Origin of the sequence: Magnetococcus marinus MC-1 (assembly GCF_000014865.1) — a bacterium.
In the GTDB taxonomy this organism is placed as follows: Bacteria; Pseudomonadota; Magnetococcia; order Magnetococcales; family Magnetococcaceae; genus Magnetococcus; species Magnetococcus marinus.
The window spans coordinates 3,625,001-3,682,671 of the sequence record NC_008576.1 but is presented as its reverse complement, the minus strand read 5'-3'; the positions used below and the strand labels follow the sequence as shown (position 1 = coordinate 3,682,671).

Below are 57,671 nucleotides of genomic sequence, written 5' to 3'. Positions count from 1 at the left end.
CTCAGCGGGGCAACAGCTCTGCGTCATAAGGCTTGGCGGTGGCGCCATCCAGGCACAGCCCTGTGGCCCAGGGGGGTTAACGGACAGCCTGAAAGTTTTTTATAGTAGCGTTTTTTTGCCCATAGGCCAAGCGCGGCGTGGCACGCTTGGCCCAGGCAAGGGACGGGATACGACAGGGGCTTAGAGTCGGCCAATATGGATCAATTGCTCTTTGAGGCTCATGTGGTTTAGCCGCTCAAAGGGCAGATTTACAAAGACGCTAATACGGTTGGTAATCATGCGAAAAGTCTCAGCATAGGCAAGGCTTCGCTGCGCCTCATTGCCCTCCACCAGAGCAGGGTCGGGTATGGACCAGTCAATGGCAAGGGGTTGTCCTGGCCAGTTGGGGGTGGGTTCTGCCGCTGTTTTATCGCATAGGGTAAAGGCAAAGTCGATGGGGGGGGGCGCGCTCTCAATAAAAGCAGACCAGCTTTTTGGGCGTAAGACACTGGTATCAAGATGCATTTTTTGCAAAAGCTCTAGGGCGTAAGGGTGTATTTCGGTGCGCGGCTGGCTACCGGCACTATAGCCGCGAAAATGGCCTTTACCCTCACGGTTAAGGATCGCTTCCGCCATTAAGCTGCGGGCTGCGTTGTGGGCGCAGACAAACAGAACATTGTACACACGATCATCGTTCATGGTGGACCTCTTCTAAGGATAAATAAACCTGTTGTTCAAGGCCGGATGAGAGGTGTTTTACCATAAAGGCAGGTTGCTCATGGGGGGCTTATGCCGTTCCGTGGCCTAAGCTGAGCGAATACACTGCACAAGTTTTAGGGTGTTATCGCAACCTAAACACCTAAGGTGTGGCCCGTGCGAATCGCCCGTGCCTCCTTAAACACGTGTGTCTGTTTTGACCGCACCATGACGGCGTAACACGCCTAAGCGCTTAAAAAGCGGTCACTTGGCAGCATAGGCCAAGTGTTTTTGTTGAGAACCATCATAAAAGGAGAATGCGGAAGAGGTGGTGTCAGATTGGTAAAATGTGCATGACTGGCGCATTGCTTAATCCCATAAGCAGCGGGTAGCCCAGGACTACCCGCTGTAGGACGCGCAGATTAGGTTAAAGATGTGGCTAAAGCTCGGTTAATGCTACAGAGCACGGCCTCCAACGCAGAGCGGCTGCTGTCGGTGTGCAAGCCTACCCCAAAGGTCGGCTTGCCACCATTTACGCTGATTTGCACAAAACTAACCGCCTCCGAGTCCCGTCCGGCGGTGCGGGCGTGCTGGTGGTAGTCATGGATCTGGATGGTCATGCTATAAAAGGTCTCCAACGCATTGACCAAGGCGCTCATGGGGCCATTGCCATGGGCTTGCAACGCCTGCACGGTGCCTGCATAACTGACCTGGGCGTGCAGATGATGGCGCTCCTCGGTCTCCTCTCGATGCTCAACATGACCCAGACTCAAGGGGTTTTCCTGCAAGACAAAGTTTTTGAAAAAGAGCTGTTCAATTTCATCGGCCTGTAGCTCCCGGCCCATCTCATCGGTGACAGCCTGGATGACCCGGCTAAACTCCACCTGCATGGCTTTGGGCATGTGGATGCCGCAACGCTCCTCCATAATAAAGGCCATGCCGCCCTTGCCCGACTGGCTATTGATGCGAATAACCGGTTCATAGTGGCGGCCAAGATCCTGGGGATCAATGGGCAGATAGGGTACCGCCCACTGCTGCGCCTGCTCCTGCTTGTGGAGATGTAATCCCTTGCGAATGGCATCCTGATGGCTGCCCGAAAAAGCGGTAAAGACCAGCTCTCCCGCATAGGGCTGCCGGGGCGGGACGCTCATGCCGGTGCAGGCTTCGCTGGTGGCAATAATACGGGGCATCTCCGAAAAATTAAGCCCAGCATCAATGCCCTGGCTGTGCAAATTCATCGCCACCGCCACCACATCGGTATTACCGGTGCGCTCGCCATTGCCAAACAAGGTTCCCTCCACCCGGCCCGCACCGGCCAACATGGCCAACTCGGTGGCGGCCACCGCAGTACCCCGATCATTGTGGGCATGCAGGCTGATAATGATGCTCTGGGGGTCGCTAAGGTGGCTGAGCATCCACTCAATCTGGTCGGCGTAGATATTGGGGGTGGACATCTCCACGGTCGCGGGCAAATTAAGGATCATGGGTTGGGCAGGGGTGGGTTGCCACACCTGCTGCACCGCTTCGCTGATGGCCAACGCAAACGGTAATTCGGTGCCGGTAAAGCTCTCGGGCGAGAACTCCAACACGATTTCGGTCTCGGGAGAGCGCTGGGCATGCTCCTTGATCATCTGGGTGCCTTCAACGGCGACATCAATGATCTCTTGTTGGCTTTTGCCAAACACCACCCGCCGCTGCAAGCTAGAGGTGGGGGTGTAAAGATGCACAATGGCCCGCTTGGCCCCTTGTAAGGCTTCAAAGGTGCGCTCAATTAAGTGGGCGCGGGACTGCACCAACATCTGCACGGTCACATCGTCGGGGATGGCCTTCTGCTCAATGAGATCCCGCAAAAATTGAAAATCATCCCGCGAGGCCGAGGGAAACCCCACCTCAATCTCTTTAAAGCCAATCTCGACCAACAGGTCAAACATGCGCCGTTTGGCTTGAGGTCCCATGGGGTTCGCCAAGGCTTGGTTGCCATCGCGCAGATCGACACTGCACCAAAGCGGCGCTTTGGTGAGGGTGCGGTTGGGCCACTGCCGATTGGCAAGGGCTACAGGGGGGTAGGGGCTATATTTATGAAAGGGCATCGAACCGTTCATGATGCTACTCCTGATTTTTTATGAAGAGATCACTCTATCTCATTGGTTATGTGTCGGACGGCTTGTCGCGCCGCCTGCGTTAAGGGCGTGCGGAAAGGTCGCTAGTCGCGGACCCAAACGGTCAGGGGTCAGACGCCGATCCAAATACAATGAGATGCAGATAGGGTTCACCGTGCCCTCCTGTTGGCAGGTTTATGTGGTCATGCTTGGGGGTGTATCGGTTAAGGTCGATACGCACCTTGGGGTCTACAGTCGCGTGTATGCCTTACGGCAGCAGCAGGGGTAGGCCGTTGCACACAAAGCGTGGTGCAGGCCGGAGGAAACGCACAGAGGATGCGCGATGTACAGAGGTGTGACGCATATTTAACTTCTTTACAAAAGCGGCTTCTTTACAAAAAATAGAGTCAGACAACGACTACCCTAAAAGGGATGGTTGGGTTTTGTAAAGCAAAAAAACAGGTTAACCATGATTTTAGCGGGTCCATGGTGGCCCGCTTCCGCGCCCGGTTGTGGGCTTTACGGCAGGGCCTGTGGATGGCGCCGAGTGGCCGAGCGGGCGTAATCGCTAGGTTCATCCGTGCGCATTTTCGGGGGGTAGGGGGGCAGGATGGAACAAGAGGGGGGTATGGAAGGGGTGGCCGCGTTGCATTATCGCGTAACCGGCGAGGCCGATGCCCCCCCATGGGTGTTTCTGCATGGTCTCATGGGGGCGGGCCAGAATTGGCGGCGCATTGTGCGGGGCATGCAGCAGGGGCGGCAGATACTTACCTATGATCAACGGGGGCATGGTCGCTCTGCTAAACCGGCACAAGGTTATGCGTTGGAGGATTATGCCAACGATCTTTTAATGCTGGTGGATGCGCTGGGTTGGTCCCGCTTTGTGCTGGTGGGGCATAGCCTAGGTGGGCGGGTGGCCCTCTGTTTTGCCCATGCGTACCCCCAGCGTTTGCGGGGGCTGGTGATCGTGGATATTGGTCCAGGTGGGCAAAACCAAATAGCGGATCGTTCGGCTAAGCTGCTAGAGATGATCCCTACACCCTTTGCCGACAAAGCGGCGGCCAAACACTATTTTGCCCACACTTTTGCCCAACAGGCCCATGCAGCGGGGTGGGGCGCGGTGGCGCGACTGGGGGCCTTCCTCTACAGCAATCTGCACGTAAGCGAGCAGGGCCAGGTGGATTGGCGTTTTTATAAACCCGGTATGCTAGCCAGTGTCGCGGCCCCTGCCCAACAGCCCCGCTGGGATCAACTGCACGGTCTAAGTATGCCGACCCTGCTTATGCGGGGGGAGCACTCCGACTATCTTTCCCCCGAGACCTTCAGGCAAATGGTAGCCTGTAATGCCCATATTCAAGGGGTGCAGATCCCCCAGGCGGGCCATTGGGTACATGCCGATCAGCCCGAAGCCTTTATGGCGCAACTACACCATTTTGAGCAGCGCTTGTCGGGGGGCTAGCCCGGCTATTTTATAAATCCCAGACGCTCTCGCTTGATCTTTGAATTTTAAAGAACTTTTTAGCGCTTGAAGCGATCAATAAGTATCTTGTGCGCGTTAAGAAAGCCTTTAAAATCCAAGTCTCTATGCGATCATCGAAGGGATTGATGAAATAGCCGGACGAGGGGGGCTCTGGTAGGGCATGGGTGAAGATCGGGTTCTTCTATTCCCCCTCAGGATTGCGGTGAGGCTTGCAACCAAGCTGTGCGCCACGCCAGGGTGATTAAAGGGAGCGTGTCCAGGTGGGACGCAACCCTTGTACGTTGGCTTGGGCCTGGGCAATGCGGGCTAACAGTGCGGCTTGATGGTCGGGTAGATTGCCCGCTAAGGCCAGCGCGTTGGAGGCGTGATTGGAACGAAAGATTATGCGCTTGGGTGGGTGGTTAATCGCTGCCACCAACTGAGCCAACTCCTGCAAAATCTGGTGGTCCTGTTGAAACTGAAAAGGGGGGGTGAAGCGTGCCAAAAATGCCGCCTCTAGGTGAGGGTCGAGGTAAAGTTGTAGGGTGGAAAGATAGCTTAGGGGGACCCGGTTAATCAGTTCAGCGGTGTGGTCAATATGGCTCTGCCACAGACGCTGCCCACCCAGTCCTAGGATAACCGTAGCCGAGATCTTGAGGCCTGCCTCATGGGCTTTCCACACTCCAGCGGCCATGCCCTCGGGCGTGGCGCCCTTGCGGATGATTTTTAACAGGTTAGCGTCACCACTCTCCATGCCATAATAGATAAGAGTCAGCTTTTTGGCCGCTAGGCGGTTAAGTTCGCGCAAGCTTTTTTTGCGTAAATTAGCCGGTAGGGCATAACAGCTTACCCGTTGCAATTGGGGGAGATGTCGCCGTAAATGATCGAGTATGCGCTCCAGATGGTCGGTGGGCAATACCAGTGCATCGCCGTCGGCCAGGAATACCCGGCGGGCGGTGGGCCATGCGCTGGCGGCATGCTCAATTTCCTTAAAAAGTTGCGGTAAGGGTTTGATGTGAAACCGTTTATGCCGATACATGCTGCAAAATGTGCAGTGGTTAACACTGCAACCGATGGTGGCTTGTAGGATCAGGTGCGCCGCCTCTGAGGGGGGACGGTAGAGCGGACCTGCATACTCAAACATGAGGGCGGGCTTCAGTCGCTGTTAGGTGGGGCTCACACGCCCAGGGGAGGAGGATGCGAAAGTGCGCTCCAGTTGGGGAGGCCTCGCAACTAATGGTGCCTTTAAGCAGGCCTGTGATCAAGTTAAACACTACATGCATGCCCAAACCACTGCCCCCACGGTGGCGTTTGGTGGTGAAAAAGGGTTGAAAAATTTTTGAACGCACCGCCGGATCAATGCCGCTACCATTGTCCCGATAGAGGATTTGCAGTTGATCGCCATGGGGGCCTACTTCAATGGAGAGGATGCCCCCCACGGTGGGCATGTCGCCAGCAAAACCGTGAACGATGGAGTTCTGAATTAAATTGGTAAAAATCTGGGCATAGGCGCCAGGGTAGCTGTTGACCTCCAAATCCCTCGGGCAGGAGATTACAATCTCCACCTGAGCCCCCCGGATCTGATGCCGCAAGCTGGTGGTAATGGCCTCAAGATGTTGGTAGAGATTAAAGCGGCGTTGCTGCTCGCTGGACTGATCTACCGAGACCATTTTAAAACTGCGCACCAGCGTTGCCGCCCGCTGCATGCTGTCATGAATCAGTTGACTACAACTTTCCACACTATGGAGATAGCTCTCCAGCTCATCCTCGCTAATGCCCTCGCTGTTGAGCAGCCGCCTAAATTGTTGGGTGGTACTGCATAGTTCTGAGGCGGCGGTAACGCCAATGCCCACCGGGGTGTTAACCTCGTGGGCGACACCGGCCACCATCTCTCCCAAGGAGACCATTTTCTCTTGTTGTAACATGACGCTTTGCAGATGGAGCCGTTTAAGAGCCATGCGGATAATGCGGGCGCATGACTGTAAAAAGAGGGTGGTCTCTAGGCGTTCCCCTTGTAAGGTGTCGCCCCGCAACATCATCACCCCCGACAGCCCACCCTCAATCTGCAAAGGGGTGACGTAGAGGGCGATCAGCTCGCCATCATACGTGGTGGTGGCATGAAAACGCACCTGTCCATCGGCTAAGGAAAGATGACACGGGGCGTTGGCTGTGCCTTGGCACTGGTGGCAAACATCCATGGGAAAATCCACCCCGCACTGGAGTTTTAGTCTGCCGCTCTCCGCTTCAAGCAGAAAAAAGCCTCCTTGTTGAGCCAGCCCCAGAAAGGGTTGCGAGAGTAGGCTTTCTAGGCATGCTTCCATCAACTCCTGGATGGTATTGGTGGCTAAGGTGCGTTCCAACAAGGTATTGAGTGCGGAGCGAATGGTTATTTCTGCCAGTAACTGTTGCTCGCTCAGGGCCAGCCGTTTGGTGCGGGCTTTGACCCGCTCTTCCAGCCGGTCTTGGGCCGATTGAAGTTTTTGGTTGGCCTGCTGTAGCGCCACGGAGGCCACGTGCTCCTCGGTCATGGCCGCTTCTAATTGGCAGGCCATGGTGTTGAGGCTGTGCGCCAGTTTGCCGATCTCATCCTCGGTTTCGATGGTTAAACGGGTGTTTAGTTGCCCCTGCCCTAAGGCTGTGGCCTCCTGCACCAACTGCTGTAGGCGCATGGAGGTCTGTCGTGAAACCAGCCAAATGACCAACCAAGATATGAGCGCAATGAAAATGCCCGTGAAGAGCGTGGTGACATAGATGCGGTTTTGTAACGTAAGAGCTTCTTTAAACCCTTGGTGCATATGGTTTTCTTCGGTAAGGGTCAAATCTAAAAAGATGGCATGGATGGCCTCCAGCGCAGGTCCGGTCTCAGACTCAAGCAAGGCAAGGGCTCGTTCCTTTTCAAAATCACCGCTCAAGGTGAGCACTTTACCCAAGACTGTAATATAGTGTTGATAAATCTCATCAACCTGATTGCTCACTAAGGATGCAGCATGACTGGTGCGCTCATGGGAGACCTCTTGAAGAAGTTTGTATAACGCTTGGGTGTGTTGATCAAGCTCTTGTTTGGTAACCGCCATCTGCTGACCAGATTCACTGGTCAAATGTTTAAGCAGCAGCAGATGGATGCGTGAGATCTCCACCTGCAACCGTTCCATTTCCAGGAGTCTTTGTACTTTGTCGTTATAAAGATTGACGAGGCGGTGTTGGCCTTGTCCCATTCCGTGCAAGGTGTAGAGGGCGTGGGCAAACCATAGTGTTACCACCAGCAACATGGGGAGTAACAGTTGCCAAAACAGCGGGAGATTACGGTAACGGGCCAAACCTTTCATGGCGTGTTAGGCTCCCCCAGTAAAAAACCTGCCTGAGTGATTATTGTGCGTGCTTCATCGCTTTGCATAAACTGTAAAAATTCTTTAATTTCAGTTGGGTGTTTGCTTTTATCAAGGGGCGCGGCAAAATACTGAATAGGGGGTTGCTGCTGTGCGGGGATCGCAAACAACAAACGATGTTTTGGGGTTAAATTGGTGGCGAACAGGATACCAACGGTCGTGGCGTTGGCCTGCTCAAGCTCTTGAGCCAGTAACGTGATGTGCAAACGGGTCGCAATTTTTGGGCGTATGGCCGACCAGATGTTAGCCTTTTGCAAAACCTGCTTAGCGTAGCGGCCAAAGGGGGCCGTGCTGGGGTCGCCGATTAAAAGGGTGCTTACCTTTGGCTGCGCCAGATCCTGTAAGCCGGTGAGGCTGATTGGCGTGGTAAGAGGGGCTGCCACCACCAGTGTGTTACCCCACACCTGACGCACCAGCGGAGCCTGGACCAACTGCGCTGCCACCATAAAATCCATCCATTTTTTATTGGCAGAGAGATAATAGTCCGCTTCGATTGCTTGTCCTGCCAGCCCTTTGGCAAGCCGACCAGAGGATTTGCAAATCAAAGTTGTGGTGTGACCGGTGCGCTTTTGAAACGGTTGACTAAGCGCCCTAAAAAGGTCGCAGGTTGAGTTGGCAACAGCGAGAACCAAGGTTGTGGATGGTGTCTCTGCTTGGGCCGAGGGGGTGGCCATTGGGCTAAACGCAAGCAAGACGGTCAAAAGTAGGGGGAGGCTTTGGATTTGATGCATCATCGCTTGCCCTCTCCGCAGCAGGGTTGACGGGGTTGGCCACTCTATATTGCTACGGTAATTGCCCGAGTGTAGCGCATTATCATCAAACTGTGAATCGCTATGTGCTCATGACCGAGCAATAGGTTGCGACAAGTGAGAAAATAGGTTGTGGTTTTCGGCGAATGACAACCATTAGGCTCGATGGGCGCGTTGTGCTTTGACCACGCTGAAGCATAAGTTTGGGCGTGGCCAAGCAAAAAAAGTCGCAATCTTTGGGTTGGCGCTGCGGTTCTGCCCATTTAGGGCTTTACCATGGCTCATGGGTTGGGTTAATTTTAGCGGGTGAAGAAGTGACACTTACTGTTTTGCCGATTGGGTTGCCTCACGTAACCGAGTTCAAGCCCGCAAGTTTGCTTTCTGTCAGGGCTTATACCGGCTGGGCCTGTAGGGTGTGGAGCAGTCTTTGATTTTTTTGAGGGAAAAGAATGGCAGCCGATAAATACCGTCTCGTTACCCGTAGTGATTTTGATGGCTTGGTCTGTGCCGTGCTCCTGAAGGAGCTGGATCTGATTGATGACATCAAGTTTGTGCATCCCAAGGATATGCAAGATGGTGTCATTGATATCACCGCACGGGATATCACCACCAACCTTCCCTACGTGCCAGGTTGCTATCTCTGCTTTGACCACCACCACAGTGAAACGGTACGGGTGGACCAAGGGCAGGGACTGCCCGCCAACATGATTATCGATGGCGAAGCCCCATCGGCGGCGCGGGTCGTCTATGAATACTTTGGCGGAAAAGAGAAACTGCCCGGTATCTCCGACGATATGATGGTGGAGGTGGATAAGGCCGACTCAGCCCAATACAATGAAGATGAGGTGCTGTTTGCCGACGGTTGGGCGTTGCTTAACTTTTTGATGGATGCCCGGACCGGCCTGGGCCGCTTTCGCCATTTCCGCATCTCCAACTATGAGTTGATGATGCAGTTGATCGACTACTGCCGCAACCACACCATCGCTGAAATCTTGGCTTTGCCCGACGTCAAAGAGCGGGTGGATCTCTATTTTGAAGAAGAGACCCTGTTCAAAACCCAAATTCAGATGCGCACCAAAATCCATGAAAATTTGGCGGTGCTGGATCTGCGTATGGATGAAACCATCCATGCTGGCAACCGCTTTATTGTTTATGCGCTCTATCCCCAATGCAATATCTCTATGCATGTGCTGTGGGGTAAGGATCGTAAAAACACGGTATTTGCCTTGGGTAAGTCCATCTTTAACCGCACCTCAAAAACCAATATTGGGGAGCTCTGCCTAAAATATGGCGGAGGGGGACACCATGCCGCAGGCACCTGTCAGGTGCCCAATGCCGACTATATGCGGGTACAACAGGAGCTTATGCGCGCCATCCTTGCCGATGGTTAAGGGCGGCTGCACGGCACGCCTAGGTTCAAACGCCGACCCTAAGGTCGGCGTTTGTCATTTGGAGGTCTGGAGCCCAGGGGCCAATCTGGCCCTGCTGGTGGCCGAAGTAAGCGCCGCTCTAGAGGCCCACCATGCCGTGGTGCAACGTTGGGAAAGCCATGGTCTGGATGGGGCGATTATCCCCTATGAGGGGCTTGCGCCCGCGGCGTTGTTACCCTTGCAGCGGCGTCTGCTCAGCATGGGTGTATGGGTTTGGCCCGCCTGCGATACCGTGCAGGGTGACGCGCTGATGGGTGTGGTATGGGTAGCTTGGGTGGACGAGGTGCCGTGGGGGCTTTGTCCTGAAAAAACCTGAATGGAAGCGAGTCTTAAAATGAACCTTAACCAGTTGCGTTATGTCATGGCAGTCGCCCGGCAAGGTACCTTTAGCCGAGCGGCCAAAATTTGCCATGTCAGCCAGCCTTCGCTCAGTGTGGCGGTACGTAACCTGGAAGAAGAGTTAGGGGTGGTGCTGTTTGAGCGCTTTAAACACGAGGTGCGGGTCACTACCGAGGGGGAGCGCATCTTGGCGCGCATTCAACAAGCCCTTGAGGCGGTGGCGCAAATTGAGCTAGCGGCCCGTAGTGAGGAGAATGACCCTCTAAAAGGTTCTTTACGGCTGGGGGCCATCTTTACCATCGCCCCCTATCTTTTCCCCTCCTTTGTGCCCGAGCTGCACCAGTGGGCGCCACAGTTAACCTTGCTGTTAGAAGAGAATTTTACCGCCTCATTGTCAGAAAAACTGAAACGGGGTGAGCTGGACGCCATGGTCATTGCGCTGCCCTATGATGAACCAGGGGTTGTGACAACACCCCTGTATGATGAACCCTTTGTGGTGGGGATGCCTGCGGGCCACCCTTGGGCAGGGCGTCATGATCTGTCGGGTAATGATCTGGCTGGGGAGCGGCTCTTGCTCTTGGGCAAGGGGCACTGTTTTCGGGATCAGGTGTTGGAGATCTGCCCCGCCTGTCACTATGTGGTGGATACCGCGACTGGCCTGCACAATATTATCGAGGGCAGCTCCCTAGAGACCATTCGCCATATGGTGGCCAGCGGGGTGGGGATCACCGTGCTACCCATGAGTTCGATTACCACCATGGTGTGCAGTTCACTTAACTGCCCAGAACAGAGCCGCTCGGCGCTGCGCTACGCTTATTTTAAGGAGCCCGCGCCAGTGCGGCGTATCGCACTGGCTTGGCGGGACTCCCATCCAAACCCGGAACTGCTTAAAGTGGTGTTGGCAGCCTTGTTGGCCAGTGTGCCCAAACAAATGTTGCTACTGAACGCTTAACTTAGGGCGGGTTCGGTGTGGAATATTTGTTCAAAACGCGCAATTCTTAGTAGCTGTGCCAACTGGCCGTGACAGTTTTTTAGGGTGATACGGGCTTGCTCGCCACCGCAATGTTCCCGCAGCAGGAGCAACATGCCTAGGGCGGCACTGTCCATGCTGTGTACCGCACTAAAATCAATATGGTAGGAGCGGGGTGGATGGTTATGGTAAATCTCGCGGAAATAGTCGGCCATTTTAAAATCAAACCGCGCGGGTAAAACGACCACGAGATGTTGGTCTTTTTCATAGGTTTTGATCACGGTGTAAGCTCCATCAAAGTGATATCATCCGTCTGTTGTTGCGTGCCACGAAACCGGTTTAAATCGGTTAAAATCTCCGTTAAATCCCCATGCTGTTGGTGTATCTGTACCCATTGCGCGATCAAGCGCTCAACTCCATACATTTCAAAGTGTTGGTTTAGGGTTTCGACAATGCCGTCGGAATAGACAACGAGGCGTTGGCTCGGCTGAAGGGGGTGGATGCGTCCCGAATCCTGGTTAAACGGCTGCGGCATAATGCCCAAGGGCATATGGGTTGAGGTGAGACGGTGTACCGTCAGATCTGGATCAAATATCAGCAGATCCGGCATGCCGCAGTTCCACAGCTGTACGCTGTTACGGTCCGGCCCGATGGTAAGGTAGGTAGCGCACAGGAACATGGCGGTTGGAAGCTTTTTTTGTAACGTTTGATTGATATGTGTCAGTATGTGTTGACCGGGTGCGCCTTCGGCGACGTCGTGGTAAAAAATTTCAGAAAGCAGCGGGCCCGCGATGGCCGCCGGGAGGCCGTGACCGGTAAAATCCCCCACCATGGTGTGCTGGGTGCCGTCGGGCGTGCGGGCTGAGAGGATGATGTCCCCATTGGTCTTTTCAAGGGGGGTCATAAGATAGCGTAGGTTGCGGCCATCAAAACGATCATCCTCACGCATGCGTAATAAGACCCCTTCCACTTTAAGGCGATCCGCTTTCACCCGATTGTCCAACTCAATGCGGCGTAACCAAGCATCAATGCGTGCTTTTAAAATAATGTTATCAAAGGGCTTGGTGATAAAATCATCTCCCCCACAAGCCAAGCAGTGGGCCAGCATGGTTTGATCGGCGATGCCGGTTAAAAACAGCACAGGGACTTGGTTGCGGTCGGCGCTGCTGCTTTTAATATGGCCGGTCGCGGTGTAGCCATCCATGTTGGGCATCATCACATCCATGAGTACCAACTGGGGTTGGATCTGCTCAAAGGCCGCTACGCCTTGGTGGCCGTCAGCGGCGGTTACCACCTCATGGCCCTGCTGGGCAAGGAAATACTCCAAGTGCATGAGGCTCATGGGGTCATCGTCCACCACTAAAATTTTAGCCATCAAATCTCTCCCTCAGAGGGGGGGGTAGGTGGGGCTGTTTGCCGCAGTGCGTGCAGCGCCGCACAGAGCTCATGTTGGGCCTTGCTTGCCTGGCTCATGCTCTCCTCCACCCGTGTGAAGGTGTGGCACTGTTCCTCTATGGTGCGGCAGAGTAAGGAAAGCTGTTGCCCCCCCATTTGCGCGCTCGAAGATTTGAGCTTGTGGGCGTGAAAGCGAATCAATTCGGCATTCTGTGTTGCAAGACCATTTTCGATCGCTTTGAAATCTTTAGCGCTTTGTTCAAAATAAAGGTCGATCATGCGGTTGAGCATGCCTTGCGGGTCCGCCGGGTCTAGAGCGCGAATTTGATCCAGTGCGCGGTGATCCAGCGTTTTGTGCGCGGGGTCAGCGGACGGGGCTGTTTCTTGTGTTACCACGGGGGGGGCTGGGTCAGGTTGGGCAATGACCGTGTGGGGGGGGAGATAGGTGGCCAGTAATTTAATCAGCTTGGTGGTGCTAAAGGGTTTACTTAGAAAATCATTCATACCCGTGGCGATGGCTTTATTCCGATGGCTGGCTAGGGCGTGTGCGGTAACGGCAATGATAGGGGTCGCGCGGCGTCCTTGTTGTCGTTCAAGATCCCGTATAGTGCGGGTAGCGGTATAGCCATCCATGATCGGCATTTCACAATCCATGAGCACCAAGTCAAAGCGGTTTTCTTGAAAGACCGTCACCGCCTGTTGGCCATTTTCCACCAGCGTGACACGGCAACCCAATCGTTCTAGGTTAAGGCGGGCTACATCTTGATTGACGGGATTGTCTTCCGCCAGCAGGATGTGGGCTCTAAAACGTTGATTGAGCAGGTTAGACTGCTGCTCCTCTCGGGGGAGCAGCGGATGATCGGGGAGGGTGTCTGGTACACGCCCAAAACGGGCGGTTACCCAAAAGGTGGAACCCGCACCGCTGCGGCTGCTAAAGCCCAGTTTGCCCCCCATGATCTGGGCCAGTTTGCGGGTTATGACCAAACCTAGGCCACTACCGCCATAGCGGCGCGAGATGGAGCTATCTTGCTGGCTAAAAATCTCAAACAGGCGATTTTTATACTCATCGGAGATGCCGATGCCGGAATCTTCGACCTGAATGCGGAGCAGCAGGTCGGCTTCTCGTACCTGCTCGGCCTGTACCGAAACCCGTACAAATCCACGCTCGGTAAATTTTAAGGCATTCCCCACCAGATTAAAGAGAATCTGATTCAGACGGGTGGCATCCCCCAACAGCCGTTGGGGTAGCTCCTCCTGACAGTTGATGCTAAAGGATAACCCTTTGCGGCGGGCTTGGTCTTTGAAGAGGGCTTGCACATCTTCCAGGCAGGCCCGTAGCTTAAATGCGGTCACCTCCAGGGGCATGCGACCGGCTTGAATGCGCGAGAGATCCAGGATGTCATTGATGACCCGTAGCAGGGTGCGACCACTACGGTGAATGGTTTCGACATGGTGGCGTTGATAGCTGTTTAGATCGCTCTCCAAAAGCAGATCAGACATGCCCAAAACACCATTTAGGGGGGTGCGGATCTCATGGCTCATAGTGGCTAAAAATTCGGTTTTGGCTAGGTTGGCCTGCTCGGCGGCCTCTTTGGCCAGCCGTAACTCCCGTGTGCGTCGCTCAACCCGTTGTTTGAGCAGGGCCTCGCTCTCTTGCAGGGTGCGGGCATTTTCCAAATGGCTGGCGGCGGTGCGGCTAAAACTCTCTACGGTTTGGTGCAGGCGGCGCAACTCTCTGGCTGCATGAAAGGTTTCAGGTTTGCTTTGTGGGGGTGAAATCTGTTTAATCAAACGGTTATAAATGGCATCGACCGGCTGTATGGCGAGGCGATGCACCATAAAAATGACCATGAGGGTGATGAGACCAAACAGTAAGCTGGTGAGTAGCAGGATATGGTTGACATGGGTATCAATGGCGCGAAGATCCGGGGCCAAATCCCACGCCCCGACCAAGATCCCTTGAAAAGAGCCCTGTACCATAATGGGGGTGCGAAAATGGGTAAGGGTGGTGTTGGGGGCCTGCTCACGGGTAGAGGAGAACAGCGGCTTGCCATCGTCGTTGAGTATCGTAAGTTCCAATAGCTGTGGTTGGCTACGGAGGGCTTGGGCAAAAATCTTTTTTAAACCGATAATGTTGCGGTTTTCCAGTGCTTCTGTGGCGCTTGCTAGAAGTATTTCAATATTATTTTCATTGGCTTGTCTCTGTTTTGCCAAAAGGTAATTGGACTCCAAGGACCCCATCAACGTGCGGGTGAGTAGAAGCATAATGAGCATGACAACGCTCAGGGCCAGGGAGATTTGTCCCCAAAGGGGCCATCTGTCAAAGAGATCAATCAAAATTATTTACACTCTGGTTGGATGGTGCATCGGCGATATAAAGCGGGGACAATAGGGCGTGATTGATGACAATATGAGGGATGCCGTGTAAATCTTATGCAGGATGGGGGCGTAGAGGCCAAATTGTAAGGGTTAAGGGCGGCTTTTGCGCATATTAAGGTTGGTGGTATTCTGAAGGAGCGGCTAAACTGTGACGGTGAGTGGCGTGTCGCTATACGGATGCTGGGTAGCCAAGGTAACTATTTGTGGGGAGAATGGATTGTGAAGAGTGCGCAACAGGTGTTGGTGGATGTTCATTGGCAGGCAGACGAGCTTGCGGAGCTGAGTGCCTTGCAACCAGCCTTGGTGCTGGTCTTTGGCAGCATGGCCTTTTTTGAAGAAGCATCGTTTATGCAACGCCTACAGCACTGTTTTCCTGGCGCGGCCTTGGTGGGGTGTACCACCGCCGGTGAAATAACCGCCGATGGCGTTTTGGATGACCACTGTGTGGTGACGGCCCTGCATTTTGACGGGGTTACGGTGCAGGTGGCCCAGAGCGCGGTGGGGGCCATGGAGCATTCCAGAGAAGCGGGGGTCAATCTGGGTAGCACGCTGCATCCCTACCATCCACAAGCGGTCTTGTTGTTTGGTAAAGGGTTGGCCATCAATGGCAGTGGTGTGATTGAAGGTCTTATGCAAAGTTTGGGCAACGATGTGCCCATCACCGGGGGATTGGCAGGGGATGGTGGTAACTTTAAGCGCACCTTGGTGCTCAGCCCTGAAGGGGTGAGTGATGATCGTGTGGTGGCGGTGGGGCTAAGTGGTGAAGGGGTGCGCGTGGGTCATGGCTCCTTCGGTGGTTGGTCACCCTTTGGTCCCCCCCGCAAAGTCACCCGCAGTGAGGGCAATGTGCTGTTTGAGTTGGACGGCGAACCGGCCCTTAATGTGTATAAAAAATATCTGGATGTCTATGCCAAAGACCTGCCCGCCTCAGGGTTGCTGTTTCCCTTTGAAATGCTTAATGCCGACCATGAACAGGTAGGCTTGATCCGTACCATTTTGGGGGTGGATGAAGCGCAAGGTAGCTTGGTGTTGGCCGGAGATATTGATGGAGATGGCTATCTGCGTCTCATGCACGCCAATACCAATGGACTGGTAGGCGGTGCTGAACAAGCGGCGATTGCCACCCGCGAGCGGGCTGGTGCGCATAGCCAAGGGGGGGTTGCCATTCTGGTCAGCTGTGTGGGGCGTAAATTGGTGATGGGGGATCAGGTGGATGAAGAGGTCGAAGTGGTGGCCTCCGTGCTGGGGGATGATGTGCTGTTGACCGGTTTTTACTCCTATGGCGAGATCAGCCCTTTTTCATCAACAACCGATTGTAAACTGCATAATCAAACTATGACGGTGACTTTTATCCATGAAGTTTAAGGGTAGGCCGCTGAGCCGGAGCAAAATAGGATGAGTATGCATCGGTTGTTACTGAGACAGCTGCGTCGGTCTATGGGCTTGGTTGACGAGAGCGCTGTGGATGCTCTGTTGCAGGAGTTGGATGCGCTGCCCGCCGAGCAGATCTCCCCAGCAAGTGTTAAGGCGTTGCATGGTCTAAAAACCCTGTTGCAGCGGGTTGAACAGACCTATGAACACAATGAGCGGGATCTGCTGTTGCGCAACCGCTCCTTGCACTTGAGCTCAGAAGAGCTCTCTGACGCCAACGAGCGCTTGCGGCGAGAGACCGCGCGACAGGAACAACTGCTTAGTACCTTGCGACAGACGGCCAACCATCTGTTGGAAGCCGATCAAAAACCGACACTGGGGGAAGATGAAGCCAGCTTAGAACAGCTCTCTGACCTTATGTCCCGTTTGGCGTTGGAACGCTCTGAGTTCCGGCGTCATCTGGAGCGGCAAAAATTCGCGCTGGATCAACACGCCATTGTGAGCATCACCGACACCAAGGGTGTGATCCTCTATGCCAATGATCGTTTTTGCCAAATCAGTGGCTACACGCAGGATGAAATTTTGGGTCAGGCGCATAATTTGGTCAACTCCGGTTATCATGATTCGGGGTTTTTTGAAGTCATGTGGCGCACCATTGCCCGGGGTGAGGTGTGGAATGGTGAGGTGTGCAATAAAGCCAAAGATGGTCGTCTCTATTGGGTTTCGGCCACCATTGTGCCCTTTTTGGATGAGCGCGGTAAGCCAATCCAATACATTGCCATTCGCACCGATATCACCCGGCAGAAGGCACTGGAAGAGAAGATCGAAGATAATCGGCGCTTTTTACAAAGCATCAGCGACAACATTGGCGAGGGTGTTTTTGCGCTGGATGTCCAGGGCTTTTGTACCTTTCTTAATCCCGAAGCCGAGCGTCTGTTGGGGTGGACACAAGATGAGTTAGCAGGTCGATCCTTCCATGACACGGTCCATTATCAGGATGCCGAAGGTATGCCCATGAATGAGGCGGACTGCCCGGTTCATGACGCCGTGGATCGTGGTGTGGATTACCGTTCGGATGAAGATGTCTTTATTCACCGGGATGGTGGTATTTTCCCGGTCAATATCTCCGTGGTGCCGGTGCGTGAGGATGGGGTTGTCACCGGAGCGGTGGGGGTGTTCCAAAACATTACCGAGAGCAAACAGATCCAGCGGCAACTTAAGCAAAGCGAGGAGCGTTTGCAAATCGCGTTGGATGCCTCCAATACAGGATTTTGGGATTGGGATCCACTGCAAGACCGAGCCTATTTTAGCGATCAATGGCTGTCGATGGTGGGTTACCAACAGGGGGATATCCTTAATAACAGTACCGGCTGGCTGGACCTGCTGCATGGTGAGGATCTGCCCCATGTGGAGCGCGAGTTGGAGGCCCACTTAAATGGGCAGCGTAAGAATTTTGAGGTAGAGTTCCGCATGCGTCACAAGCAGGGGCACTGGGTTTGGATACTTAGTTCCGGGCGGGTGATCGAGCGGGATGAAGAGAAAAGAGCCTTGCGCATGGCGGGCATCCATAAAGATATCAGCGACCGTAAACGGGTCGAGGATGAGCTCAAAAAGGCGATGCTGGATGCGGAGAGTGCCAACCGCTCCAAATCAGAATTTTTAGCCAATATGAGCCATGAAATTCGCACCCCCATGAATGGCGTGGTGGGTATGATGGAGCTGCTTTCCAACACCGAACTTACCCCCGAGCAGCAGAGCCATATGCGTACGGCGCGCAATTCAGCGGAGAGCCTGTTGACCATTATTAACGATATTTTGGATTTTTCTAAGATTGAGGCAGGCAAGCTGGAGCTGGAGGAGATCGCCTTTGATCTGGCAGAGTTGGTCGAGGATGTCACCGCGCTGCTGGCCCAGCGGGTAGACAGCGAAAAGCTGGAGCTGTTGCACAATGCGCCTGCGGACCTACCCATGCAAGTGGCGGGCGATCCAACCCGCTTGCGGCAAGTCTTGGTGAATTTGGTGGGTAATGCGGTGAAATTCACCCCCGAGGGTGAGGTTGAAGTGCGCATGACCGTTGAACGCCAAGATGCAGATACGGTAACGGTCTTAACCGAGGTGCGGGACACGGGTATTGGTATTGATGAGGCGGTGCGGCCACGCCTGTTCCGCATGTTTACCCAGGCAGATGGTTCGACCACACGTCGTTTTGGGGGCACCGGTCTGGGGTTGGCGATTAGCAAACAGCTGGTGGAGCTGATGGGTGGTGAGGTGGGCTTTTCCAGCGTGATGGGGCAAGGCTCTACTTTCTGGTTCCGGATTACTTTTCCCATCGTCGCCAAGGCGCAAGCGGTGGCGGGCGGGGTCGATTCTCTACAGGGCCTCAGAGCGTTGGTGGTGGATGACAATGCCACCAATCGCAACCTGTTAGGGCGCTATCTAAGCAATTGGGGCGTGACCCATCTGGAGTGTGCCAGTGGCAAACAAGCGCTGGAGAAGATTGCCGATGCCGCCAAGTTTGGGCTCTCCTTTGATCTGGCTATTTTAGACCTGCTTATGCCGGGTATGGATGGTTTGGCGTTGGCAGAGCGGATTACGCAGATGGTCCAGGATAAGCAGATTAAGCCTCTGCGGATGGTGTTGCTCACATCGGCCCATGCGCGTCGCGAAGAGTTGGAGCAGGCCGGTGTGGTGGCGGCGCTCTCCAAACCCATTCGGCAAGCACAACTGCGCGCCTTGCTGGGGCAGGTGATGCGCGGGGAGCGGGTGGTTGGTGGTCTTGTTGAGCGGATATCGCAAAATAACATGAGTGCGACCTTCGACGCTGCTGTTTTGTTGGTTGAGGATCACCCAATTAATCAACAGGTTGCTCGTGGTATGTTGGCGGGCTTGGGGTGCCGGGTAGAGATCGCCAACGATGGTCACGAAGGGGTGCGTCTGTTTGCTCGGCATCGCTACGATTTGGTGTTAATGGATATCCAGATGCCCGGCATGGATGGCTATGAGACCACCGACGCGATCCGTCAGATGGAGCGTAGCGAGCGGTGGCCGCGAACCCCCATTGTGGCGCTTACCGCCAATGCCATGGAGCAAGATCGTGATCGCTGCTTGGCTGCGGATATGGATGATTATCTCAGTAAGCCGATTAGTTTAGACCGGCTTAAAGCGGCCATGTCCAAGTGGTTGAAGACGATTGCAAAGTCTGAAGAGCCTGAAGAAGTACTGGGGGGAGCTGTGGGGCAGCCTGAGAGCCCCTTGGGCGCGGTGGCAACAGGAGGTGAGGATGACAGCGTGGTGGATCTACGCACGTTGGCCGCTTTAAAGTCTTCGATGGCGGTTATTGAGGGGGGCTTTTTGCAAATTTTGCAATCCTATCTGCAAAGTACGCCTAAGGCGTTAGAGAGTATTGAACAGGGCATGATTGATGGCGATGCGGCACGGGTGCGGGGTGCGGCGCATAACCTTAAATCAACCAGTTTGAGTTTAGGCGCGATAACCTTGGGCAAAGTCGCTCAAGAGATTGAGACGCGGGGTAAAGAGGTTAAGTTGGATAATATGGCACCGCTGTTAGCGCGGGCCAAGGCCTGTTATGCCTTGGTGGCAGCACGCTTAGAGGCCGAACAAGCCAATCTGTAGGGGGCGTTGGGGTTGCCTAGGCGACATGGCGCTTAACTTTATGGGTGATCAGACCGATTAATAATTGCGTATCCCCTTGTAAAAAAGCTCCGTGCGATGCGCTGATGGCAGGGGGGTGGGCTCGCGATTTCTGAGCTGTGTCCGGTTGGGGGGGGCAGACAGACGCTTAATTTGGGGGAGCAGGCATGGTATTGGGAAATTATTCAATCTCCGTCCGCATCATGGTGTTGGTTGGGGTGTTGGGAACACTGAGTTTGACTGTGATGGGTCTCTTGCTGTTGCAGCGGATGGAAACCGAACTGGTGACGCAGAACCGGGCGGCTCTCAACCAATTGGCGACCAATGCAAAGATCGGCCTTGAGAATTTGATGTTGGCGGGTGCGCGCAAAAATACCCATAAATTTACCGATAGCTTAAAGGAAAAGAGCGGTTATATCGTCTTGCGTAAGGATGGCAGCGAGGCCTTTAAGGAGAATCGCACGAAGGTTGATTTGGGGGTTGAGGGTGCGAGCGCGTTTCAAGAGGCCCTAAAGAGTGAGCAGGTGGTGGCGTTTGAAACCCAGTTGGATGGTAAATACCATTTGGGTTTTTTTATCCCCATGCTTAACCGGGTAGAGTGTCATGAATGCCATGATACGGACAATGATATCCGAGGTGTCTTCTATCTGAGCCGTGATTTAACGGAGATGGAGCAACGCTTGGCGGGTACCCGTAATATGGCCATTGTGGTGACCCTGGTAAGTATCATGCTGTTTGTGGTGATGTTATGGATCATTTTAGGTCGCCAGCTTAAAGGCCCGTTAACCGAGTTGAAAAATGCTGTTGTCTCCCTTAGCGAGGGTCGACTGACCACCCGCTTGAGTGAGACAGAGCACCCCGATGAAGTGGGCATGATTACCCACGGTGTCAACGAGATGGCCAGCCGTCTTACCCAAATGATCCGGTTAATCCATCTGCAAAGTGCCTCACTGGATGCCGCGATTTCTGAACTGCTGGAGGCAAAAAACCAGCTTTTGCATGAGTCCGAACAGAACCACAACCTTACCCGTGGGGTGGTGGATGAACATAGCCGGGTGCATCAGGCTATGTCGCGTATTCAGGCAGCGACCCAAGGGGTTAACCAGGAGGTCGCGGCAATTTTTGACGAGACCACAACCCTCTCCCATGCGGTGCAAGGGGTGGCGCGGGCTACCGATGAGGTTAACAGCTATATGGCCCGTACCAGCCAATCGGCACGGGATATTAGCCAATCTGTGCTGGGCGTGGCGAGTGATGTGAATAGCGTGGCCGATGCGACCCATATTCTTGATGATTTGGTTGCGCGGATGCGGGGGGCGTTGGAGGCGGTGAGCGAGCTCTCCTCTACGGCTTCGGAGCAGTCGGATCAGGCGCATATGCTGACGGAGCAGACCAACGAGGTGATGGATCGCTTGACCGAATCGGCCTCCGAGATTGGTAAAGTGGTGAAGATGATCCACCGCATTGCCGAGGAGACCAGCATGCTGGCCTTAAACGCCTCCATTGAGGCAGCGGGTGCGGGTGAGGCGGGTAAAGGTTTTGCGGTGGTGGCCAACGAGGTTAAAGAGTTGGCCACGCAGACCGCCGATGCCACCAAGATGATCACCAGTTATGTGGATGAAATTCGTTCGGGGACTGAGGCGGCCACCGCTGCCACCACCCAGATCAGCGAGGTGATTACCGCTCTTAATGATGTGAATAAAGAGATCAACCTGGGTATGACCGAGCAAAATGAGGTGTTGGTGCAGGTGGATAAGGCGATGCAGACGGTGGTGCAGGGCAGTCAACTGCTCAATCAGCGCATGCAGCAATTGTCGGAAGCGGCGGCCACGGTGGTGGATGCTTCGGATCATGCAGCGGAACAAACGGCCAATATTGCGGTGAATACCTCAGAGGCATCCGGCAGTGCAGTAAGGGTGACGCAGCGCAATCAAGAGCTGAAAGAGAGCTTTTCGGCCACGCTGACCACCACCGAAGAGGTGGGGGTGGCCACGGCGACAGCGGATAAACAGGTTCGCGCCATTTTTGAAAATCATGGCACGGTGATGGGTTTTATTCGTCATCTTGGGTTGTTGATTGAGACCACCGCCGGAGCGGGTGATAAATTGCGTGAGGCCAGCGCCAGTTTGGATGTCGGCGTGCTACCGTTTGATATACGCACGGTTAAGGAGGTGCATCTGCGCTGGTTGCGTCGATTGGATCAGATGGTGGGTGGCAACTTGGATGTCATGAGCATGGATCAGTTAAGCAACCATGAAAAGTGCGATCTCGGACGTTGGTACTATGGTGAAGGCAGTCAACGGTACGGTAACTTTGCCCTGTTTCAGCAGTTGGGCGGGGTGCATCAAAAGGTGCATCAAGTGGGTCGGGAAACTTGGGCGCTGGCCGAGAGTGGGGATAAAGAGGCGGCCCTGCGAAGCATGGATCGCTTGCGTGGTATTAAAGACGAGCTGTTTGAGCTATTAGACCGGCTCTTCTTAGAGGTTGAGGATTAAGCGACCCTTTGGGCGTTTGGATCGCCAGGGCAGCGGTCTGTCCTAGGGTGAGAGGGTCGTTGATAGCCCTGCTCGTCCGCTCGCCTGCATCGGTTGAGGGGGCGCGTGTTGTGCGGTGGTGAGGGTAGGCGCGCAGGGGGGCCTTAATTTTTTGAGGAGCGGTTTTGTGCGGTTGGCAGGATCATAACTCCGGCAAAGCAGGCTTGTTTAGGGAGTTTTCCATTTTAACAAAACGCTCATGGTTGCATGGGCGTTTTTTTTTGTGGCTGACACGGCCCACGCTGGGCGCTTGCGGGCATGATTTTTTGGTGAGAGGGGTGGGCGGGGAGATGTGTTAGAGTGGTGGCTACGCAGGGCAGATTTGGGGGCGCCGCTGGTGGTTATACCGATATCGGTAAGGTGGGGATGGGTGTAAACTGTGGTGGTGTAATGGATCTGTGGGAGTGTCGGGATGGATCATCGTAACAGTCTACTTACGCTGTATATGGTTATGGTGGTGGCGGTGGTGGCCGTGGCTGCGGGGCTATTGTTACTGCTGTACCAGGATAGCTTTGCAAAAAAACAGGCGCATTTGCAAGATTTGGCCACCAATCAAGCACGTTTGATTGATGAGGTAGCCAATTTCAATCATTCATATCGTCATGATTATCCAACCGGTGCGGTAGAGGCGACCATAAGTCAGATCCGCGATGCCCATGGCAAGAGCATTGGATTTGGTCAAACGGGGGAGTTTATTATTGCCTACCGTAAGTCTGGTCATAGTCACGTTCATTTTATTGTGGCACACCGTTTTACGCAGGCGGTCACCCCATCCTTTCGGGAAAACCCCAACCATCTTCACCCTGCTATGGCCCGTGCCATGGCCGGGGAGAGCGGCTTTATGGAGGGTACCGACTATCGGGGTAAGCAGGTTTTGATCGCTTACGCACCGGTGGTCAAGCTGCGTATGGGGGTGGTGGCTAAAATGGATGTGCAAGAGGTCCTTGCCCCCTTTGAGCGAATCTTAAAAATAGGCTTATCAATAACGTTATTGCTCATAGGCGGGGGGAGCGTTGCCTATCTGTGGGTTGCCAAGGGTGTGGCCGGGCGCATGGAGTGGCAGCATCAAAGGTTGGCTATGTTGGTTGAGGGTATGCCTGCTGTCATCTATACCGAGGATCTCCGCACACAACTTCCTTACTATGTGTCACCCCAAGCGGTGGTATTGTTGGGGGGGCAGGGGTGCCAAGCTGACGAACCCCTGGATGTTTGGTGGAACCGTCATGTGTGGGCTGAGGATTGGGAAACGCTACAGCACGCGCGACAGATGCTCAAAAAGCACAAACGTCCGATGCAGGTCGAGTACCGTATGGTGCGTCAAGACGGTCAGCTTATTTGGGTGCGCGATGTGGCCCGTTTGGTGTGTGATGAGCAGGGGCTGCCACTGTTGGTGCAGGGTATGGTGATGGATGTGAGCGAGGCGCGGCATACCCATGAAAAGCTCATTGCCAGTGAGGTTAGATTTCGTCAACTCTATGAAAATGCACCGATAGCCTATCAATCGCTCAATACGGAAGGGGTGATTCAAAATGTCAACCAGGCATGGTTGAAGAAAACCGGTTATGAGCTTTCGCAAGTATTGGATCACTCCCTGTTTGAGTTTCTGGTGGTGGGCCAAGAGCAGGAGGTTGCCAAAAAATTTGAGGCCTTTTTACAAGCAGGTTATGTTCAAGATTTGCACTATGAGCTGCGCTGTGCCGATGGTCGAGCCCTTAAAGTTTCCATCAATGGGCAGGTGAGTCGGGACCGCTCGGGTCGGTTGGTTAAGACGCACTGTGTTTTAACCGACATTACGGAGCAAGACCGTGCGGCGCAGGCGTTGCAGGAGAGCGAAAGCCGGTTACGGCTGATTTTAGCGTCAACGGGGGAGGGTCTGTTTGGTCTGGATTTGCAGGGGAACTTTATCTTTGCTAACCCAGCTTGCTTGCGCATGATGGGCTATAGGGATGATCGTCAGCTATTGGGTAAGCCGATGCTGGAAATTGTCAGTTGTTGTTCCTCCCAATTTGTACGGCGGGGGAAGGGGAGCTGCCCGATTAGTCAAATTTTAAAAACGGGCCTGCCCAACCACGCTGAAGGAGAGCTGTTTCGGCGGGCGGATGGTAGCTTTTTTAGTACCGAATTTTGGTCGCATCCCATTCAGCAAAACGGGGAGCTGGTGGGTGCGGTGGTAACCTTTATCGACATCAGCCAGCGGGTACTCAACCAGACGGCGTTAAAGGCGTCTGAGCTTAAATACCGCACCATTTTTGAGTCGGTACCGACCCCGCTGCTTATTTTGGATACCAGCGGCGTGGTGAGGGATGTCAACTCCGCGCATCAAAGCACGTTTGGCCGTTTTGCCGGGGGCTCGTTGATGGGGGTTTCTATCCGAGAGCATCCGGGGGTGGCGGGTTCGCTGTTGGCAGAGAGCTTTTTGGCGCTGGCTAAGGGTGAGCCGATGCCCTTGCAACAGGCCAGCTATACCATGGAAGCAGAGGGTGAGGCGATTCACTTTAATGTGAGAGGCGTGCCCTTTGTAACACGCGATGGTGAGGGGCGTGAGGATCTGCAAGGGGCGTTGGTGATTCATGAAAACATCACAGACCTCAAACAGACCGAGCTGAAGTTGCGCAAGGCGGTGGAGGAGGCCGATTGCGCCACCCATGCTAAGGGGGATTTTTTGGCGGTCATGAGTCATGAGATCCGCACCCCTATGAACTTGGTGGTGGGCATGGCCGAGCTGTTGTTAGAAACCGATGTCAATGCCGAGCAAAAACACTATCTGGAAAAGTTACAGAAGGCGGGGGATACGCTGCTTAGTTTGATCAATAATATTCTTGATTTAACCAAATTAGACGAGGGCCAGCTCAAGTTGCTGGACGAGCCTTTTGCGCCACAGGCGTTGTTGGATGAGGTGTCTGGCATCATCTCCCTAGCGGCTGAGGCTAAGGGACTGACCCTGAGTTGCGAGATTCAGGAGGGGGTGCCTGAGCGGGTCTTGGGGGATTCGGTGCGCATCAAGCAGGTATTGCTTAATCTGCTCTCCAACGCCTTAAAATTTACCCAGCAAGGGTTTATTCGTTTGTCGCTGACGGTTGAGGGCGCGGAGGGGGCGCAGCAGCTCTGTTATGCGGTCAGTGATAGTGGCATGGGCATACCCGATTACCACTTGGACGAGGTGTTTGAGCGGTTTTCCCAGGGGGATAGCAGCATGACCCGCCGGTTTGGGGGCAGCGGTCTGGGCTTGGCGATCTGTAAAAAGTTGGTTATTTTGATGCAAGGGCAGATCCAGGTTAGCAGTCAGGTGGACGTTGGGGCCATCTTTCAGATTCGTTTACCGTTACGTGCGGCGGCGTTGGCCCCTGCGTCGTCCCAGCAGCAGGTGAAGCGCCGTTTGAACCAAGGGGTTAGGGTACTGCTTGCTGAAGATGCCGTTGATAATCGCATGCTCATACAGGCCTATTTGCGCAATTCCCCCCATGATTTAGTGATGGTGGAGGATGGTCAACAGGCTCTACAGCTTATAGAAGAGGGGACTGATTTTAACCTGATTCTCATGGATGTGCAGATGCCGGTGATGGATGGCTATAGTGCCACCCGCGCCATTTTGGCAGAGTTGGGGGCCCAACAGCGGCCCCCTTGCCCCATTGTGGCTTTAACGGCCCATGCGTTGGAGGGGGACCAAGCGCGTAGTTTGCAGGCGGGTTGTGTGGCGCATTTGACCAAGCCAATCAAAAAGAAAATTTTGTTAGAGGCCATCCAAACCTATGCGCGGCTAGCCCCATAGGGGATGTTTTAGCAGATGCCCCAACACGCGTAGAGCCGCTTTGTTAGGTCTCCATGGCTATATCCATTTCTTCATGGAAAAAGGCGCCTCTATGGGGGGCATGCAGGTTTTGCGTGGGCTTGATTGGCCGAAGGGTTGGCAAAAATATAAAAAACATGTGCAACTTTTGGTAAACGATGCTATCTGAATAGGCGAGTTGCTAAATGGAACCGAATCGGTTCCACAGTGTGAGTATGATGGATTCTCGAAATCGGGCAGGTGAACGCCTTGCGTACCGGTCGACCGTTTTTTTAACCATATCATTCCTAACTAAGGAGCGAAGCATGCCAAATATCAGCCGTTATGTCGATATCTCTGAAGTCGATAAAGAAGCTAAGAAGGACTATATTGATCGTCACTCTCCCTTTATTACCTGTGCCAGTTCGGCCAAGGCTGGGGAGAAGTTTGCTGTGAACGTGCGTATGGGTAATGAGTACAGCCATCCCGACGACACCGACCACTACATTAAGTCGATCCAACTGTTCAATGGCACGACTTTGTTGGCCGAAGCCAACTTTGTGGCGGGTGCTCTGGGCGGCACCGGTGCTAAGGGTCAAGCTGAAGTGACCTTTAATGTGGTGCCTTCGGGTTCCAAAATGCGCCTTACCGCACTCTCTTACTGTACCAAACATGGTCTGTGGGAGTGTGATCCGGTCGAAGTGAGTGTTACCGAGTAAGCCTGTCAGCAGCCCTGTTGCAAATAGAGGCAGGGCAGTAAGGTTCTTTAAAAGCGGTTTTGCCCGGAAGCGGGGGAAACCGCTTTTTTTTAGTGTTTTAGAGTGGTTTAACGCATAATTTATTGTGACAGAAAGATGATCATAGGGTCGGTTGATTGGGCGCATGGCCCATAAGGGTTAAGCCCAATGTTCATGATTGAGGGACATTGGGTTTTATTATAAAGGTCCATTGGTTAGCTAAGTTGGCTGGCAAGGTGTTAAAAAAAGAAATCCTATAACTTTGAATTATGTCTGGTGATTGTTTGCGTGAATGTGCTATAGATGTTTTATCATGCCTTTCGGGGGTTGTCTGTCACGCTGGGGTGGCTGCAACTGAGGCGGTGGTCCATCGCTCTGGTGCCCACATGGATGGGTTTCTGTACCAGTTGGCAAGGGCCGGGAATCACAAAATGGTAAGTGGGTTGTTCTCATGTCAAAGCGTGAAGTAGGTACCGTCAAATTTTTCAACGAACAAAAGGGTTACGGATTTATCTCGCGGGAAGATGGCTCCGATGTGTTCGTCCACTTCAGTGCCATACAAGGCTCTGGTTTTCGCACCCTGACACAGGGGCAAAAGGTGGAGTTTGACACGGTGCAGGGGAAAAAGGGCCTTCAAGCAGAGAATGTTACAGGCGTGTGATCGGCCCTGGCAGGCATTTGGCGTAATGCCAATCTCTGCGGTTGTGTAACTAAATGAGCGATGGGGGGGGCATACCCCCGTTGATTGACTTTAAAAGGGTATCCTTGTTTTGAGGGTGCCCTTTTTTTATGAGCCATCAGGTGACAGGCTATGAATGTCGCTTAGTTAAAAATAATAAATTATTAATTATATAGAGATGTGCTATATAAATTTGACGCAATAAAATAATAAACTTCTTAAAGTTGGGGTAAGATTATGGAAAACGATGATAATAAAGATATGCAGCACTTAATTGAGACGCTGCAAAAAGGGTTTGAAAGCCTGCGTGCGGATAATGAAGCCCGTGAGCAGTTGGTGAAAAAAACCTATGAGTGGCGTTTACAGCTAGAGGCCAAACGTCAACATAAATGGTACTGGATGATCGGCTTGGTGGGGGTGTTGGCACTGCTTGTGGGGGGGGATCTGTGGCGGGTTATTATGAATATGGAAAATGATATGACCAACATGTCGAAACAGATGACCCAAATGACCCAGCAGATGACCAGCATGAGCGGCGATATGGGCAGCATGCGGGGGGCGATGCTCTCTATGAATGGGCACATTACCAGCATGGCTGCGGATATGCGTGGCATGCAGGGGCATGTTGGGCAGATGAATGAGCAGATGGGATTCATGCAGGGCAGTGTGACGCAAATGACCAGTTCGGTGTTGGGTATGCGTCAGGATGTGGGGCAGATGAGCCGCGCGGTGGGTGTCATGACCGGTTCAGTGGCCAACATGGATCATGGCATGCGCACCATGAATATGCAGATGGGTGATATGGACCACTCTATGCGGCCCATGCGTGCGCTGGGGGATATGATACCATGGCGGCGTTAGGTTGAGCCGAGCCGCGAGGGCAGGGTGCCCCAAGTTTTTTGGCTTGGCGAGTTAAGGTGAGAGGAGCACGGGGCAAAGAGCATTGTTTGGGGCGTGTGCGGGAATTAACGGGCAGGGGTCGCACTCCAGGCTAGAGCATCGTGGCTGAGGGGGGTATACTAGAGATCGCTTAGGTGTTTAGAGTTAAAGGCTCCCAGTGGGTTGGTGGCCGCTGCTAAACCAATGAGAAAGGCGATTGCATGGAGTGGTTTGCGCGTAAATGGGGGGTTGGGTTGCTCCTGTGGTGCATGTTTGCACTCTCTTCGTTGGCGGCGGCGCAAGAGCCGTTGGCCCCTATCCCTGATGGGCAAGATTGGCAGACCGATAAAGCACAGTTGGGGGGCCAACTGTTTCATGATCCCCGATTTTCTGAGGACAACACTGTTTCGTGTGCAACGTGTCACCCCTTGGAACAGGGGGGAATGGATGGCCAGGTTCGCTCGGTGGGCGTGTTGGGTAGAGAAGGGCTCGTCAATACGCCAACCGTCTTTAATAGTAGCCTCAACTTTGCACAAATGTGGGATGGCCGGGCCGAAGATTTGATGGCCCAAATCGACTTTCCCCTATTTGCTACCCATGAAATGAATAGCTCTTGGGATAAGGTGCTGCCCAAGCTACGACAAAATGCCGATTACCTTCGCCAGTTTGCGCTCCTTTATACCGATGGCATGAGCGTCGCCAACATTAAAGATGCCATCGTCCATTTTGAACGCAGCCTCATTACCCCCAATGGGCGCTTTGATCGTTGGTTGAAAGGGCAAGAAGATGCCCTGACTTTGCGCGAGAAGCAGGGGTACAGCCTGTTTAAGGGGTATGGGTGCAGTGCTTGCCACCAAGGTCGTGGGGTGGGGGGCAATTTTTATGAAAAAATGGGTGTGATGGGAAACTATTTTCGCGATCGAGGCGAGGTTACCCTAGCCGATTATGGCCGCTATAACCATACCCGCCGCGAAGAACACCGCTATGAGTTTAAAGTTCCCTCTCTACGCAATGTGGCCCTGACGGCCCCCTATTTTCATGATGGCTCAGCCAAAACACTGGAAGACGCGGTGGAGGTGATGGGGCGTTATCAATTGGGGCGGGAGATCCCTCCAGAGGATGTGGCAAAGATTGTGGCCTTTTTAAAAACCCTCACCGGCGCCCGGTTGGAGTAAGCATGCTGTCACCACTGCGTACTTTTATTTTTGCTCTGTTCCCGCAGTCACGTGCCGCTAAATTGGGCCTGCTGGCCGTGGTTGCCTTGGTGATGATGTTACCCGCACTCTACCTGTTGGGATTGGGGGTGAATGTTCAACAGCATATGCAGACACTCAACCATTTTTCCCTGGTTAAGCAGGATATTATGCAGATGGGAGAGCGCATTATCCGCACGGATGCGCGGCTCTATCCCCATTTTGACCCGCTGGTGGCTGTTGTGCAGCGGCTAAAGCGGGATGTCAAACAGCTCGAAACGATGTTGGGGGTGTATGAGAGCCCCGGGATTGACGAGGCGTTGACCCCGCTTAAGCGGATGCTAGCGCTCAATCAGGCGTATGTGGAGAATTTTAAATCCCACCGGGCTTTATTGAACAACTTTCTCGACTATTTTCCCAATGCATGGTCAGAGAGCTTGGCTCAATTACGGATGCAGCAAGGCGATGCTGTATTACACCCACTGTTGGATGAGGTGATGGCGGCATTTATCACCATGGCACATGGCACCCCACTGCGTGATCGGGCAGGTGTTCATGCACTGCTTGAGCAAGTCATGGCCAGTGCTTTAACGCTGGATACGAGGCAACGGCGTGGAATAATCACCATGGTTCGCTATGCCCAGGCTATTTTGCACTATGAGGATGATCTAAAAGAAATTTTGCAAGGGATTGAGCAGACCGATCTCAATGCGCAATTGGGTGTTTTAGAAGAGCGCTACATGCAGCTCTACAGCCAGCATCAACAAAAATCCAGTCACTACCGATTGCTCCTGTTCATGGGGACGTTGTTGCTGGCAGGGTTGGTGGTGTGGAGCTTTTTGCGGCAGCGTCGTAATGGCTTATCCTTAGAGGCCGCGATCAAGCAGTTGGCGTTTCAGAAGTTTGCGATGGATCAGCATGCCATTGTCAGCATTGCTGATGCCACCGGAAACATTACCTACGTCAATGAAAAGTTCTGTCTGGTCAGCGGCTACGCAGAGTCCGAGCTGTTGGGCAACAATCATCGTGTGCTGAGTTCGGGCCATCATGGGGCTACGTTTTTTCAGGAAATGTGGCACACCATTGAACAGGGTAACGTGTGGCATGGTGAGCTGAAAAACCGCGCCAAGGAGGGTGGTTTTTTCTGGGTTGCATCCACCATTGTCCCCTTTCTGGACAGTCAGGGTAAGCCCTACCAATATATCTCCATACGTACCGATATAACCCAACGTAAACGGGTTGAAGAGCAGCATGAAAAACAGAAGATTTTTCTTCAGGGAATCACCGATGCCATGGGCGAGGGGCTCTTTGCGGTAGACCGCGAAGGGGCTTGTATTTTTATTAATAAACAGGCCGAAAGGATGCTCGGGTGGAGTGCCGAAGAGATCCACTTAAAAAAAATGCAAGGATTGATTCACGCATCGACGCGGATTGCGGATGCCTACCAATGGCCCGCCTTGCGTAGCATGGATGAAGCGGCGCCGGCCCGTTCGGAGGATGAACATTTTATCAACCGTAGTGGGCAGATGTTCCCCGTTTCTATGGTGGCTGTGCCGCTAGAGGAAGGGGAGCGCATCGTCGGTTCGGTGGTGGTGTTTCAAGATATCTCGGTTCGCAAACAGCAAGAGCAGGTATTACAGGGTGCGGTGCGTGCGGCAGACCAAGCCAACCGTGCTAAAAGCGATTTTCTGGCCAATATGAGCCATGAAATTCGCACCCCGATGAACGCCATTCTGGGTATGAGCCATTTGGCGATACGCACCAGCAATGATCCAAGACAGCGTGCGTATTTGCAAAAAATCCATGGGGCGGCTCAATCGCTGTTGCACATCATCAACGACATTCTCGATTTTGCCAAGGTTGAGGCCGGTAAAATGGAGATGGAGATGGTTCCCTTCAACCTAGATGAGGTGCTCGATACCCTCGCGACGCTAACCTCAGTTAAAGCCGATGAGAAGGGCCTAGCCTTAATTTTTAGGCGTCACCTTGATCTGCCCCAACGGGTGGTGGGGGATGCCCTGCGTCTTAACCAGATTTTGCTCAACCTGACCGGCAATGCGGTTAAGTTTACCGAGCAGGGTAGCGTGGTGGTCAATGTAGAAAAAGTGCAGCAGCAGGGTGATCAAATCGTGCTGCGTTTCTCTGTGCAAGATACCGGTATCGGTATGGATGAGTCCCAAATCCAACAGCTCTTTGTCGCCTTTGAGCAGGCGGATAGCTCCATTACCCGGCGCTATGGTGGGCGTGGTTTGGGTTTGGCCATCTGTAAACAGTTGGTCAACCTGATGGCGGGTGAATTGAGTGTACAGAGCACGCCCGAGGTTGGCTCTTGTTTTACCTTTACGGTACCCTTTACGGTGGTGCAGGAGCAGGTGGTGGACGCCATCGTTCCCCAAGGGATACGGGGCCGTGTGGTGTTGCTGGCAGATGGTTCGGCGCTGGCGCGGCGGGTGGTTGCCGAGATGTTAAAACATATGGGTTGTGACGTGCTAGAAGCCGAGCAGGTGGAGCAGCTGCTAACCGCGTTGCAAGCCAAGATAGGTCCGGATATGGTGTTGCTTGACAGTAGCATGGTGGATGCCCAGGGCGCACACGCTTATGCCGCCATTCGTCAGGCAGATGCAGGGGGGGCTTGTCCCGTGTTGGTAATGCATACCCATGGGGACCGAGAACAGGTTTTGGCATGGATGGCCAAGGATAAACAGTTGGGCCATGTACAAAAGCCTTTAACCCCGTCGCGGTTGCTGGAAGGGATGGTGCAACTGTTGGTGGATGAGGGCCGCGTAACGGGATTGAGCGGCGAGACCGATGTCATCGCTCGTTATAAGCCCTTGTTGACAGGTGCCAATATCTTGCTGGTGGAGGATAATGGGGTTAATCAAGAGGTTGCCTTTGAGCTGCTGAGTATGGTTGGTGTCGAGGTGACGGTGGCCGATAATGGCAGCCAAGCGTTAAGCTTTTTAGAGCAAGCCAGCTTTGATCTGGTGTTAATGGATATTCAAATGCCTGTCATGGATGGTTATGCGGCGACCCAGGCGATCCGTCAAAACATGTCATTAACCCTGCCCATTATTGCCATGACCGCCACTGTTATGGAGGCCGATCAAGCGCGTGCGTTAGCCGTGGGCATGAACGGTCATGTGAGCAAACCCATAGAACCCCATAAGCTCTATGAAATGCTGTTACGTTGGCTGCCCTCTAAAGGAGAGCCGTCTAGGGCCGTTGCGCGTTTGCGTTTGCCTGGGGATGAAACGGAGCCTGACGTTACGCTGCCTGAGCAGCTACCTGGGATAAACATTCCGCTGGGGGTGCAGCGGCTGGTGGGGAATAAGAGCCTCTATCTTACCCTTCTACAGCGGTTTTATCAGGACCAAAAAGAGATCATGGTGCAGATCCGTGAAGGATTGGCACGCAAAGATTTTAACACCTGCATGATGCAGGCACACACCTTAAAGGGGGTCGCTGTGAGCCTCGGTGCCCTGCCTTTGGCCGCGTGTGCGGGCGTGCTTGAAACAGCGTGTAAACAGCGCGATGAGCGGGCGACCACCCAGGCACTTATCCCCTTGGCGCAGAGCTTGAGTGAGGTAATGGCAGGGCTACAACCTTTAACGGTTGAGGCACAGACCGCTTTGCCAGAGCGGCCTGTGGGGGGGGATAGCCGTACCGCCCAACTCTATTCACTGTTGCAAGCGTTGGTGGAGCCCTTGGAGATGCGGCAACCCAAAGCGTGTCAGCCCATTGTGGCACAGTTGCAAGAAAGCTCGTTGCCAGGGAGCTATGAGACACCCATTACGATGTTGCTTAGTCATATCCAACGTTACCGAATGAAAGAGGCTGAGCAGTTGGTGCAGACCCTGCTGCAACGGTTGGCTGGAGAGTGCACGGATGAATCATGAACGACGCAGTAAAATTTTTGTGGTGGATGCGCAAGTCGGCAATTTGGATCTGTTGGTAGAGTATTTAGGGGAGCGCTACGCCCTGTCGGTCGCCTTGGATGGCGAATCGGCGCTGGAGGATATTCCGGTTACTCAGCCGGATCTTATCTTGTTGGATGTGCAGTTGCCGGTGATGGATGGCTATGCCGTGTGCCGGGTACTGAAGGCCCGTGCAGACACGGCGCACATACCGGTTATCTTTACCAGTGCGGCCTTGCAAGCGGGCTCGGAACGGGATGGCTTTCTCTGTGGTGGGGTGGATTATATTAGCAAGCCGTTTGATCAACTGGTGGTACAGGCACGGGTTGCGCGGCAGTTAGCGCTGGTTACGAGCCAACGCCAACTGCAAATCTGTAATCTCAATTTTAGCACCATGCAGCAAGCCCACGCCGCCGACCTGCAACGCGCCAATCGGCGCATCGAGCAGAGCCATCTGGACATTATTCGGCACTTGGGACGGGCCGCAGAGTATCGGGATAATGAGACCGGGCTGCACGTGGAACGTATGAGCCGTTATTGTGGCATTATGGGGCGGGCGTTGGGGTTGGATGCACAGCGTGTGACCCTGTTGGAGCAGGCCGCGCAGATGCATGATGTGGGAAAAATCGGTATCCCCGATCATATTTTATTAAAACCCACCAAATTAACCCCCGCAGAGTGGCACATCATGCGTAACCACTGCGAAATAGGCGCGGCCATTCTTGGTGAGCATGAATCCCCCTTGCTGCAACTGGCCCGGACCTTGGCCTTAACCCACCATGAACACTGGGATGGTAGCGGTTATCCCCATGGTCTACAGGGAAAGCAGATTCCTCAAGAGGGGCGCATTGTGGCCATCGCCGACAGCTTTGATGTGATGACCTTGTGCCAGAGCTATCGGAAGGGGGTTTCATTAGATGAAGCCTTCGAAACACTGCAAGATTTGGCGGGCAGTCAGTTTGATCCAGAGTTGGTGGTCCTGTTTGTGGCGCAGCGGGCACAGGTGGAGCAGTTAATAGCCGCATGGGATGCAAAAACCTCCCCCGTGGATTTGCGCTACGATGAGGCAGGCGATGCTAAGGCGCACACCGTGACGCCCGGTTAGCAGAGACCAGCCGTTGTTTTTGCGAGCATTCCCTAGATAACAACATCCCATCGCGGCCTTACCCCATGGTGCAGAGCGGGAGAACGCATCTAAAAAGTTATCAGGCGTTCTGTTGATAGCGTTTTGGATTGAGGAGGGGTGACTCCAACTTAATGACCTAGGTATCGTTTTTGTGTTTGAAAGATAAGCGCATTCAAAAAAAACGGTGGCCGCTAAGGGACCCCCAGGAAATATCTCAGAATGCCAAATCTTGTTTCGTGTAAGAGAAAGAAAAACCGAACAGGTTAAAATTTATGCTGGAACAGCTTGATTTCGTCTCATTTATGATATTTCGCAAACTCTAAAGAGGTGCTTAGGCATATATTTAGGGAGACAGTGCCGCAGTTTATTGATAAATTGAGGGAGAAAATCTACAAAAAAAATGGATGACCTAAACAGAGCCAGGTGGTGAGCTATGGAAACGGTTAACGCAACTTCAGTGCCGCCCCAGACGCAGTGGGAACAACAACTGGACGCCTTAGATCCAAAAACCTCACCCGCTGCGCGTGTCGGCTTACAGGCCCTAAAACGGAGTATGACCCAGCTTGGCAAAACGCTGGATGTCACCCGTGCGGCTACTCAAAATGCCTTTGAGCGTTCAGCCAAAGGTCAACCACTTGACCTGGAACTGCTCAACCAGAGTGTCGCTCAACTGCAAGCATCGCTCGATCAAAACAGTTTGGCGCTCATGACCCTCACAAGTCTACGGTTACGGGATAATGTGACCTACGAGCACTGTTGTAACAGTGCCGCCTATCTGATTGCATTTGCGAAGACCCTAGGGCTACCCAACCAGGAAATAAAGGCCATGGGCTTGGCTGGGCTGGTTCACGATTTAGGTAAAGCGCGTATACCTACCGATATTTTAAACAAGCAGGGCCATTTGAACGATAATGACAAGCGCTTCATATACATGCACGTTCCATTAACCTTACGTCTACTCAAAGATATCTCAGATACAAACCAAACGGTTATGCAAGCGGTAGAGCAACACCATGAAAGGCTTGATGGTAGTGGTTATCCTCAGGGCATAAAGGGGGGGCAAATTGGCCGTCCAGGCCGCATGATCGCCATTGTAGACAGCTTTGAGGCCGCCACCTCTAAGCGGCCTTACCGTGATGCCAACCGAGGCTATGCCATTTTGCAGGAGATGTTGGCGGATGCTGGCGAAAAATATGACAAAACCCTGTTCCAAGCCTTTGTGAAATTGGTTGGCGTGTATCCCAGCGGCAGCATTGTAGAATTAAAAAATGGCATGATCGCCTCTGTGGTGCAAAATTCCGCAGAACACCTTCTTCATCCACTTGTTATTGTTTTCGCTCAGAGCTCTGCGCACACGGTGTTTTCCATCCAGTTGGTGGACCTGCACGAGCATGCAGCAGACCCTGATTATAATATTATCAAAGTCCGGTCTGATTTGGCGCCACCGCAAAACGTGTTACAGCTGGTTGGGCTTAACGAGTAGGTTGCATAGCTTGTTTGAAAATGCAGATCAAACCCTAACCCGGATATTTCATGAAACCCAGACGTTCTCGCTTGATCTTTAAAATCCAATCTCTACGCGATCATCGAAGGGATTCATGAAATATCCGGGTTAGCGCGGTTTCACTTAAGGTTATTTATGCGTGCTCCACAGAAGGAGGGCTAAGGTCTGTGCTCGGGGCCTGCGTGTAAGCTGAGGGCCATGTTGCCCCGCCTTAGGGTCCGTTCCGCAATGGGGCTTAAAGAGGGGATGTCGGGGGTGGGTCGGCCATCTCAACCCGGTCACGGCCCTGCTTTTTGGCACGATAAAGTGCGGCATCCACCCGTTCCAAACAGGTGTTCATGGACTCGCCCTTAGCCAGTTGCCCCACCCCGATACTACAGGTGACCCGACCCACTTGACCAAAGGGAATTTGACCAATGAGGCGGCGGATGTTTTCGGCCACTTCAAGGGCAGCCCCCAGCACCGTTTCAGGGGCAATTAATAAAAACTCCTCCCCCCCCCATCGCCCTACCAGATCGGTTACACGTACATGGCCTTGCATGCGCTTGACCACCTCTAACAACACCTCGTCACCGGCATTGTGACCATAGGTGTCATTGACCCGTTTAAAATGGTCAATATCCAACATCAGAATAGAGACGGGTGATCCATAGCGTTCACTGCGCTTCATCTCTTCATGAAATTTTTCATAGAGTCGAGAGCGATTGGCGGCCCCGGTGAGGGGGTCATGGTAGACTTTTTTCTCAAGATCATTAATCTTGCGCTGGATTAAATAGAGATCCGTAAAGGCAAACACCTGGCGTCCCGCCGTGGCGTCAAAACTCCAGGAGATGGCGCAGGTAATCGGGTCTCGGCTCTTGCTGGGTTCTTGCAACTGAATGGTGGGAAGAATGTTACAGCGCTGGGTCATGTAACTAAGCCAATCGCCACGTTCCAATAGGTGGCTCAGCGCATCGTTGGGCTGTATACAGATGGCCTGTATGATGTCAGAACCTTTAGGGTCCAGCTGCTCCATATGACTGAGCCCTAAAAAATGCAAAAAGGGGCTGTTGGCGTGTTCAATCTCGCTATCGTTGACCACCAAGATAAAGGCTGGCAAGCTCTCCAGCAACATCTCGACAAACTGTTGGTGGCGCTGACTTTCGCGCTTAATTTCGATATGTTTGGTCAGCTTGGCAATGGCTTGGCTAAGCAGATCAGGTTGCGTGGGTTTAAGGATAAACTCATCAATGCCAATGGAGATCGCTTTTAGGAAAAAGCGTTCATCATTATAGGCGGTGGTTACCATAATGGGTATGTCAGTATCCAGAGCGCGAATGGCCTCGGCGAGCTGTAGGCCATCCATGCGGGGCATGCGTATATCGGTAATGACCAAATCGGGCTTGCTGCGCTTAAACATCTCCAACGCCTCTTCCCCATTGCTGGCAACCTGCAACAGGGTTACGCGTCGTTTTAGATATGAGCTTAGCTCTTCGCGTATGGTTGCCTCATCCTCCACATAAAGAACGTGAAGCTTATTGGCGGTAAATTTAGTTGGCGCCATGTGTGTCATGTAAGCTGTTCCTGCTCAGCGCTGAGGGTATGCCCCTCGGCCCGTGGTATGTTAAGGGTAAAACAAGCCCCTTGGGGTTCATTATGGGCCATAATGGTGCCATGCATATGCTCCATTATGATCATGCGTGCCATGTATAGGCCAATACCGGTGCCTTTGCTCTCTTCTTTGGTGGTGAAATAAGGCTCAAAAATACGATCTAAAATATCTTTTGGTATACCGTTACCACTATCTTGGATGGTGAGCTTGGTTTGGGTGCCAACTTCTGTAAGTTTTAGAGAGATAAGCCCTTTTTGATGTTCGGTCTCTACTATAGCATCCTTTGCATTATTTAATAAAAGTAAAATGACTTGGGAAAGTTCACGGGGGTAGCCCTCAATAATCAAGGGTTCAGGATAAGGTTCAAAATGTAGGGTGATTTGGTGATTTTCCATGGCCGAGGCAACCAGTGAGAGCGCATGCTCGACCGCTAAATTAAAATCAAAATGCTCTAAAACTTTATCAGGTTTAAAAAAGTTACGAAAATCATCAATGGTTTGAGACATGCTTTGCAACAAGGCGCTGGCTTGCTCTGTTTTGGCTTGCAAGGTGCTCTCATCAAGCTCGCCGAACAGGTACATATCCTTGATGTTAAAGAGAATTAAATTAACAGCGCTCAAGGGTTGACGCCATTGATGGGCGATGTTGCCGATCATCTCCCCCATTGCAGCCATGCGCGATTGGTGGATAAGCAGGCCATCTTTCGCGCGGTTGTTTTCAACCTCTTCCTCGACACGGTGGGCAAGTTCCCGGTTAAAACGTTCCACCTCTGCGGTCTTAATGCCCAGATCCAGCATCGCTTGCTGTAGGGCTTGGGTCCGGCTTTGCACCAGTGTATCCAGATTATCCCGATGCAGCAGCAGTTCACGTTCTAATGTGGTGCGTTGAGTCACATCCACCCCCACCGCCCAAGCCCCCCAGCCGGGGATGGGAAAATGATGGTGGCTGCTGGACCAAGCGATGGTGTGTTGCGTGCCCGTCTTGCTGGTCAAATCAAACTCGACATTGCGAAAGTTGCTTTTCTGCTTGGTAAATAGGTCGAGCACCTTTTGGCGGGTCATCTCTAAAGGGTAGAGCTGCTGCATAATGTGTTGTTGACCGATTACCTCGGCTCGGCTGTAGCCGGTAATGCGTTCGCACTCGCTGTTCCACACTACAATGTTATGATTGTTATCGAACGCTTGCAGCATGATCGGCATATTTTCTACCACAATGCGTAGCCGTTTGGCCCCCTCCGTGAGCTGCTGCTGGCGTTGTTTGAGTAGGTGGCTGGTAAGCAGAGCAATCAGGGTGACGATCAGCAATCCCCCCAAGGTGGTTAATGCCAACAACCAAATTTGGCTAGGCAGGCCGGCCGCCATGGTTTGGCGGCGGTTGTTGACCTGTTGTTTGACATCCTTAACCAGTTGGGTGACGCGTGCGGAGAGCAGGCTGGAGATGTGTAAATTATTTTTAATATTTAAAGCAATGGCTTGTTTGTTTAATAGGTGCCTGTGGTGATTTTGTAAGAGGCCCTCATCCCCCTCCAATAGGGTGCTAAACTGTTGCACAAGGGATTCGATTTTATCCACCAATAGGGGGCTCTGTGTGGACATGGGGCTGTTTTTGTACTGGCTAACCTGAGCCGCTAAAAAGGCGTAAGTCTGTCGGGCGCTGCGCAACAGTGGTCGCAACTCCTCTAGGTTTTGGGTCAGCAGTGCCGCCGTGAGTATGTAGTGCAAACGGTTGTTGGTGGTTTTGATGGAGATGGTTAGCGCGTAATGGTCGGTGGACTCTTTTAACAGCTGTCCGATGCTACTGGGGAGCTGCTGGGTAATAACCAGATTTAATTGTTTAATTTCTTGTGTGTTGGCTTGATGGGTCTGCTGGAGTAACTTCAACAGGGTTAAGGTAACATCCTTTTGGCAAGGGGCTTGAAAAGCGTTGGGACCGAGTTCGGCTAATTTATGCAAAAGCGGGGTTAGGGTGGGCAACTGCATGCTATAGCTCTGTAACCGTGGCATGGGGTTGTTAAAAGGTTTTGCTGGGCTCTGGCTAGGGCTTTGTGGGAAACATTGCTGAGCAAGATCTAATGTAAACTGCGCCAGTTCGGCATCCAATTGTACGGTTTGCAGAAGAGGGGCTAGCCGTTCCTGTTGAAACTGTTCTAGCAGTGAGTGGCTGATGGATTGGGTAAGGGCGTCAGAAGCAAAATCCAGGGGGGGGATGATGTCCAACAAGGCGGCCCGCAAATTACGCATGCGATGGCGCTGCTCTTGCTTTTGCGAAGCGAGGCGAAAGCGCGTGACATGGAGAGAAATAAGCTGGGAAAACGCATCGCCCATCTGTCCGAGTTGCTCTTGAACCTGGCTCAATTGATCAGCAGGGAGCCAGTCTTGCAACTGTTGCAAACGCTCTCTGACCTTTTGGCGATGGAGGCTTAGACGGTTGGTTAATGGCGCCAATTCTTCTAAACGTTGCGTGTGTTCCATGCTGGGTAGACCCGCCGACAGGAGCACACTGTACGCGGAGAGCTCTTCTGCGGCTTCTAAAGCCGAAAAGGATTGGGCGGTGGTGCTCTCGACCATCTGCCCATAACGTTGAAGATGGAACCCAGATAGGGCAGCGGAGGCAACAATAATCAAGGCGATCAGGCCAAAAGCAAAATTGAGCCAAATGTGCCAAGGGGCTTGATTCCCCAAGAGGGTGGGGAAGCGTTGGGCCAGCTTGCGTATGAGAGATGAAGCCATCTCCAAAATTCCTCTCCCCATGGTGGGGATTAACCCGCGTCGAATGTGGGGGCAAGGCCCGCAGCCGCCCAATGGTGGCACTGAGCTGCCGTATCGCACGGGTGACGCGGGTTGCCCCAAGCGCCTATGATCATCGGTTTATGCTGGCCCGGAACAGCCAATAGGGGTTGCGAGCCACGCGCCTGTGCGCCAATTTTAGCATATTAATGAAGGGGGTGCAGCTTTTTCCTGTGGGATGCCGGGCGACGCTGCTTGTGCTGGATTTAAGCCTTGGGTTAAAGGGGGGGTGGCTGGTTGCGCAGTGCCCTTTCGGCACTTTGGCCCAGATAGTGACGGATGGCAGAAAAAAAAGCCACTGGCCAAAAATCCTTGTGATTTTTGGTTAAATAAGCCCGGGCCAACCGGTCGCGGGCCTGTTGTAAGGTGTGCCCTTGTTCGACCAAGACAATGAGCTGTTCGTTCAGATGGTCCAGTACCCGTTGACGCATACGCTGTAAACGTGAACAGTCTAAGTTCAGCAGATCAATGGTGGCCTGTACGCGAGCTACCTCAATCCCCGCTACGGCACAAGCGTGCTCGTCAACCCGCACACTGCCCATGGCGCGGTCAAAACGGAATAAGCTGGGGGCATGGGGAAGCTGCAATGGGTTAAGAATCACCTGCTCCCAGTGTTGAGAACCCTTAGGAACGTCACAACTATGGTCCCGCTTGTTTTCACTAAAACGCTCACCCGATGCGGTAACGTGGCGCTGCGAGCCACCATGACAAACCCCCAACATATTGGACCAATCAAGACTCCAATTGCCGCTGGTATCGGACTTTGGGTGAAAATGTTCCACGCGGAAATCGTCGATTTCACGAGGTTTTTTTCTGATTTTAAGGTCGATCTCGCAATAGGCGCAAAGGCCACCTTGGTCGGTTAGTAGCTGCTTTTTGATGGCGGGGTAGACCGCCGGATGCGCCGTGCGCAGGGCATCCCAGGAGGCCTTGGGGTGCTGCTTGCGATAGCGCTTGAGGGGTTTGGGCTCCCGCTGTTTATCAATGCGCTTCATGTAAGCCGGTCCAGCTCTTTAAGGCGTATATCCATATCCAGGCGGCGCAGTTCAGGCTCATGTTCGGCACCCCAAGCATCCAGAATTTTACGTAGCGCCTGCCCTTCGGCATGGTCCCAATAGCCGTCGGCCACCAAAGCTTGATAACGACGCAGCTGGCGCACAATCTCCAGCTGTTCCGGGCGGGGGTCGGTGCCCAAAACCTCTTTGAGCACTTGATGGGCTTTAGCGCCCAATGAAAAGGTGGCACAGTGAAGCTGCACCTGATCATGTTCCCAGTGCAAAATACGCAGATGGTGGGGGGGGACCGTGGTCACCACTTGGGGGCTGTGGGTGGTGACGACAAATTGTAGATTGGGAAAGGTGCGCATGAGGTCGGGCAGAACCCGTTGTTGCCAACTGGGGTGAAGCTGCATCTCGATCTCATCAATAAGCACAAGGCCCGTGGTGCTCTCTAACAGGTTGCTTAAATTGGGATTGGCCAGGGCCATGCGGGTGGCGATTTCCGTAACCAAAATAAACATGCGCCGGTAGCCCTGACTGAGCTGGCTAAGGCGGATGGGGTAACGGGAGCCACCCGCTTCGCTCTGCCAATCCACCCGTATCCCCTCACTCTTCTGCCAGCGCAAATGACTCAGTTCGGGGATCACTGCGGTCATGGCCTGCTCGACCCAAGGCAACAGCGCATGCCACTCGGGCTGCTGTAATAGCGCCTCCAGCAACGAGGCCTCTTGACCGTGGGGTTGCAGGGTGTCTAGCCAAGCGTGGGCACGCTGTAAGGGTTCCATCCGTTTGGCTTTTTCCTGAGCACCATGGCCAAAATAGATAAAGATGGGCAATTGTGGCGTGTTGGGTTGAAAGTTGCGCGCCACATAGGCGCGTAGCGCCTTGCGCCCTACCGCGTTACGTTCGGCCTTGCGACTGGCTTTGCCGTGGTCTTTGTAGAGGGTGCGATCCCACTGAAGGCCTGTGCTGGTTTGGCAAAAGATGCGCACAAAGGGGGCTGTGCGTCCCTTGGGCGTTAGGCGTAAATCCCCATGGCGTAAGCGATTGCCCCGCACTGTGGGCAGGTGTTTAAGATAGGGGCTTAGTGCCAAAGCTAAGGCATCCAACAATGCGCTTTTGCCACCGCCATTGCGTGAGACCAAAAGGGTAAGCTGAGGATCTAAGGTCAGCTTAAAATCAATAAAACGCCGAAAATGGGTCAGGTGCAAGTGGTGGATGCGCACGCTTCACTCCTAGGGCTGGCCTTGCTCAAAGCCTGTCTGGGGGGCAGCGGCCCCCCAGACAGGCTGGTTATAGCTGCCAGTTAACAAAATTTTCCAGCAACCTGAGGCCATTGTTTTGGCTCTTTTCAGGGTGAAACTGGGTGGCAAAAATGTTGTCATGCCCCACCGCCGAGGTGAAAGGAATGCCGTAGGTGGTTTGCCCCAGTTGGTGTGCTTGGTGGTCCACCACGCCGTGAAACGAGTGTACAAAATAAAAATGGGCCATATCCTCAATGCCCTGCCACATGGGGTGTTCGACCGTTTGATGCACCGGGGTCCAGCCCATGTGGGGTACCTTGAGATGGCGTTTAAGATCGGCAGGGTCCTGCATTTTTTTAGAAAACGCCTCGACCTTGCCGGGAATTAAACCAAAACCCTCATGCACGCCAAACTCATGGCTTTCATCAAACAACATCTGCATCCCAACACAGATGCCCAAAAAGGGCTTGCCCGCACGAATGTGGGCCAATACCGGTTCGGTCAGTTGGGCGCGATCCAGGTTGCGGCGGCAGTCGGCAAAGGCACCTACCCCAGGCAGCACCAAGCGATCCGCTTGGGTGACATCTTCGGGATGGGCGCTTACCACCACATTGCCCCCCACTTTTTCCAGCGCTTTGGAGACCGAACGCAGGTTGCCCGATCCATAATCAACAACGGTAATCATGCGACCTATCCTTATACTTAATCCGAAAGAGTGCCTTTGGTGCTGGGCGCTACCCCGCCCAATGTCGCATCCACGGCACACGCGCTACGCAGGGCGCGGGCCAAGGCTTTAAAACAGCTCTCGGCAATATGGTGGCTGTTCTCTCCGTAGAGCGATTCAACATGCATGGTAATGCCCCCTTGTTGAGCGAAGGCGGCAAACCACTCTTTAAACAGTTCTGTATCGAAGTTGCCCACCTTTTGGGTGGGGAACTTGACCCGCCAGGAGAGGGAGGGGCGGTTGGAAAGATCAACCACCACCCGGCTAAGCGCTTCGTCCAGAGGCACATAAGCGTGACCAAAGCGGGTGATGCCGCGACGGTCGCCGATGGCTTGCCGAAAGGCTTGACCCATGGTTATGCCCACATCCTCTACGGTATGGTGGTCATCAATGTGCTGGTCGCCGCATGCCTCGATTTCCAGATCCATGCCGCCATGACGGGCGATTTGGTCCAACATATGGTCCAAAAAACCAACCCCAGTATCAACCTGGGCCTTGCCGCTGCCATCCAGGTTAAGGGTGACTTGGATCTTGGTTTCGCCGGTGGTGCGGGACTCCGTGGCGATGCGTGCCATGGGCTGTTCTCCTGCTTGCTTGGGAAAAAGCGCCATTATAGCCCCTTGGAGAAAAAATTGCATGGGTAGATAAGCGTGCTGTGCAAAACCCATCGCCTGCCGGGCTTATTTGAAAAAGGTAATATGATCCGTTATTTAAAAGAGACACTCAGACTCTATGCGCAAAGGCCACTGTGGACGGTGCTGCTGTTGGGTTTTTCCAGCGGGCTACCCTTGGCGCTTACCTTGGGTACTTTGAGTCTATGGATGGCCGAACAGGGGGTAAGTAAAACCTCCATCGGCCTGTTTGCGCTGGTGGGGGTGCCCTATACCTTTAAATTTGCATGGGCACCCTTGATGGATACCCTGCAACTGCCTTGGTTCAGCCGTCGCTTTGGTCGGCGGCGGGGGTGGGCACTGTTCACCCAGTTGGGGGTGGCGCTGACTCTTTTGCTCTTGGGGCAGTGCGATCCGGTGGGCACGCCCTGGTTAACCGCTGGGGTGGCGCTGCTGGTCGCCTTTATGAGTGCCAGCCAGGATATTGTCCTAGATGCCTACCGGGTCGAGCTGTTGACCCCTGCGCAACAGGGGGCCGGCGCCGCCATGATTGTGCTTGGTTACCGCCTGGGTATGCTGGTCTCTGGGGCAGGCGCGCTCTATCTGGCCAGTGTGGTCGCTTGGGGGCTTGTTTATGCCATCATGGCCCTTTGTATGGGGGTGGGTATGCTCACGGTGTTGAGCAATGCCGAACCTCGCGCAGAGTCCGTTACGCCAACCCACCAAGGTGGCCTGCTGGTTTGGCTGAAAACCGCAGTGGTTGCGCCTTTTACCGATTTTATGCAGCGTCCGGGTTGGCTGTGGGTGCTGCTCTTTATCCTGCTCTATAAATTGGGGGATGCGCTGGCAGGGGTGATGAGCAACCCGTTCTATCTGGATTTGGCGTTTACCAAGATTGAGATTGCCAATATCACCAAACTGTTTGGTTTGGTGGCCTCTATTCTCGGTGGGCTGGTGGGGGGGGTGTTGGTGGCACGGCTCGGGGTGATGCGGGCGCTGTTGCTGTGTGGCGTGTTGCAGATGCTCTCTAATCTGCTCTTCGTGGTGCAGGCGCAAGTGGGCCATAGTGTGCCGCTGCTGGGGGTGACGATTGGGGTAGAAAATCTCGCCGGGGGTATGGGCACGGCGGCCTTTGTGGCCTATTTATCGGGACTTTGCCACCGAACCTATACCGCGACCCAATATGCGCTGCTCTCTTCACTGGCGGCGGTGGGGCGTACCCTGCTGGCCGCCAATGCCGGTTGGATGGCACAAAACAGCAGTTGGAGTCTCTTTTATGGCTTGACCACCCTAGCGGCGCTGCCGGGTGTGTTGATGATCCCTTGGATGATGCGCCGTTTTCCCCTGCCTAAAACTATGAAAAACGGTTAATATGCTGCAAAATGGAACTTTAACGGTTCTTGTTTGGCCTATACCCCATGCACCCTATGGGTGCGTTTATGAACGATCAACCATTGTAGGTATCTATGTCTGAGTCGATGTTTGAATTGGTGGACCGTCAAGAGGTTGCAGCGCTCAACGTGACGGTGGAATCCTACCTGCACCAACGCACCGGTGCCCGCCATTTGCATATGGTAAGCCAAGATAACCAGAATGCCTTTCTGGTGGCCTTTCTCACCGTACCTAAGGACTCCACCGGGGTGGCACACATTCTGGAACATACGGTGCTTAGCGGTTCGGAGCGCTATCCGGTGCGGGATCCCTTCTTCACCATGATACGGCGCTCGCTGGCGACGTTTATGAACGCCTTTACCTCCAGCGACTGGACCGCCTATCCCTTTGCCTCGCTCTCTAAAAAAGATTTCAATAATTTGCTGGAAGTCTATTTGGATGCCGCCTTTTTTCCCAATCTGCACCCCTTGGATTTTGCCCAGGAGGGCTACCGCATCGAGCCAGAGAATCTGGACGATGCCAACAGCCCCTTGTGCTATAAAGGGGTGGTGTTTAATGAGATGAAAGGGGCCATGGCCAGCCCGGTGCGGGCCCTGTGGGATGGCCTCTCCCAGCATGTTTTTCCCACCATTACCTATCATCACAACAGCGGGGGCGATCCGGTTGCCATCCCTGATTTAAGCTGGGAGGCGCTGAAAGCTTTTCATGCCACCCACTATCACCCCTCCAATGCGGTGTTCATGACCTATGGGGACATCCCTGCGGTGACGCATCAGGCCATGTTCGAGACACGGGTGCTGCGCCGTTTTGAACGGTTGGATGTGCGCCACTTGCAGGTGCCAGATGAACAACGTTTAACCGCTCCCATCACCGCCAGCGACAGCTATGCGGCGGATGATGAACCCGATTTAAGTGCAAAAACCCACCAAGTTGTGGGCTGGCTGTGGCCCAAAAGTGTGGATCTAGAGAGCCTGCTCAAGGCCCATTTGCTCTCTGGTGTGCTCTTGGATAACAGCGCGTCGCCCCTGTTAAAAGCGTTAGAGACCAGCGATTTGGGTAATGCCCCCTCGCCGGTGTGTGGGGTGGATGATTCGGGCCGGGAAATGGTGTTTGCCTGTGGCCTAGAAGGGTCGGAGCCAGAGCAGGCCGAGGCGGTCGAAGCCCTGATTTTGCAGGTGTTGCAGGAGGTCGCCGAGCAGGGCGTAGAGCCCGAACAGGTCGAGGCCGTGCTGCACCAACTGGAGCTTTCGCGACGGGAAGTCACCGGTGACGGGCTACCCTACGGGCTGAAATTGATGCTTACCGCCCTGCCGGCCACGCTGCATGGCGGGGATGGCGTGGCGGCTTTAAATATGGACGGTGCCTTAAACACACTACGGGAGCAGGCGGCTGATCCTAACTTAATTCCCCAGTTGGTGCGGGCGTGGCTGCTGGATAATCCCCACCGCGTGCGTTTTACACTTACCCCCGATGGTGAAAAAAATAAGCGTATGGAGGCCGCAGAAAAGGCCCGTCTGCTGGCGGTTGGCGCACAGTTGAGTGATACGCAAAAAGAGCAGTTGCGGGAACAGGCGGTGGCCCTTAAAGCCCGCCAAGAGAGTAAAGATGATCCCGAAGTGCTGCCCAAGGTAACGCTGGCTGACGTGCCCAAGGATTTACTTATTCCCACCGGGGAACGGGCATCCCAGGATATGGAGTGGTACACACAACCCACCAATGGCTTGATCTATCTGCAAGCCTTTACCCCCATGCCAGAGCTGGAGCCAGAGTTGTTGGATCTTATGCCGCTCTATGGGGCTTGTGTGGTGGAGGTTGGCAGCGGTGGCCGGGACTATTTGCAGACCCAAGGCTTGATCTCGCGCTATACGGGCGGGGTAGGGGCGCGGGGCTCCATTTCGGCCTTGGCCAGCGATGTAGAACAGTATGACGGGCGTTTTTCGGTCTCCTCCAAGGCGCTGCTGCGTAACCGTGAAAAGATGGTTGCACTGTTGCAAGAGACCTTGAGCGCACCCCGTTTTGATGAACTCAGTCGCCTGCGTGAGTTGGTGGGGCAGATGCGTGCCAGTGCCGAGATGAAAATCAGCAATGGGGGGACCGCGCTTGCCATCGCCTCAGCCTTAAAGGGCATGAGCCCCGCAGCGGCCATGAGTGAACGGTGGGGGGGGATGAGCTCCATTGGCCTCTTAAAAAAATTGGACCGCGCCCTGGAAGAGAAGGGCGCTTTAGAGGCGTTGGCAGAGCAGCTCTGCACCATCCGCGACCGTATTGCGGCGACCCCTGTACAGTTTTTGGGCATTGGCGAGGCGTCGCAAAAGAGCGCATTAGGTGAGGATTTATCCAAGATTTGGCACCCCTCTCAGGGGCTGATTCCAGGTAAACTAGAGATTGCCGTGGAACGCCAGCCGGTCAAGCTGGCGTGGGTGACCTCAACCCAAGTAAACTATTGCGCCCGGGGTTATGCGGCGGTGCCCTATACCCACGCGGATGCCCCCGCACTGACGGTGCTGGGTCCCTTGATGCGCAACGGCTTTTTACATACAGCCATTCGTGAAAAGGGCGGCGCTTATGGGGCGGGTGCGGGTTTTGATGCCGATGCGGCGGCGTTTCGGTTTCAATCGTTCCGCGATCCGCGCTTGGGCAAAACCTTGCAGGACTTTGATCGCTGTATCGACTGGCTGCTGGCCGATGGGCATGGCGATGCCCCACTGGAAGAGGCCATTCTGAATGTGATCGGCGGTATGGATAAACCGGGCTCCCCCTCTGGCGAGGCAAAGCGGGCCTACCATGATCTGCGGCGTGGCCGCACGCCCGAGGTGCGCCGTCGCTTCCGTAAGGAGATTTTAGCGGTAACCTGGAAGGATTTAAAGCGCGTCACCGAAACCTATCTACAACCAGCCTTGGCGCAGACTGCCGTTGTGACCAATCGGGCGAATCTTGATGTGGAGCAAAATCTTGATCTAGAACGACGATCTCTTTGATCTTAATGGTTGAACAATGGTAAATAAAATAGCCCTGGATCGAATTGTCAGGGCTATTTTTTTGGCTAATGTGCTACCATATGACCAGTTTGGCCGAGGTGCAGTAACGGGTTAATTGTGCATTGTCCACGATGTATTTGGGGATTCACTGTTATGAAAGATGAAAAAAAATTAGGGAACACACTGCTGCATCTTAGCCTGAAAGCGTCATTCAGAATACTCTCTTTTTTAATATTAGTTTTGGTGATGTTGGCCGCCTTCAATTATTGGAAAACGACTCAGCTCAAGTCGGAGTACGCCAATACCATCAACATGGCAGGGCGTCAGCGCATGCTTTCGCAAAAGGCGGCCAAAGAGGTGCTCTTTATTGCCGCTCTGCAAAATGCCGGTGAAAAACGTAAAGCTTATGAAGCGGGTTTGCAAAAAACGCTACGCCTGTTTGACCGTACCCTGCAAGCCCTCATCCAGGGTGGCAGCACCACCACCACCTTGAACCCGGATGATAAAGAGGCCGCCTCGCAGGTTGAAATGGTGCGTCCCTCTGCGGCGAATCTCGCCCAGTTAAAAAAAGTTCAAGGGATCTGGCAACTCTACCAACAAAGCATAGCCGATGTGCTGAGCGAACCACCAGGTAAGCAACGAGATGCCCTAGCGATCAAGCTTTTGGATGAAAGCGTGGTGTTGCTAAAAAGCATGAATGCAGCGGTGGTCATGGTCACGGGTGAATCCAATAGCAAAGCCGAAAATGTGGTGCTTGCCCTGACCTGGACCACGGTGTTTAGCCTGTTGATTGGTGCCTTTGTGCTGCTGTTTACGCTGTGGCGGCAATTTAGCTTAAATAAGCAGGTACGCCGTATTAGCAACCACCTGGATCTGATGGCGGTGGGGGATCTTAACCGCCGTCTTGGACGCGATTTCTGCGGGGAATTTCAGATCTTTGTTGATCGCTTAAACTCTATGAGCAACCAGCTGCTGTGGGTACTGCGAACGGTGGGGGTGCAATCCCAAACCATTAAGGGCGTGGTCAGTCAGCTGATGCCTGTTAAAGAGTCTCTGCTCCGAGATGCCCATACCAATAGCCAATTGGCCAACGATGTGGTGCTGGAAAATGACCGGCTGGATGCGGAAATTCATAAACTTAACGATTTTATCTATCAGGCCAAAGAGTCCATTTCGGCGGTGGCCGACTCTGCCGGGCAACTGGCCACCGATGTGCGGGCTATTGCTCAGTCTGCCGATCAAGCCAGCGGCAATGTGAGCACCATGGCCTCGGCCGCTGAAGAGATGAACTCAAATATTTCTGAGGTTAACGCCAGTCTAGAGCGGGTTAATGCGTCGGTCTCCACGGTCGCCTCGGCGGTTGATGAACTCAATAACTCTCTGGAACATGTTACCCACAGTTGTGAATCGGCCGATCAAATGTCCGCTGCGGCGGGGCAGCATATTTCAGAAGCACTAGAGGTGATGCACGTTCTGGCAAGCGCGGCCAGAGAGATCGGCAATGTCATCAAGTTAATTAATAACATTGCGGAACAGACCAATATGTTGGCCCTAAATGCCGCCATCGAGGCCGCCGGGGCTGGCGAGGCGGGTAAAGGGTTTGCGGTGGTGGCCAACGAGGTGAAAGATTTGGCCTCGCAAACCGCCGATGCCACCAAGATGATCGCCACCCAAGTAAGTGAAATTCAGCTACGTACCGAAATGGCGTCAGAGGCAACCCAAGGGGTGAGTGACATTATCAGCTCACTGGCCGAAACCAACCGCATGATTACCGAAGCGGTGGAGAACCAAGCCAGCTCGGTGGCGAATATTTCCGCTTCTATGGATGCAGTGACCATGGCTTCGGGCGAGGTGACACGCAATGCTCATGAACTGGCGGCGGCTTCGCAAGAGGTCGCGCGCAGTGCCTTGGATGCCGCCAATGACACCACGCAAATTGCTGAAACCGCAAGCGTGCTCAGTGATCTAGCCGATCAGGTCAACCAACAGATCGGTACGGCTGCGGATAGCTCGGACGCGGTGCGCTTTGGGGCGGCAGAAATTCTCACCTCCTCGGTGCAGGTGCAGAAAAAAATGATGGAGACCATGCAGCTGCTTGGCTACCTTAATGGGGATATTGAGTATTCGGGATTCCTTACGGAGGTTGTGGCTGAAACCAGTAAATCATTGGATGCCGCAGAGCGTGGCTTTAATGTGGGGGAACCCCTGTTTAGCATTGAGAACATTAAAGCGGCCCATCTGGCCTGGATTGGTAAACTGGAAGATGTCATCCATGGCCGCAGCCGGTTGCGCTCTACTGATGTTGGGGGTGCGCGGGATTGCGAGCTAGGCAAGTGGTACTATGGTGAAGGTAAGGCGGCCTTTGGTGAAATGGCGCGTTTTGTGGAACTGGGCGAGCTGCATCTGCAGGTGCATGATATGGCACGCGAGGTAATCAAAATGGTGGAGGAGGGGCATCGAGAAGAGGCCATGGCCAGCATGTCCAAATTTGACCGAGTGCGACGCCACCTGTTTAAGCTGTTAGATCAACTCTATCTGAGTTGCGGTAAAGAAGGGTGCGGTACCGGGGAGGAGTTTTTTCCGTGGAACGATATTCTATTGACCAACGTTAAAGAGGTGGATATCCAACATAAAGAGTTGGTACGGATGGTCAATGCTCTGCACCAAGAAATTACCAGCGGGCAGGGTGGCAAACAAAAGCTGCGTACCATGGTGGATGGTTTGATCGCCTACACCGTCAATCACTTTAAAGATGAAGAGGCATTTATGCGCCGCAACCATTTTCCTGGTTTGCAGGCGCACCTGCCAGAACATATTAAATTTACCGATGCGGTGGTCGAATTGGTGGCGCAGGTGGATAAAGGTGAAGCCTATATTGATATGGATCTCACCGGTTTGCTACGGGATTGGTTGGTGAACCATATCATGGGGACCGACCGGAAATATGCAGAACATTTTGCCGGCAAAAAGGTTTCCTAGGGGATTATCCCAATGTGTTTGCACAAAGGGCTCTCCTACAGGAGAGCCCTTTATTATAGTAGAAACGCTCTCTTGCGTTGGGTTGAGGCTTTATCATGGGGTCTGTTGTCCAACCATCCCTTCGGGGAGAGTATGGCTGCTCGGATTGTCGTATCCCAATGTGTCAGCGAGAGGATGTTATAAGCGGTTTGTTAATGGCGTTTCTTGAGGCGTCATCCTAATGTGGCCTGCTCAAGTAGCGCGCGCCACCCATGTTTGCGCGCGCTGCCCTATTTTGATGAAGATGGGAGTACGAAGGTTCGATGACACCCTCCACCGCTTTTTCCGAGCGTAGTTTCTTTTTAACAAGTCTACAACAGCAGGTGGTGGTGCTGGTGTTGTTGGATTCCCTTGAGCCAAGCGCATGGCAGCAGTTGGATGCCAGCATGCAGCGGTTGCAGCAAAGTGGTGTGCGGTTGCTGCTGCTGGCCGCAGAGCCCCTCTGTGCAGAGCCAGGAGCGTTGGGCTGTATTGAGCTTGGCCGCAAGGTGGAGGGCGAGCCGTGGCTGGGTTACGCCGCTTGGCCAACCTTGCAAAAGCTCTGGCAGGGTGTCTTGAGCCGGGTGGTGGGGGTGCTTGATCAACAGCCGCTTAGGGAGATGCAGCAGGTTACGGACTTTTTGAGCCCACTACGACCCAATCGGGTGTTGCTGTTACGTCGAGACGGGGGCATTAAAGATCCCCAGGGTGGCTGGATCAATTTTATCTCCCTGGCCCAACTGGCGGAGATATCCTGTCAGCCACCGGTCTCCCAGCAGCCCGTACTTAGTGCCATTGGCCAACTGCTGCAAAAAGGGGTGCGGTCGGTCAGTCTCTGCAAGCCAGAAAATTTGGAGCGCGAACTGCTCACCTATGAAGGGGCAGGGACCTACTTCTCCATTGATCACTATTGTCGAGTGGAGCGGTTGCGGCTTGACCATTTTTCGGAGGTGGAGTCTATGATCCATCGGGGCGAGAAAGAGGGCTTCTTGATGCGCCGTCCCCAACACCACCTCTACACGCTGTTAAGCGAGGGATGGGGGGCGTTCGTGGGGGGGAGTAGCCGCTTGGCTGGGGTGGTAGGCGTGTTGACGGAACCTTATGCAGAGACTTTTGCAGGGGAAATCATATCCATTTATACCCTGACACGTTATAAAGGCAATGGGGTTGGGGCGCGTCTGTTGCAAACCGTGGCCGAGCATGCCGCCGATAAGTCACTCCACTATCTGTTTGCCGCCACCCAGAGTGAGCGCGTGGCAGAGTTTTTTTTGCGGAGCGGCTACCGCGAAGTTGAGTTGCATGAACTGCCCCCAGCTAAATGGCAGGGGTATGATCCTGCGCGTAAGGCGACAGCCTTTGCTTTGCGTCTGGATCTGACCTCAGCCGGTTAGGGACGCGGGGCTGCATAAAGGCTGGAAGGAAGGGGAAGAGATGGAACATGTTGTGATTGTCGGGGCTGGGGTGATGGGGACCGCATGTGCCTTTCGTCTGTTGGAGCAGGGGTATCGCGTCACGCTCTTGGAAAAAGCCCTGCCTGGGGCCGAATCCTCAGCCGCTGCCGCGGGCATCTTGGGGGCTCAATCCGAGGTGTCAGGGGGAGGGGCTTTTTTAGATCTGTGTGTCGCCAGTCGGGGCATGTTTCGGGATTTTGTAGGGCGTTTGCAGGATGTAAGCGGCGTACATTGTGGTTATGAAGAGAGTGGGGTGCTGGAAGTTGCCATGGATCCTGCCGAGGGGCGTTTGGCGGCTGGACGGGCGGAGTGGATGTTAGAGCGCGATTTACGGGTTGAAATATTGGACCGGGACGAAGCGCGTCGGTTGGAACCTGCACTGAGCGAGCGCATCATAGGAGCAAACTTTTATCCCGATGATCACCAAGTGGAGCCGGTGGCCTTGTCGCGCGCCTTGGCCGCCGCCGTAGCGCGCTTAGGGGGGCAGTTTCGCAGCGGGGTACAGGTGACAGGGCTGCATGTACAGGGGGAGCGGGTGGTGGGGGTGGCCAGCCGGGATGAGGTGATTCATGGGGATCATGTCATCATTGCCGGGGGGGCCTGGAGCAGCATGATTGGGGGGTTGCCCCCGCTGCGCACCCAGGTGAAGCCTATGTCGGGTCAGATTTTGCAGGTTGAGATGCGCCCCCCGGCCTTTCGACATGTGGTGTATGGCTACAAAGGTTACATTGTGCCCCGTGCCGATGGGCGGGTGGTCATGGGTTCAACCCTGGAAGACCGAGGCTTTGATAAAGCCGTAACCACCGAGGGCTTGCAGCGCATCACACAGATGGCGCTGGAGATGGTGCCTCTGCTTAAGCAGGCCCGCATGACCGATGCTTGGGCAGGGCTGCGGCCTGCCACAGGAGATGGCCACCCCTTGCTGGGACAAGGACCTTGGCCGGGGCTCTATTTTGCCACGGGGCACTATAGGAATGGCATTTTAATGACACCCATTACTGCTGAAGTGACCACTCAGTTCATTATGGGTCAGGTACCCCCTTGGGATTTGACCCCCTTTACGCCCATACATTTGATGAAAGAGGGTCATGAATAAATTAGAGCATGATGTGCTGTTTATTCCTGCGGATCCAGAGATGATGGAGCAGGAACGGCGTAAAGCCAAAGAGTTAAAACGCAGTCAGTGGTGGAAAAACCAGTTAGGGCGTGGGCAGTGTTACTACTGTCAGCGGCGTTACCACCCCAAGGAGTTGACCATGGACCATGTGCAGCCCATCAGCCGAGGGGGGCGTAGCAGCCATAGCAACTGTGTGCCCTGCTGCGGTGAGTGTAATGAGCATAAGAAAAATTGGCCCGCAGAGTCTTTTCGTGCCTGGGTTGAGGAGATGCAAGGTAAGCTGTAAAAGGGGGTGCCATGCAAAAAGGCCAACTTTAAGCTGGCCTTTTTGCATGGCACACGCGATTAGACGGCAATCCGACAGCTAGGCGCTCAGGGCGATGGCCTCTTTATCCTGGTAGACGCGATCCAAGAGTTCAAACAGGTTGCGTCGCACCCCGTTAAAGTCATCCATTTTGCGCAGGGCGGCGTCGTGATCTTGGGACTCATGCACCAGGGCCACCACCTCACGGGCCAATTCATGGACTTTTAAGTGAACTTCGCCAAGCTCTTGGTAGACGGGCAGGGCGCCAAATTTTTCCAACCCCTCTGCGTAATACCATTTACCAAAAGCACACTCCCGGCCCGAGGCCACTTGGCCGGGGCTCATGGCTGTGCGGCCACGGATCACATTTTCCAATTTACCCAACCAACCTAAGTGGGCCAGCTTGATCGCCTCGACATCAAAGGGGGTGGGACCGGCATTTAAGCCTTTGGTCGAGTTGTTCAACCCCTGACTGGTCTCTAAAATAACATCCACCAACATGCCTGTTTGATGAATGGAGCCATTCATCAAATTGACCAGGTTGATGGTCTTGATGCCATTTTTTTGCACCTGAGTGGAGGCAGAAAAGATGGTCATGCCCATGGCCTGCGCTTCTGCTGCCAAGGTCTTGGAGGTGTTGCCAAGGCTGACCAATTGCTCCGCTTCACTGGTGGCGCTACTGGCTAAATGGGCGATCTGTTGGGCATCTTGTGCGGCCTCTTGGCTGGATTCAGCCACGCTATAGGCGGCGTTGGAGAGCTCTTGCGTGTTGGCGGAGACATCATGGGTAACGCGCGTGACTTCTTCCATGGATTGGGCAATATCCTGCACCGTATGCTCTTGGATCTCGACCAGTGCGGTGATCTCCCGGTTGCCTTGGTGAATGCGGTCAATGCTGGATGAGACCCGCCGGTTGGCGTCGATGGCCTGTCGGGTATTATCCTGGATTTCATGGATGCTTTGGTAGATCAGGTTGGTGGCATCTGCGGTTTGACTGGCCAGATCCTTGACTTCATTGGCGACCACCGAAAAGCCCTTACCTGCTTCACCGGCCCCAGCGGCCTCAATGGAGGCGTTTAGCGCCAACATGTTGGTCTGTTCGGCGATATCGTTGATCATTTCCACCACCTTACCGATGGCGGTGGCCGATTTATCCAAGCGATCCATCAGTTGGATGGTGTCTCGTGCGTCCTGATTGGCCTGTTCCGAATCCTTTTGTGCGTCGGCACACCGGACCACCACCTGTTTGATGGAGTTGGTCATCTCATCGACGGATGAGGCCACGCGTACAATGGTCTCATTAACCTGCTCCATACCTTGGTTAATGCCCCCCAGGTTCATATTCATCTCGCTGGTCGCCTGCGCGGCGGCAGAAACGTTCATGCTGGCGGTTTCAGCGGAGTTGGCGATGGTCTCAATGTTGTGAGAGAGAATTTCAGCCGCCTGACTAACCCGCACAAAGTTTTCGCTCACCCGATCAATGTGGAGCTTTAAGGTGACAAAATCATCATCCACCTCTGCGTTGCGGCAGACCGCATCGCGGGTCATATTATGGGACTCAAGGGCGTCAGCTTCTAACGTGTTTTTAACGGTCAACGACTCTTTAACCACAGCCTGTAGGGTGTCCGATTGCAGTTTGACCTCTCGAATGGTGATGCGCAATTTATCGGTAAGTTGATTAATCAGGGCGGAAATCGCGTCTAACTCATCTTTGTGTGCGGGGACCTTTAGATCCTGGGTGATGTTGCCATTGACCATATGGGTGAGCGCATGGTGCATGGTTTCAATTTTTTTGGAGATGAATTGGCGTGTAATGAGGGCAAAAGCGCCACATACGATGGCGATAAAGATAAAGATAAACAGCAAAAGTGTTTTTGTGTTTGTAACGGCGGTGCTGAGTTGCGTGGTGGTCCTTAGATTTATACGTTTAACGGCCAATTCTAGGGCATCAAATCCCTGAGTGGCAGAGCTGTCGTCAACGGCCACAACTTTATCAATGGCATCAATGCTGTTGTTTTGTGCCAACATGGTTGCAACGGTCTCCACGGCTTGCAGATAGCGTTGGGTGGTGTTGGTTATGTTATCCAGGCTCTGTTTTTCTTGAGGGGTAAGACCTGGCAGCTTGCGGTAAGCGGCAATGGTATCAAGGGCGGCATGAAAGCTCTGTTTGGCCTCTTGGCCATGATTGGATGAACCGCGTAACAGATAATTTTTAAAGTGGTGTATGCCATTGCCATAACCAAGCTGGCTTTTTAACCTGAGCAAAAGAGATTCCCGAGCGGCTGCTTGTTCTTGGTAGGTGGCCCATATTTGGGAAAAATTGTGCACACGGTTCATGGCGATGGAGCTTCCAAGCACGATGGAAAACGCCATAATGCCGAGGAAGAGAAAGATTTTCTGAGAAATCGTAAGATGAAGTACCATGATTGCTGTCACACCTTGCAGAACTACCAATAAAACACGCCACTTAACCGTAGCGCACCTAGAGTCCACAATATGGCACATCATCTATGTCTAAGTGAAGTGAAATACAGTGCAAGCTTAATATGTTGAAATCATAGAGTAGGGATAGGGGGGGGCACAAACAGGTAAGCTTTAAAGAGAGGGTGAAAAAGCGTCTGTTTGTTTAGCCATACCAGCCGTTTGGGGTATGATCTTTAGGGGTATGGCTATGGTTATGGCTTGGTTTAGGGGTAAACAGCAAGCAGGGTTGACCGGAAGCGCGCAAGACCTCGGTGCTCGGCATTTCACGCCCCTTAAAGCCCAATGCGCTACAAGCGCGGGGGTGGGTCGGGTTCCACGTTATGCGGAAATATTGGCACTTCATACAGTTGACAGCGCTCTGTGGGGGATGTTTGTGCATGGGTATCTGCATAGGTTGGGGATTTAAGCTAAAGTCTACTCATTCAGAGTACGGCTTTGCAGGCTTTGTTCCATCTTGTAATAAGAGTTATCGCTGCATATCCACCAAAGGGGTTTGAGCCTGCGGGGGCAATTGGGTGACGTGGTTGTAAAAAAAGCCTACACCAAGGCCAAGTTGAGAGAATGCGCATTGTCTGTTTCATCTTAAGCATGGTAACAACAGTCACGCCACTTTATGGAGAGTTGGCGTCTGTTTTAAAAGGGAGTAGCTGCATGACATTGGCCATCTTTGATCTGGACAATACCCTGTTAGGTGGGGATAGCGACCATCTGTGGGGCACCTTTTTAGCGGAGAAAGGGCTGGTAAGTCAGACTGAGTAT

Annotated in this window: 37 protein-coding genes (1 of these 37 cut by a window edge); 22 read left to right on the top strand and 15 right to left on the bottom strand. The window is 53.6% G+C overall.

From position 1 onward, the window contains the following. Positions 1 to 180 precede the first annotated feature (180 nt). Both MMC1_RS15195 and leuA read right to left on the bottom strand, forming a co-directional pair. Positions 181 to 678 carry an arsenate reductase ArsC gene (locus MMC1_RS15195; protein ID WP_011714521.1) on the bottom strand — a complete coding sequence of 166 codons (498 nt, stop codon included), beginning with the start codon at positions 676 to 678 and terminating at the stop codon, positions 181 to 183. Positions 679 to 1,097: 419 nt separating this feature from the next. Continuing rightward, on the bottom strand, positions 1,098 to 2,777 hold the full coding sequence (leuA, locus tag MMC1_RS15190; protein WP_011714520.1) for a 2-isopropylmalate synthase: 1,680 nt from the start codon (positions 2,775 to 2,777) through the stop codon (positions 1,098 to 1,100). Positions 2,778 to 3,384: 607 nt separating this feature from the next. On the opposite strand from leuA, the gene MMC1_RS15180 reads away from it, so the two are divergent. Further along, the gene (locus tag MMC1_RS15180; protein WP_011714519.1) at positions 3,385 to 4,233 is read left to right on the top strand and encodes an alpha/beta fold hydrolase; all 849 of its coding nucleotides are present in this window, start codon (positions 3,385 to 3,387) and stop codon (positions 4,231 to 4,233) included. Between the two features lie 262 nt (positions 4,234 to 4,495). On the opposite strand, the gene MMC1_RS15175 is transcribed toward MMC1_RS15180, so the two are convergent. From MMC1_RS15175 to modA, 3 genes are read right to left on the bottom strand one after another with little or no spacing between them, the layout of a single operon-like run. After that, positions 4,496 to 5,377, bottom strand: a complete 882-nt coding sequence (locus MMC1_RS15175; protein ID WP_011714518.1) for a radical SAM protein — start codon at positions 5,375 to 5,377, stop codon at positions 4,496 to 4,498. Next, entirely contained in the window at positions 5,370 to 7,559 is a 2,190-nt protein-coding gene (locus MMC1_RS20470) for a sensor histidine kinase (RefSeq protein ID WP_011714517.1), read from the bottom strand. Before MMC1_RS20470 ends, MMC1_RS15175 begins: the two co-directional genes overlap by 8 nt. Continuing rightward, positions 7,556 to 8,353, bottom strand: a complete 798-nt coding sequence (modA, locus tag MMC1_RS15165) for a molybdate ABC transporter substrate-binding protein (protein ID WP_011714516.1) — start codon at positions 8,351 to 8,353, stop codon at positions 7,556 to 7,558. The genes MMC1_RS20470 and modA overlap by 4 nt, the downstream gene beginning before the upstream one ends. A 464-nt stretch (positions 8,354 to 8,817) precedes the next feature. On the opposite strand from modA, the gene MMC1_RS15160 reads away from it, so the two are divergent. The 3 genes from MMC1_RS15160 to MMC1_RS15150 are packed head-to-tail and all read left to right on the top strand — an operon-like array spanning position 8,818 to position 11,089. Continuing rightward, positions 8,818 to 9,759: an exopolyphosphatase gene (locus MMC1_RS15160; RefSeq protein WP_011714515.1), complete on the top strand. Its 942-nt coding sequence runs from the start codon at positions 8,818 to 8,820 to the stop codon at positions 9,757 to 9,759. Next, the gene (locus MMC1_RS15155; protein ID WP_143711436.1) at positions 9,746 to 10,114 is read left to right on the top strand and encodes a hypothetical protein; all 369 of its coding nucleotides are present in this window, start codon (positions 9,746 to 9,748) and stop codon (positions 10,112 to 10,114) included. The genes MMC1_RS15160 and MMC1_RS15155 overlap by 14 nt, the downstream gene beginning before the upstream one ends. A gap of 18 nt (positions 10,115 to 10,132) precedes the next feature. Then, positions 10,133 to 11,089, top strand: coding sequence for a hydrogen peroxide-inducible genes activator (locus MMC1_RS15150; protein WP_041641274.1), 957 nt, complete (start codon positions 10,133 to 10,135; stop codon positions 11,087 to 11,089). Here the strand turns inward: MMC1_RS15150 and MMC1_RS15145 are convergent. The 3 genes from MMC1_RS15145 to MMC1_RS15135 are packed head-to-tail and all read right to left on the bottom strand — an operon-like array spanning position 11,086 to position 14,776. Further along, positions 11,086 to 11,388: an STAS domain-containing protein gene (locus MMC1_RS15145; RefSeq protein WP_011714512.1), complete on the bottom strand. Its 303-nt coding sequence runs from the start codon at positions 11,386 to 11,388 to the stop codon at positions 11,086 to 11,088. The genes MMC1_RS15150 and MMC1_RS15145 overlap by 4 nt on opposite strands. Further along, positions 11,385 to 12,482, bottom strand: coding sequence for a fused response regulator/phosphatase (locus MMC1_RS15140; protein WP_011714511.1), 1,098 nt, complete (start codon positions 12,480 to 12,482; stop codon positions 11,385 to 11,387). The genes MMC1_RS15145 and MMC1_RS15140 overlap by 4 nt, the downstream gene beginning before the upstream one ends. Further along, a complete protein-coding gene (locus MMC1_RS15135; RefSeq protein ID WP_011714510.1) occupies positions 12,482 to 14,776 on the bottom strand; it encodes a response regulator in 2,295 nt (764 codons plus the stop codon). Before MMC1_RS15135 ends, MMC1_RS15140 begins: the two co-directional genes overlap by 1 nt. A gap of 324 nt (positions 14,777 to 15,100) precedes the next feature. Between MMC1_RS15135 and MMC1_RS15130 the strand changes: the two genes are divergently transcribed. The 11 genes from MMC1_RS15130 to MMC1_RS15080 all read left to right on the top strand — a co-directional run bounded on the left by MMC1_RS15130 (position 15,101) and on the right by MMC1_RS15080 (position 36,214). Next, entirely contained in the window at positions 15,101 to 16,246 is a 1,146-nt protein-coding gene (locus MMC1_RS15130; RefSeq protein WP_049757850.1) for an FIST signal transduction protein, read from the top strand. Positions 16,247 to 16,276: 30 nt separating this feature from the next. After that, positions 16,277 to 19,885, top strand: a complete 3,609-nt coding sequence (locus MMC1_RS20465; protein ID WP_011714508.1) for a PAS domain S-box protein — start codon at positions 16,277 to 16,279, stop codon at positions 19,883 to 19,885. Between the two features lie 185 nt (positions 19,886 to 20,070). Then, entirely contained in the window at positions 20,071 to 22,398 is a 2,328-nt protein-coding gene (locus MMC1_RS15120) for a methyl-accepting chemotaxis protein (protein ID WP_011714507.1), read from the top strand. Positions 22,399 to 22,849: 451 nt separating this feature from the next. Continuing rightward, positions 22,850 to 26,206 (top strand): PAS domain S-box protein, encoded by a 3,357-nt coding sequence (locus MMC1_RS20460; RefSeq protein WP_011714506.1) that lies wholly within the window; start codon positions 22,850 to 22,852, stop codon positions 26,204 to 26,206. A gap of 323 nt (positions 26,207 to 26,529) precedes the next feature. Continuing rightward, a complete protein-coding gene (locus MMC1_RS15110; protein ID WP_011714505.1) occupies positions 26,530 to 26,922 on the top strand; it encodes a class II SORL domain-containing protein in 393 nt (130 codons plus the stop codon). Between the two features lie 469 nt (positions 26,923 to 27,391). After that, positions 27,392 to 27,601 carry a cold-shock protein gene (locus tag MMC1_RS15105; RefSeq protein ID WP_011714504.1) on the top strand — a complete coding sequence of 70 codons (210 nt, stop codon included), beginning with the start codon at positions 27,392 to 27,394 and terminating at the stop codon, positions 27,599 to 27,601. Positions 27,602 to 27,856: 255 nt separating this feature from the next. Beyond that, entirely contained in the window at positions 27,857 to 28,480 is a 624-nt protein-coding gene (locus tag MMC1_RS15100; protein ID WP_011714503.1) for a hypothetical protein, read from the top strand. A 239-nt stretch (positions 28,481 to 28,719) separates the two neighbouring features. Further along, positions 28,720 to 29,673: a cytochrome-c peroxidase gene (locus MMC1_RS15095; protein ID WP_011714502.1), complete on the top strand. Its 954-nt coding sequence runs from the start codon at positions 28,720 to 28,722 to the stop codon at positions 29,671 to 29,673. A gap of 2 nt (positions 29,674 to 29,675) precedes the next feature. Next, entirely contained in the window at positions 29,676 to 33,587 is a 3,912-nt protein-coding gene (locus MMC1_RS20455) for a DAHL domain-containing protein (RefSeq protein ID WP_011714501.1), read from the top strand. Next, positions 33,577 to 34,710 carry an HD domain-containing phosphohydrolase gene (locus tag MMC1_RS15085; RefSeq protein ID WP_011714500.1) on the top strand — a complete coding sequence of 378 codons (1,134 nt, stop codon included), beginning with the start codon at positions 33,577 to 33,579 and terminating at the stop codon, positions 34,708 to 34,710. The genes MMC1_RS20455 and MMC1_RS15085 overlap by 11 nt, the downstream gene beginning before the upstream one ends. A 454-nt stretch (positions 34,711 to 35,164) precedes the next feature. Next, a complete protein-coding gene (locus MMC1_RS15080; RefSeq protein ID WP_011714499.1) occupies positions 35,165 to 36,214 on the top strand; it encodes an HD-GYP domain-containing protein in 1,050 nt (349 codons plus the stop codon). Positions 36,215 to 36,470: 256 nt separating this feature from the next. Here the strand turns inward: MMC1_RS15080 and MMC1_RS15075 are convergent, their stop codons facing one another. The 6 genes from MMC1_RS15075 to hisB form a co-directional block, all read right to left on the bottom strand. Next, positions 36,471 to 37,787, bottom strand: a complete 1,317-nt coding sequence (locus tag MMC1_RS15075; protein WP_011714498.1) for a GGDEF domain-containing response regulator — start codon at positions 37,785 to 37,787, stop codon at positions 36,471 to 36,473. Beyond that, the gene (locus tag MMC1_RS15070) at positions 37,784 to 40,555 is read right to left on the bottom strand and encodes a PAS domain-containing sensor histidine kinase (RefSeq protein WP_041641273.1); all 2,772 of its coding nucleotides are present in this window, start codon (positions 40,553 to 40,555) and stop codon (positions 37,784 to 37,786) included. Before MMC1_RS15070 ends, MMC1_RS15075 begins: the two co-directional genes overlap by 4 nt. Before the next feature lie 275 nt (positions 40,556 to 40,830). After that, the gene (gene ptuB / locus MMC1_RS15065; protein WP_011714496.1) at positions 40,831 to 41,607 is read right to left on the bottom strand and encodes a retron Ec78 anti-phage system effector HNH endonuclease PtuB; all 777 of its coding nucleotides are present in this window, start codon (positions 41,605 to 41,607) and stop codon (positions 40,831 to 40,833) included. Further along, complete coding sequence (locus MMC1_RS15060; protein WP_011714495.1) at positions 41,604 to 42,836, bottom strand: AAA family ATPase; 1,233 nt, start codon at positions 42,834 to 42,836, stop codon at positions 41,604 to 41,606. The genes ptuB and MMC1_RS15060 overlap by 4 nt, the downstream gene beginning before the upstream one ends. 67 nt (positions 42,837 to 42,903) lie before the next feature. Then, positions 42,904 to 43,539: an imidazole glycerol phosphate synthase subunit HisH gene (gene hisH, locus MMC1_RS15055; protein ID WP_011714494.1), complete on the bottom strand. Its 636-nt coding sequence runs from the start codon at positions 43,537 to 43,539 to the stop codon at positions 42,904 to 42,906. Between the two features lie 17 nt (positions 43,540 to 43,556). Next, entirely contained in the window at positions 43,557 to 44,153 is a 597-nt protein-coding gene (gene hisB, locus MMC1_RS15050; protein WP_011714493.1) for an imidazoleglycerol-phosphate dehydratase HisB, read from the bottom strand. 75 nt (positions 44,154 to 44,228) lie between these two features. On the opposite strand from hisB, the gene MMC1_RS15045 reads away from it, so the two are divergent. The 6 genes from MMC1_RS15045 to MMC1_RS15020 all read left to right on the top strand — a co-directional run bounded on the left by MMC1_RS15045 (position 44,229) and on the right by MMC1_RS15020 (position 54,410). Next, complete coding sequence (locus MMC1_RS15045) at positions 44,229 to 45,560, top strand: AmpG family muropeptide MFS transporter (protein ID WP_011714492.1); 1,332 nt, start codon at positions 44,229 to 44,231, stop codon at positions 45,558 to 45,560. Between the two features lie 95 nt (positions 45,561 to 45,655). Next, positions 45,656 to 48,559: an insulinase family protein gene (locus MMC1_RS15040; protein ID WP_011714491.1), complete on the top strand. Its 2,904-nt coding sequence runs from the start codon at positions 45,656 to 45,658 to the stop codon at positions 48,557 to 48,559. 153 nt (positions 48,560 to 48,712) lie between these two features. Next, positions 48,713 to 51,538 carry a bacteriohemerythrin gene (locus MMC1_RS15035; RefSeq protein ID WP_011714490.1) on the top strand — a complete coding sequence of 942 codons (2,826 nt, stop codon included), beginning with the start codon at positions 48,713 to 48,715 and terminating at the stop codon, positions 51,536 to 51,538. 302 nt (positions 51,539 to 51,840) lie between these two features. After that, positions 51,841 to 52,947 carry a GNAT family N-acetyltransferase gene (locus MMC1_RS15030; RefSeq protein WP_011714489.1) on the top strand — a complete coding sequence of 369 codons (1,107 nt, stop codon included), beginning with the start codon at positions 51,841 to 51,843 and terminating at the stop codon, positions 52,945 to 52,947. Between the two features lie 40 nt (positions 52,948 to 52,987). After that, positions 52,988 to 54,103, top strand: a complete 1,116-nt coding sequence (thiO, locus tag MMC1_RS15025; protein WP_011714488.1) for a glycine oxidase ThiO — start codon at positions 52,988 to 52,990, stop codon at positions 54,101 to 54,103. Next, positions 54,096 to 54,410: an HNH endonuclease gene (locus tag MMC1_RS15020; protein ID WP_011714487.1), complete on the top strand. Its 315-nt coding sequence runs from the start codon at positions 54,096 to 54,098 to the stop codon at positions 54,408 to 54,410. Before thiO ends, MMC1_RS15020 begins: the two co-directional genes overlap by 8 nt. A 78-nt stretch (positions 54,411 to 54,488) precedes the next feature. On the opposite strand, the gene MMC1_RS20450 is transcribed toward MMC1_RS15020, so the two are convergent. Continuing rightward, the gene (locus tag MMC1_RS20450; RefSeq protein ID WP_011714486.1) at positions 54,489 to 56,852 is read right to left on the bottom strand and encodes a methyl-accepting chemotaxis protein; all 2,364 of its coding nucleotides are present in this window, start codon (positions 56,850 to 56,852) and stop codon (positions 54,489 to 54,491) included. A 711-nt stretch (positions 56,853 to 57,563) separates the two neighbouring features. Here MMC1_RS20450 and MMC1_RS15005 point away from each other — a divergent pair. Next, positions 57,564 to 57,671, top strand: partial view of a histidinol-phosphatase gene (locus MMC1_RS15005; protein WP_011714484.1) — the 5' portion only. The gene runs 558 nt beyond the window's last position; only the first 108 of its 666 coding nucleotides appear in the window; its start codon is at positions 57,564 to 57,566; its stop codon lies off the right edge, out of view.

What these genes read in the sequence shown, in the direction of transcription:
- MMC1_RS15195 (WP_011714521.1), bottom strand. Translation starts at nt 678, where the DNA reads ATGAACGATGATCGTGTGTACAATGTTCTGTTTGTCTGCGCCCACAAC.
- leuA (WP_011714520.1), bottom strand. Translation starts at nt 2,777, where the DNA reads ATGAACGGTTCGATGCCCTTTCATAAATATAGCCCCTACCCCCCTGTA.
- MMC1_RS15180 (WP_011714519.1), top strand. Translation starts at nt 3,385, where the DNA reads ATGGAACAAGAGGGGGGTATGGAAGGGGTGGCCGCGTTGCATTATCGC.
- MMC1_RS15175 (WP_011714518.1), bottom strand. Translation starts at nt 5,377, where the DNA reads ATGTTTGAGTATGCAGGTCCGCTCTACCGTCCCCCCTCAGAGGCGGCG.
- MMC1_RS20470 (WP_011714517.1), bottom strand. Translation starts at nt 7,559, where the DNA reads ATGAAAGGTTTGGCCCGTTACCGTAATCTCCCGCTGTTTTGGCAACTG.
- modA (WP_011714516.1), bottom strand. Translation starts at nt 8,353, where the DNA reads ATGATGCATCAAATCCAAAGCCTCCCCCTACTTTTGACCGTCTTGCTT.
- MMC1_RS15160 (WP_011714515.1), top strand. Translation starts at nt 8,818, where the DNA reads ATGGCAGCCGATAAATACCGTCTCGTTACCCGTAGTGATTTTGATGGC.
- MMC1_RS15150 (WP_041641274.1), top strand. Translation starts at nt 10,133, where the DNA reads ATGAACCTTAACCAGTTGCGTTATGTCATGGCAGTCGCCCGGCAAGGT.
- MMC1_RS15140 (WP_011714511.1), bottom strand. Translation starts at nt 12,482, where the DNA reads ATGGCTAAAATTTTAGTGGTGGACGATGACCCCATGAGCCTCATGCAC.
- MMC1_RS15135 (WP_011714510.1), bottom strand. Translation starts at nt 14,776, where the DNA reads ATGCTCATTATGCTTCTACTCACCCGCACGTTGATGGGGTCCTTGGAG.
- MMC1_RS20465 (WP_011714508.1), top strand. Translation starts at nt 16,277, where the DNA reads ATGAGTATGCATCGGTTGTTACTGAGACAGCTGCGTCGGTCTATGGGC.
- MMC1_RS15120 (WP_011714507.1), top strand. Translation starts at nt 20,071, where the DNA reads ATGGTATTGGGAAATTATTCAATCTCCGTCCGCATCATGGTGTTGGTT.
- MMC1_RS20460 (WP_011714506.1), top strand. Translation starts at nt 22,850, where the DNA reads ATGGATCATCGTAACAGTCTACTTACGCTGTATATGGTTATGGTGGTG.
- MMC1_RS15110 (WP_011714505.1), top strand. Translation starts at nt 26,530, where the DNA reads ATGCCAAATATCAGCCGTTATGTCGATATCTCTGAAGTCGATAAAGAA.
- MMC1_RS15105 (WP_011714504.1), top strand. Translation starts at nt 27,392, where the DNA reads ATGTCAAAGCGTGAAGTAGGTACCGTCAAATTTTTCAACGAACAAAAG.
- MMC1_RS15100 (WP_011714503.1), top strand. Translation starts at nt 27,857, where the DNA reads ATGGAAAACGATGATAATAAAGATATGCAGCACTTAATTGAGACGCTG.
- MMC1_RS15095 (WP_011714502.1), top strand. Translation starts at nt 28,720, where the DNA reads ATGGAGTGGTTTGCGCGTAAATGGGGGGTTGGGTTGCTCCTGTGGTGC.
- MMC1_RS20455 (WP_011714501.1), top strand. Translation starts at nt 29,676, where the DNA reads ATGCTGTCACCACTGCGTACTTTTATTTTTGCTCTGTTCCCGCAGTCA.
- MMC1_RS15085 (WP_011714500.1), top strand. Translation starts at nt 33,577, where the DNA reads ATGAATCATGAACGACGCAGTAAAATTTTTGTGGTGGATGCGCAAGTC.
- MMC1_RS15080 (WP_011714499.1), top strand. Translation starts at nt 35,165, where the DNA reads ATGGAAACGGTTAACGCAACTTCAGTGCCGCCCCAGACGCAGTGGGAA.
- MMC1_RS15075 (WP_011714498.1), bottom strand. Translation starts at nt 37,787, where the DNA reads ATGACACACATGGCGCCAACTAAATTTACCGCCAATAAGCTTCACGTT.
- MMC1_RS15070 (WP_041641273.1), bottom strand. Translation starts at nt 40,555, where the DNA reads ATGGCTTCATCTCTCATACGCAAGCTGGCCCAACGCTTCCCCACCCTC.
- ptuB (WP_011714496.1), bottom strand. Translation starts at nt 41,607, where the DNA reads ATGAAGCGCATTGATAAACAGCGGGAGCCCAAACCCCTCAAGCGCTAT.
- hisH (WP_011714494.1), bottom strand. Translation starts at nt 43,539, where the DNA reads ATGATTACCGTTGTTGATTATGGATCGGGCAACCTGCGTTCGGTCTCC.
- hisB (WP_011714493.1), bottom strand. Translation starts at nt 44,153, where the DNA reads ATGGCACGCATCGCCACGGAGTCCCGCACCACCGGCGAAACCAAGATC.
- MMC1_RS15040 (WP_011714491.1), top strand. Translation starts at nt 45,656, where the DNA reads ATGTCTGAGTCGATGTTTGAATTGGTGGACCGTCAAGAGGTTGCAGCG.
- MMC1_RS15035 (WP_011714490.1), top strand. Translation starts at nt 48,713, where the DNA reads ATGAAAGATGAAAAAAAATTAGGGAACACACTGCTGCATCTTAGCCTG.
- MMC1_RS15030 (WP_011714489.1), top strand. Translation starts at nt 51,841, where the DNA reads ATGACACCCTCCACCGCTTTTTCCGAGCGTAGTTTCTTTTTAACAAGT.
- thiO (WP_011714488.1), top strand. Translation starts at nt 52,988, where the DNA reads ATGGAACATGTTGTGATTGTCGGGGCTGGGGTGATGGGGACCGCATGT.
- MMC1_RS15020 (WP_011714487.1), top strand. Translation starts at nt 54,096, where the DNA reads ATGAATAAATTAGAGCATGATGTGCTGTTTATTCCTGCGGATCCAGAG.
- MMC1_RS20450 (WP_011714486.1), bottom strand. Translation starts at nt 56,852, where the DNA reads ATGGTACTTCATCTTACGATTTCTCAGAAAATCTTTCTCTTCCTCGGC.